Raw genomic sequence first — 57,671 nt, 5'->3', positions numbered from 1 at the left:
AAAGTAGACACGTAAACAACTTCCTTGATGTTTACGTGTCTACTTATTTACCTGTATACTTTGATCTCCATGTCTGATATTTTTGAAATCACCGCTCTCTCCCTGCAAGTCTCGACTATTGCCACCCTCGTCAGCCTGCTGATCGGTCTGCCTTTGGGTACATGGCTGGCGCTCGGCAGTTTCCGTGGACGTTCCTTCATCCTCAGTATTGTCAACACGGGCATGGCACTGCCGCCCGTTGTGGTGGGGCTTGTCGTGGCGATGACCCTCTGGCGCAGCGGGCCGTTGGGAAGTCTGCGACTCATTTACACACCGTGGGCCATCGTCATCGCCCAGACGATCATCTCCGCCCCTGTGGTCATTGGGTTGACGGCGGCTGCGCTGGCGGCGCTTGATCCGCGCTTACAGCAGCAATTGCTGGGGCTGGGCGCTTCCCGCATGCAAATGATCTGGCACCTGTGGCGGGAGGCGCGATTACCGCTTTTGGCCGCTCTTATGGCGGGCTTCGGTTCCGTCATTTCAGAAGTTGGTGCATCAATGATGGTCGGCGGAAATATCCGCGGGCAGACTCGTGTGCTGACAACAGCAATCGTCCTCGAAACCAGCAAAGGTGAATTCGAGCGTGCACTGGCATTGAGTGCGTTACTGCTTGTAATTACCTACCTCATCAACCTTGCCCTGACCTGGGTACAACAAAAAGGGCAAAGACGATGAACGAAACAAAAATGACAAACCTCATCGAGATCAAAGACCTGAAAGTTCAGCGCAACCAACGCGATGCGCTCCATGTTGAGTCTTTGGATATTCCGCGCGGCGAAACGCTGGCGATCGTCGGTCCCAACGGTTCAGGGAAAAGTACGCTGCTATTGACCCTCGCGCATCTGCTAAAGCCCGCCAGCGGCGACGTGAAATACGGCGGCAAATCCCTGCGCGAATGGAACGATCTGGAATACCGACGAAAGATCGCTTTTGTTTTTCAAGATCCGTTATTAATGGATATGTCGGTGGAGGAAAACGTGGCCCTCGGTTTGAAATTCCGCGGCACGGATAAATCCGAATCGCAGGCGCGCGCGGAAAAATGGATGAAATCCATGGGGGTGGATTCTCTGTCGAAACGACGGGCAGGCCAATTGTCAGGTGGCGAAGCGCAGAGAGTGAGTCTGGCGCGGGCTTTTGTCCTCGATCCTGAATTGCTTTTGATGGATGAACCGTTCTCGGCGGTCGATCCGCAGACACGCGCGCAATTATTGCAGGACCTTTCCACACTGCTGTCACACGATCATCGCACCACCATCATCGTCACACACAACTTGAAGGAAGCCGCGCAAATGGGCGACCGCGTGGCAGTGATCATCAATGGTGAATTGAAACAGGTGGGAAAACCGCAGGAAGTAAAAAACTCCCCCGCCGATGAAAGCGTGGAGAGATTTTTGAAAGAGTTATAAATAAGCGGACTGAGGTGATGGGCAACGCACTATCGAGCAAGCATCCCCTTTTAACGGCATACACCGCGTTCTCACGCGGTGCAGCCAATAGACCAACTCAGAGGGAGGAGAGAGTTTGGAAGAGCAATTTGCGATTGCTCAATTACACAGGGTCAAGATCAGGGTTCGTGCCGCAGAGGGCGCAGGTTGCTTTTTCGAGCATGTTGCATTCCAGGGAATTGGAACAGCGGTGAGCAACAATACGCGGCGGCTGGTCAGGCAGATGTTCAGCGGGATACACGACTTGATCTTCGATCGAAACTTCGTGCCCTACATGTTCGCAGTATTTGATTTTTTCAACTTGCCAAATCTTTTCTGCCATATCTGCCTCCGTACTCTGATGAAGCTAGTTTAAAACAAAAACGCCTGTCATGCCAGTGACAGGCGTCACAAACTCCTATGACAAAACACCTATTGTGGATGTGATATGTCCTTATTTTTTTGTAAGGTGATAGATGTTGCCACTGTCACTTGCCAGATAAATTTCACCGGACTCATCCTGCCCAAACGTGGTGATGGTCACACCCGTTTCAAACAGGACCTGAGACTGCCACTGACCATCTGACAGGATCAGCCCCCAAACAGTTCCCAAACAATAATCCGCATACAAATAAATACCATTCCATTCAGACATCGCACCGCGATACACATAACCGCCAGTGACGGAGCAGCCACCTTCGTTATGGCTGTATTCAACCGCGGGGAGCAACATGCCAGGCTGGGCGGCCCCATCATAGCCATAACTACCCTCCATGATAGACCAGCCGAAATTCGCGCCGCCTGCAGAACCAGCGGAGAGATAATCGATCTCCTCCCAATCGCCCTGCCCCACATCGCCGATCCACAAATCACCCGTGACACGGTCAAACGAGATGCGCCAGGGATTGCGCAACCCATACGCCCAGACTTCATTTCCGAATGGGTTATCGGACGGGATGAGATAGGGGTCGCCGTTATCTATATCGATGCGCAGAATCTTTCCGAGCAGGGACGTTGTGTTCTGTCCATTCTTGTGGGGGTCACCGGCAAGGCCGCCATCGCCAAGGGCAAGGTAAAGATTCCCATCCGGACCGAAGGCCACCGCGCCGCCATTGTGATTTGGATAAGGCTGTGCGATCACCAAAAGAATCTTTTCGCTGGAATTGTCTGCGCTATTGCCGCTCGCCTGAAAACGCGAGATGCGGGTATCGCCGCCATCGCCCGTGTAATTGACGTAGAAATATCCGTTCTGTTCGTAATCGGGGTGGAATGCAAAACCAAGCAGTCCCATTTCGTTGCCGCTGTCATTAACACGATCAGTGATATCGAGGAACGGGGCGGTGAGCAGTTGTCCATTTTCATACACGCGGATGACACCGTACTTTTCGATAATGAACAATCGTCCGCTGCCGTCGTTGGCGGACTGAATATCCACGGGGCGTTTTAGTCCGCTGGCGATGGGGGTCCATTGATAATCGTCGGCGTTGGGAAAGGCGCTGGCATTGGATGTAGCCGTCTCGGTTGGGACAATTGTTGGGGACGCAGTAGCAGTGTCAACCACAGGGGGAGATTCTGTTTGGGGAGCCGCAGCAACTGTCAGCGCGGTTTGAGGCGTAACCGTCGATACAACAGACTCTGCCAATCCTCCACAGGCAAGGATTGGCAGAGTCAATAGAATTAAGAGTCGCTTCATTAGGGTTGTTTGTCGTTGACTTCCGTGGTTTCGGCATCCACCACATCATCCTGGGCAGCATCGGGATTGATATTCGCGGAAAGCGCCTTCATATGTTCGGCAACCACTTCGGGGGGGCAAAGTTCGGTAAAGACATAGGAACCGAGCCACAGAATGGCGGCATCATCCAAAACGCCAATGACGGGCAGGGCAATGTTCGGCGCAAGATCGGCAGGAAAAAGCAGATAGGCAAAAGCACCGAGGGGAATGGCTTTGGCAAGTACACTGACACGTTTGTCGCCCATCAGACGAAAGATGAGCTTGAGCTGGTTGATCACGTTACGCACCACGCCGCCCTGTTGGCTGACCATGATTTCGGAGGGTTTCTTTTCTGTCATTTAGATCTCCTTTTCTGAGTAGTTCAATTATACATCCTCATGATTAAGGAATTTTGAGGACACTTGATATACGGATTTCAGTCTGAAAGGAGGTAATATTTTTTGTGCGCAAGTTGTCAATTATTTGTGACACAAAACTAATTATTCTGGAGGCTCCTCATGGAGATGTTGATTGATTTTCCCGGCGGTTCAAGAGTTGATGCGCACTTTCGTGGGCACACCATAGCCACTGACCAACCGCCCGCCGATTCCGCACCGATGCCTTTCGAAGTGTTTCTCGCTTCGATCGGAACCTGTGCAGGGATTTATGTGCTCGGCTTCTGCCGTCAGCGCAACCTACCCACCGAAGGGATTCGAATCGTGCAGCGCAATCATGCGAACGCGACGAATGGCATGGTCGATGAGATCGAGCTTGAGATTCAAGTTCCCCCCACCTTCCCCGCACAGTATTACGACGCGCTAGTGCGCTCAGCAGAATTGTGCAAAGTGAAGAAGACCCTGGAAAACCCGCCTACATTCAATGTAACGACCAAAGTGCTTGAAACGGCTTAATGCCAAATCGCAGCGCAAAGGATACGGGCACGGTAACGCCGTGCCCGTCTTGATTCAAGGGTAAAATTCAAGTCATGCCCTATTTGATCGATGGACATAACCTGATTCCAAAAGTGGGATTAAGACTCGATTCACCCAACGATGAATTGGAACTTGCCCGCCTTCTACAGGATTTTGCCCGCATCAAACGGCAGCCAGTGGAAGTTTATTTTGACGGCGCGCCGCCCGGTCAAGCCGGGACGCGGAGTCTGGGTGGCATTAAGATGCATTTCATCCGCGCCGGGCAAACCGCTGACAGTGCCATCCGCGCACGCTTGAACAAAATGGGGAAGGCAGCAAAAAACTGGGTCGTGGTTTCATCTGACAGGGAGGTGCAAAGCTCAGCGCATGTCGTTCAAGCTGAAGCCATTTCCTCTGAAACCTTTGCAAAATTGCTCAAAAAAACGATAAGCGCCTCCCCCCCAGCAACTACAGAAAAAGGGAAACTTACAGCCGCCGAAGTGGATGAGTGGCTCGAAATCTTCCAAGGCAAAAGTACTAAATAGGACAAAGTCGCTCCACATTCTAATCTTATATTAATGTTATTTAGACAATTCAGGTGTATATTCTAGCCATCGACACCTGCCCTCCCTTTTACTGGTATCTAGGTGTCCCCCGCCGCTTGATTTGCATGTCCCCCCCATGCTGATGAGCGGCGGGACCCTTTTAAAGGACAAAATGGTGGATGAACATTAAATGTTCATCCACCATTTTGTTTATACATATTTCCTAAGCTTTATGCCGTGCCTCGCGGATTTGCAAGATCATTGAGCGCAACTTCCCCAAACCGAACAAATTCAAAATCGCAGAGACAAAAAGATTCATCCGTGCCAGAGCCGTTGGCGGATGGATGAAAAGCGCACACATCCACGCCGAGAGTGCAGCGGTGGGCTGGCCGCCATCAAGCAGGTAACGCGCATCCACGCGATGGGCAGAGGCGCGGGCACGGCGGATCACTGTTGCAAGAACGGGCGCAAGCTTTTTATCTTGCATTACGGAATCCAAAATTCGAAAAGCCTCACGTCCAAATTCGGCGGCTTTGGCGCGGTTCTTTGCCTCGGCATGGTAACGCGCCGCGGCCCAGGTTTGATTCGCGTGCAAAATTTTTCCGTGCTGGGCAAGTTGAATCCAGAGGAAATGGTCGAGTAGAAAGTGGAAAGTGGCATCAAGGCCATTCGTTTTTTGCAACGCAGAGCGGCGCATGAAAACAGCAGGTTGACCGATGATCTGGAAGCAAAGTAAATCTTCCAAAGTCAGTTGCTTGTAGGTCAGCGTGTTAAAGGTTTTTCCGTGTTCATCCACAGCGAGCATGTTTCCGTACACCAGCACAACATCAGGGTTGGCTTCAAATATTTTTACCGCCGCGCTCACTGCACCCTCAAGGTAATAATCATCTGAATTCAGCCATGCAATGATCTCGCCCGTTGCACGAGCAAAGCCTTTATTGATCGCCTCTGCTTGTCCCCCGTCTTTTTCCGAAACCCAATAAGCCAATCGGTCCGCGTATTTTTTGATGATCTCCACGCTTGCATCTTTCGAAGCGCCATCCACAACGATATATTCAATGGGCGCATAATCCTGATTCAGCACGGAAAGAATCGTCTGCTCAAGATATGCGGCCTGGTTGTAGGATGGGGTAATGATGGAAACGAGAGTCATTTTCGCAAATCAAACAACACATATCCATCACCTTCTGCGGCAATAGGATACTGTGCCAAAATCTTTTTCAGGTCGGGCTGTTTTTCCAACTGTCCCGAAGCCGTCACAAGAAAATATTCTTTGCCCTCGGTCAGGTCTGCGAAATCGCCCGCAGCATCCTGCTCGCCGCCGCGCGCTTCGCTCAGGCCCGTGCTCAACGGCCACAAACTCACCTTGCGCCAGCCGAACAACATCAAACGATAACCATAATCCTGCGTCAACGCGATGACATCGGTATTCGCGGGAATCGCATCGCCGACCTGTTTCCAAAAAGCAGGCTCATGACGAAAATCCTCTGCGATCAAAACGGAACGCGCCACCCATGATTGATACCCGATCACAGCGATGACCAACGCGATGAAACCCACGCGTCCCACCGAACTTTGGCCTGCCACGCTTTCAAGCAGCGGATTCAGCGCCGAAGCCAATCCAAGCGCAATGATGGGGATCAGTTGAATATGATAATAACTGTGTGTGTACATCTGAAACGGCAGAGTCAAGCCGTAAAGCACATACCCCACCCACAAACTAATTAGCAGCCACCTCAAGCGCGGAGTTGCGATCAGTGCACCTGCCAGGCTGAGGAAAATCATCGTCAGCCCAAAGATACTGCCAACGAAAGCCAGCCATTTGGAATAAAAATCTGCGCTGGTGATGAGTTTGATCAGTGTCACAGTCCACGCGAAGAAATATTCGGTGGAGCGGCCCTGATTGAGCAAAATATAAAAGAGGAAGGCAGGCACAACCATGATCGCCGCCATGGCCCAAACCTGTTTCGATTTCCAAAAATCTTTTTTGAGCGTGAAAAGGACCATTGCAATCGCAGCAGCACCCACGAAAAAAGCGATGACAATTTTGACGAACGTGGCAAATCCAAAGAAAACGCCCGCAAGAATTGCCCACTTCCAAGCCTGCTCCTCAGACCAGCGATAGAGGAAATAAATCCCAGCAATAAACGCCGCTGTCATGAGCGGATCGGGTTGAAAGGAACGGCTGGCCTGCACCGAAAACGGCAGGACAAAATAAAAAGCGATCGCAACCACCGCCGCCCACGGAGAAACCGCGCGACGCATTAAGTCAAACAATGCCACACCCGCCGCCAACCAGAAGAGACTCTCCCAAATGCGCGCGGCAATGAAATTCTCTCCACCAGTGGCTAGAAACGTCACCGCCACAATGGATTCAATGACGGGCGGTTCGTACTGTCCAACCGAGCGGGCGAAGGAGGATGCCAATTCTTTTTGTTCCGTGGTGGCAGTTGGTAACAATGAATAGTAAATATCACGCGCCACCAATGAATTGCGGAGCTGACGTGACGGCTGGAAATCCAACGGAGGATCGGTGAGGTCGAGGAGTCGGAGGAGTCCGCCCAGGGTGAGGAGAATGATAAAGGCGACGAACCAGTTTGCGGGTCGAGAAGGAGGCGAGGTTTTCATCAAATTAGAAGAGCGAATTGTAGTCCACTTTTGGGAAGATGGTCAGCTTGCCGCCGACGGTCGCATCCAGCACTTCGCGGCCTGCTTTTCGATAGGACTCGCGCGCAAAGTTGTAGCCGATTTCTGAGGTGTCGAGGTCGGGCAATTGCCATTTGAACCCCTTGGCAAAGTAGTTCGGCGAAAAATGATTCGGGTCATCGCCCTGCGAAACGACGGTCTTGTTTGCATCGCCCTTCGAGGTGAAGTTGTGATCCACACCGATGAGAATGACTTTTTCGAAACCCATGTGAAATGCCAGTTGCAAGGCAAAGTTCGTGACAGTTGCGCCCTCCCACAAGCGCCAGCGCACATCAGGAGTAAAACGCGGACCTGTGTAAGTGGTGTATAAAAAAGTTGGAATGTTTGCTAGTTGCAGGTTTTTGGAAAAATGACGATGCGAACGCCACGCGAGAAATTTCGGCATGGGCAGCGCGAGGATATCATCGCTGAATTGCTCGATGACAAGGTCGTTGATGGAGCAGAAGTAGGTGGTGTTGAATCCGAGTTCGGGGAACAGCAAATAGATGCGATTCATCCCGAAGGTGAATTCGTTCTTCAGCTTGGTGAGGTCAGTCTGTTTCAGGCTGGGACCGTTGCCGATGATGAAGGCACGCTGGCCTTTATGAACATCCTTGAGCGCAGCAAGGCGGCGAATGCTTTCGCGCCGCCACGGATGAAAATACGCATCGGGCAATTGCGGAATACGGCGGACGGCGTCGTAGGCGTTTCGCGCCGTTTGCAACATGGATTCAGGAAGGAGGGATTTCAGAGTTTGTTTCATTGGTTTTTATGAATTTGACAGATAGCTCTTACGAATGGGAATCAGGCTCAAGAGAATGAACAGGTCGAGTAAAAATACGCCGAGGAAAAACATATCCAGAATGTTCAGCAAAGTCAAAAGCAGGTTAATGCCAACCACAACCATGGCAAGGTAATAAGCCCAACTTTCGTTCTTTGCAAGCTGCCAGCCGCTGACGAACATCAACACCGCATTGACGAAGACAAAAAGCGACACAATATCGGCTGAGGTCAGGTTCTTGTTGACAATCGCCATGTCGTAATAAATGTAAATCACATAGCCGAGCCAGAGTGCGGCGTTCAAAAAGAACAGGATCCGCACAAGTGTTTTTCGTGACGGAAGAACATAAGCCTTAGTAGTCGGCGATTTGGTTTTACGGGATCGTTTTCTCATTGATTCGACACCTGCTTTTCACCGAAAAACCCAAAGACTCAAAGGAAAAATGGCTCCTACCAAGATTTTTACTCCGTGCTTAATCTCGCCGTTGCGCCGCCATCCACCACCAGCGCCTGACCTGTCATAAAGGACGATTGCTGATTATCCGCGAGGAAATAAATGGCATGGGCGATCTCTTCAGGCGTCCCCACCCGCCCGTTGACCGTTTTGCGGGCGAGGTTATCAAGCCTTTCCTGCATATCGCCGTGACCGACATGTCCGCGCCCGAGGCCAGCGCGCAGCATGGGCGTATCCACCGCACCGGGCAGAATGGCATTGGCGCGGATATTATCCGGCGCGAACTCAATTGCCATCGCGCGGGTCAACGCAAGCATTCCGCCTTTCGAAGCCGCATAGGCGGCAATATTTGCCGAGGTCTGAATCGCATGCACCGACGATACATTCACCACCGCCGCCCCACCGCGCGCCTTCAACAACGGATGCGCAAGTTTGACGCCAAGAAACACCGAACGCAGGTTTGCATTCATCACCGCATCCCATTCTTCAACGGTGGTCTCCACCAGCGGCTTGGCAATCTGCATCGCGGCATTGTTCACCAGCGCATCAAGCGAATCGGTCACCGCGCTGACCTTTTCAAAAATGGCCTGCATATCTTCCGGGCGAGAGATATCCGAACGCACGAAAAGACCGTTGGCAGGAAAACCTTCGCCGAAATCCGATCGGTCAATGCCGACCACATGCCAGCCTTTTTCAAAAAACAGATTGACGGTCGCGCGGCCAATTCCACCTGCCGCGCCAGTGATGAGAACGAATTTTTGTGTGTCCATTTTTTTATTCCAAATTCAATCGAAAGATAAAACAACCTTCCACAGAAGTTTCCACGTGGTAATTCTCAGCCACGAAGGCAAATATCTCTTCCATGCCAGGTTGAAAATACATTTTCTTTTTGACTCCGGGCTTCGAGAATTGATCCTCCCGCGCAGCAGGGTCCAGCGACGGAATCGCATCCACCGCCCGCGAACAGTCCACGATCATTTCTGGCCGACGACTGGTCAGGCCTTCGAGGTAACTGGTCTCAGCCCCGGGCGGCAGCGTCCCCTCAAGAAACAACGGATAGTAAACATACTTCACAGGTGAGGCACGCCCCGCCATAAAATTCAGAGTCGTTTCAGGATACCACGTTAATACGAGGTCGTCCTTCTGCGTGTTTGCCCGAATCGTTTCAGAAAGCGGGTCGGAATATTCAAGGCGTTGATTTGAAAATAGCCTCGAAAATGTCTCACCGTATCTTTTTACAGAGTTCGAAAAGACCACGAGGAATCCCAATATCAAAAGCAGGGAAGCGCCCAATTTGAAATTGTCGTGCAAATTTCGCACAAATTGTAATTCCAGGAGAAGCGGCTCAACACTGGCAAAAAGCGCCGCACCATAAACCGCCACGGCCAACGCCCAACTGATATAGTAATGTGAAAAATTCCTACCTGAAAGATTGCTCAAAAGAATTTCGAACGGAAACCACGCCAGCAAAAACCAATCTACCGGTGCGAGAGGGTTACGCTGAACCACCTTGCGAAGCACCTGATACCCAGTCAGCACATACCCCAAAGCAGCGACCCATCCCACCCACGACATGCCATACCGCCCAAAACCGCCGAAGATATCCAGCCATTCCCTGCTTTTGGCCGAGGCGTAGGAGAAATTGAAAATGATCGAAGCAAAGACCATCTCCCATGCCGCGCCGTGGATCTGGAAAAACAAAACCCACAGCAAAAGCGGAACGGCGAAGCCAGCAAGAACGAATAGAAGTCGTGTAAAAAAACTTTTGAACCACGGAGGCACGGAGATGCCGAGGAAAAGCCATTAAATCTCCGTGACTCAATGTCTCTGTGGTTAGGGTTCGGGGTGCAAGATTTCCAACAAAACCCGCAAGCGCAATTGCAATCAAAACCCCAAACAACCCGCCGATATTATTGGCGCGAAAAGAAAAGCTAATGCCGAACAGCAAACCGATTCCAAAATATTTCCAGCCCTTATTTTCATCCACAGAAAAAAATAAATACAACGCCAGCGCATTGAACAGCAGCGCGTATTCTTCGGTGTAATTTCCGTAGCCGAGCACGATCCGCAGGCCGAGTGCGGCAAGCGTGATCCCAAAAACCGCCGCGCCATGCTGCCATTGTTTCAAAATAGTTTTATATAAAATGAAAAGCCATGCAAAAACAAAAACAAACTCCACGCCCCACACACCCCAACGCGATCCCTGCCCCAGGAACAATCCCAGCGCATTGATGTAAAAGATCGCCGGGCCTTTCGAATCCCAAAAATCCACATAGGGAATTTTCCCGCTCAGAATCTGACTACCTGCATACAGAAAAAACCCGCCGTCTCTGGCTGGCTTATCGAAAAGCGGATTCCCCAGATCAAGGACCAGCGCGGCTAATAGAAAAATAAAAAGATACAGAAGCGCAGAGCGGAATTTGGACATGACGAACTCAGCCCTTGTATTCGAGTCCCAGCCCTGTCACCAGATTCTTGATCGTGTTCCAATGAATCCGCTCCCAAGCCGTGGGGCTTGAATTGGAATTGTGCGGCGCAAGCATGACGTTATCCATCTTCAAGAGCGGACTATCCTTGGGCAGCGGCTCATATTCGAAGACATCCAGCGCCGCGCCTCCAACCTGACCTGAACGGAGTGCGGCAACAAGGGCAGGCTCCTCCACGATGGGTCCGCGGGCGGTGTTGATGAGAACGGCGGTGTTCTTCATCATCGAAAGCGTTTCTGCATTGATGAGGTGATGGGATGTGGAATTGAGGTCGCAGTTGACAGAGACGAAATCAGATTCAGAGAGCAGAGATTGGAGATTAGTCATTTGTATGCCCGATTCAGATACGAAGACATGGTCAATGTCCACGATGTCGGTGCCGAGGACTTTCATACCGAAGGCTTTGGCGCGGCGTGTGACCGCCTTGCCGATGTTACCGATACCGATAATGCCCAGCGTGAGTTCGCTTAATGCCTTGCCTGGAATCTTTTCCCATTTTCCGCTCTTCATTTCCCTGTCCATCCACGGGCCTCTGCGGGCGAAGGCCAGCATGTATCCCAGAACCGTATCGGCCACGGGGGTGGTGAAGGCATTCGGCGTTCGGGAGAGAATGACATTGAAACGGGAGCAGGCTTCGGCGTCGATGGAATCGACTCCCGTCCCCCATTTGGAGATCACTTTCAAACGCGGGGAACAGGCTTCGATGACGCGCGCTGTATAACGGTCATCGCCACAAACGGCGCCATCGAACTGGCCCGCGTATTTGAGCAGGTCAGCCTCTTCCATTCTTTCTTCCACATCGGGGACGATCAGGTCAAGATCATATTTCTCGAACTCGGGTCGGAAGCGTTCGAGAAACGGAAGCATATAAGGGGCGGTGAGAAGGACTGTTTTTTTCATTCATCAATTTCCATTTGCACATGGGTTTTTGATTTCGCTGAACTCGTACAACTTTGGCACAGGCGAAAAATAACTGACATCTTCGAGAATATCATATTTCCCGCCGAAGTAGGCATTGAAGACCACGCGGAAAATATTGACGGGGGTAATGGTGGGGTAAAGCACATCTTCATGGCCAGGCATGAGGATGGCGGTGAAATTGCGCATGCGTTTGTCTTTGGGCTGCAGCCACGGACCATGATCGCTTTGAATGATGATGATCGGCGGTGTATCAGAATTCGCAAGGATGGTATCCACGGCTTCGATCATATTCTTGTTGAGATATTGCAATTGATTCACATATCCCTTTTGGTACATGTCAGCGGGATACATGCGCTGATCGTTCCAAAAATCGGGCGGATAAGTGGGGTTGCCCTCGGGATCGAACACGAACGGCGGATGCGGCGAGATCAAATGCATGTACGCGAAGGTGGGTTGCGGCATGGCTGAAATCTCGTCCATGCTTTCGAAGGTGTAGGTAAAACGATCGCGGAAACTTACGCCCATCAGGTAATCAGGATCCACCCAGCCGAGGTCCTGCGCATATCGCGCAAGAGTGGTTCGCAGGAACAGGCCTTCGAATTCATTCATCCCCGAAGAAGCAGGCGGCGGACTCATGAAATGGTCTACATCGGTGATCTCCAGCCAGGCAAAGCCTGAGGCAAAGTTGACCGTTTCATACCCCAGCGTTTCAAAATTGTAGCGTACCGCGTTGTGCTTAAGCGAATCCCACAAAACGCGACGCGCTGTGCTTTCAGGGACGAAGGCGTCGTCCAGTCCCTGCAAATATGCCATGTTGAGCGAGGAACCCAGCGAAATCTCGGTGCGGACGTAATTGCTCTGGCTGCACGAGGCGATGTAAAATCCGCGCTCCTGCAATTGGCTTTCGAAGGCGCTGTTATCGAAGCCATAAGCAGTGTATAGCAGGTCAGAGCGGCCATAGGAATCGAGCAGAAAGAAATACACATCAGGCGGATTTTCGGGCAGGGTCAGGTCTTCCTGAATGGGAGCCTTCTCCAACGCCACGCGATGCACATTGCCCACGCCGTTCGAAAAATCAATTTGCGCCGCGGCCATGATGACCAAAGCGAGGGCAACCGTATTCAAATTTGCCGCCGCAGAAACGAAGGTCCACTTTGGGCGGGTGGCCCACAAGACGGCAAGGACAAAAAGAATCACCCAAACCACCGCCAGCCATTTGGCATAATCGGCATCGGGCCATTTCTCGTCAACAGCGATGTAGGCATGGCCATAGGTGAAGAACAAGGTCAGCAGCAGGGTGGTCAAAAACGCGGCGCGATGCACTTGTTTGAAGAAAAGCCAGACGATGAAAAACAACAAAGCGCCGAACACCACAGAAACCAACAGCGGACGAATCCCTGTGTTCGATTGCACCTGCCCCGCATTCGACGAAAGCAAAGCCAGCACAGGATACGCGCTGATGACAATGGGATACCATGGCGCGTTGAAAAAACTGCTAAAAAACTTTTTCATTAATAAAGTGACCTCAATCTTGAATTGATGAATAGCACAAACCCAAAAAACTTTACCACGGAGGCACAGAGACACGGAGTTTCGAAAAGGTTTTTTCTCTGTGTCTCACCCGCACTTGCGCGAAGTGCAAGTGCGGCGCCGCCGTGGTTCAAGGCATTTTCAAAATTTTACTTGCAAATATTATGTTCGATCACAGATTTCACTTCGTCATTCAGCGTTTCTTTTTCCATGAAATCCGTCATGATATTGCAGACCTGAAGGCGCAGGAATTTATCCACTGTAACCAACCTGGCCGTACTGCGCACCTGCTCCACATCGCCGAGCACTGCCGAGGCTTGCAGGAAAGGCATCCACTCCAGCGCATCTTCGGGGTAGTGACCCGCATCCAACGCCTCTTTCAACAGAACAGGAATCTGCTCCCAATCGCCGCGCTGACGGGCCAGATCGGCCTTCTGATAAAAGTAGCACCAGCCATGCTCAGGTTCACCGCCAAACACAACCGCAGGCGGGGTTGGAAATTCGCCTTCCGTTTTTACATTTTCCAGCCGTGAGAACGGCGCGATCAACAACAACCGATGCTGGTCAAGCGGCGACAACTCAGGCACATCGCCGTTGATGATGCGAACACAGCCGTTCGACCGCGACTGAATCATCACCAGCACATTCCCAAAATCGCGCTCCAGATAATTTCCACGGCGCAGCGGAGTTTCCACACCGCCATTTGTCGCGATCTCCAGCACCACATCATCGGTCAGCACGGCAGCGGGCAATTTTATCTCAACTGGATTCGCGCTTTGCTTTTCAGGATAATAGATCAAATTCGCAGGGCCCCAAATAAAATAATCCTCACTCAGCGGGCTGCCCGGGTACGAAGCGATCAAGGTCACCCCAGGCTCAAACTGCGGCACGCGCCACGCAACCTGCCACCAAAAATCGCGAGTCGCCTGCGCCTCATCCACCGCGCGGATCGCATTGCCATAATGAGTCAGCACCGCGATTGCCACAAAGAACGAAAGCACCGCAATCCGCGCCGAGATCTTCTCGATGACCGTCACCAAAAGCAGCGCCGCCCCCACCGAAGCAATCAACGTATAACGCGAATAATCTGGAAGCGTGACATGCCGATTGACCAGAATCACAGGCAGGAGTCCGCCCACGATGCTGATCAGACTCAACAACAACGCCTCGCGACTCAAACTCGGGCCTGCTTCGGCTTCCGATCTGCTTTTATCCACCCGATTCATCCCCAACACCGTCAGCGCAACCGCAAATCCCGCCCACCCAAACGCAGACATGACATCACGCAGCCGCATCGGGAACGCCAGCACATACACAGGCAATCCCCACGCCACCAGCGTCACACTGACCATATCCTGCGCGAGATAATTCAACCACCACAACAACGTCAGCGGAGATGAGGTCAGTTGTGAAATCTGCAAGCCAATATCCGTCGCCTTGCGATCCGATTCAAAGAAAAACAACCGCCAGACCAAAAATCCGCCAGCCACCAGCAAAAACGGCAGACTGGCAATGAACAAATTCCCCGTCTTCTGCAAACGGGATGCGCCCTGCGTCCGCCACATCAAAATGAAAATACAACCGAAGCGAAAGGCTTCCATACCGATGAAATATTCCATCTGACTCAAATAGCCCCAGCCCGCCAAAATGGACCCAGCCATAAAAAGGAAACGCGGTGTGCGTTCAACGGTCAAAAGCGATTTAATCGTCAGTGCAACCGAAAGAGTTGCGAGGAATAATCCAAGAATATGCGATTGATAATCAATGGCATTGGTCTGTGAAAGAAAACCTGGATACACCGTAAACAAAAGCGCGGCGGCCAACGTGGCAAATCGCTTCCACGGCCAGAGCATTCTGAAAGTCCAATATAAACATACGCCGCCAAGAAATCGGAATAGAAAAGCGCTTAGGTGGTAATAAAAAGGTTCGAATCCGAATAGCGAGAACAGCGGAATCATCGCCAGCGCCCGCCCGGGGCGGTCACCGCTGAAAATGACGTGGAAGAAACTGGGATCTTTCACCCACATGTCGTACATTAGATACCAGTCATCGTTGAGGTAGCCGAATTTACTCGCCAGCGGCAGATAGGCAATGGCAGAGACGGCAAAAATGATCAGCGCGCCCAGCCAGAAGGAATTGGATTTTTCGTTTTTGGTTTGCATGATAATCTCACAAGAAGGGTGCGTCGCACCAGACGGGTGGATTTTGCCTGTTAACAAGCAGAATCTCAAGGTAGATTCTCTACCTATGTCTGGTGCGACGCACTCCGTGCCGCGCTACAGTCTCTTTCTCATTAAAAAGTCGGTAATCTCGAAATCGAGTTCTTCATCTATATCCCAGGCTTCATCGGCATCGATCTCGAACATCAGCGGGGTATCGCCGATGCGGTGATGTTTGCGTTCCAAATTCTCGCGGGTGAAAATATACAGGCAGGAGTTTTCTTCATACACGGGCGGCAGATCCTGAGTCTGGATCAACTCAAGCGGGTTGTGGTTGATGGCGCGCCCGTCCTGAAAATACAAACGTGTTTGCAGACGGGTCACAGAAAACAGAGAATCATTTTTGGGGTAATTGGTAAACAGGGATTGAATTGCGCGCGAAACCGTTTCAGGTTTCAACAGCGGATTGGTGGAATGCGTCTGCAAATAAAAATCGGCCTGCACCTGTGCCGTATCATGCAGCAAAATGTCGTTCATCGGCACATCGTCGGCGCGAAGATGCTCGGGGCGTTGGATCAGCTTCACAGTTGGAAAGAGGCGGCGCACTCCGTCCATCACAGGCTCGGAGTCAGTATCCACCATCACCGTTTCAATTTCGGGCACGGCGAGCAAGGTCTCAATGATATGCTGAAAAAGAGGTTTGCCCGCGAGCGGGCGATAATTTTTGCCAGGCACACGCTGGCTGTGGTGTCGCATGGGGACAAGGGCGGCTAGTTTCATGCCCCCTATTTTATCCCCATAATGGGCACTATGTCTTACAACATCAGCGACATCTGCCACTGCGAAATTTCTTCGCGCTGCATGCCAACCTGCTCGAAGACACCGCAAATTTCCTCTGGATAAAGCGCGGAGACATGCCATGTTTTTTTCGGGAAGCGCGCGAATAACGCCCGCATGATGACTCCGCTGAGGCCTGCTCCCCGTGAACGGGATTTGACCAGCATCGATGAAATGACGATATGCTCCGCGTCGGGATTGCTGATGAGACAATAGGCATCGTTCAAGCGGAAGGCGCGGGCGGGCGGCGTGTGCTGCATAATGGATGCGCCCGAAAGCTGCCACGGCAGATCTGACAATCCGTGATACGCGACGAGGCGCGCCAATTCGCGGATATCTATTTCCACCAATTCATCATCTTCACTCTCGCCATCTTCGGCAGGCTGTGGATTTTCAAGTTTGTACCCAAGCAGCCTGCGAATAATTTTGAAGCCAACTTTTTGATATAACTTCACACCCGCCGTATTTTGCTCGATGACTTCGAGCACCATTTCTTTATCGCCGCGAAGACGCGCTTCTTCGATGAGATTCTGCATCGCCCAAGTGCCTGCGCCGCTGTTCCTCGCATCTGTCACGATCCCCATCGCCGCGAGTCGACTCGTCCAGCCGCGGCGGGCGATCAATGCCACACCGATCGGTTCGTCATCTTTGATAAGCACGCGGCTTTCGGTGAGATCAATGCCATCGCGGCGCATCATGGTCAACAGCACAGGCGTAGTGATATTGATGGGAACAAAATATCCCTCGAAGCCGCGCGTGAGCAGATCGGCAAGTTGAGGGATAGGGAAATCGGAGGCAGGTTTGAATTCAAATAATGACATGATGAAAATTTACAACTTCTTACTCATATTTACGCTTGTGACTTTATAGTCAATGGTTTCATATAATTTCCGCGCCACGTGATTGGAGCCAAACACATGCAGTTCCAGTGAATTCAATTCCATTTCGCGCGCTTTTTCTTCGAGGAGCAGCATCAGACTCTTGCCATAGCCTTTTCCGCGAAATCTCTCGTCAATAAACACATCGTAAATAAATCCGCTTTTCGAACGATGATCTCTGATCTTCATCCAGATCATCCCAACCGCTTCCTCACCATCATATAAAGTGTAAAGAAAATTATCTGCGCTATTTAATCCCTGCGGCAACAGTTTTTCGAATTCCTTGCGGGATTTTTCAAGGGATTCAGACTCGATCCAGTTTCCCGCGCGGACATGCTCCGCTGCGTATTCAGGGATCGAGCGTTCAAGGAATGCCTCAAATTCAGGCTGGGTCATGGGAATTAGTTTGGTCATGCGGTGATTATACCGAAAAAGCTGACAGCCACCTTTGAGGTGGCTGTCAGCTAAAAGTTTGCTACTCGATCTTTCCAAACCATTCAAGGCAGTAATCTGCCACTTCCTCCCAGCCGCGTGAGCCGATCAGAAAATGGTCACGCCCGGCGAATTCCTTGAAATCCGTCACAGCAGGGCCTTTATATTTCCTGTAATTGGACCTGTTCAATGCGGCAGGGATGATATGGTCTTTCTCGCCCGCCGTGATCAACAGCGGACGGCGCAGGCGGCCAAAGTCAATTGTTCCCGCGGCCCCAAGCGACGAGGTCGGCACGCCACGCGATTCAGGGACGACGTACCGGTCATAAGCGGCGCGCTGTTCATCCAGCGGAAGCGTATTGACAAAGGCATATTGGAAATGCTCAAAACTCATCCGCACAGGCTGGCTGAGCAGAAATGGATTGATGGCGGGGAAGTTTGCCTTCAAGAATGAAAATTCAGTGGTAAACACGCCCGCTGGCGGCGCAGGGTCAATGGCAATGCCTGCCACGGCCAGATCGCGTTGAAGCAGTAACTGCACGACCAACCCACCCATCGAGTGGCCGATGATGGCGGGTTTTTCATCCAAACTTTTGACGAAGGCTTCCATGTGGTCAACAATATGTTGGAGTTTTAGTTTCGCAAGCGTCGAATCAGGATGCGCCTTGCGGAGTTCCTCCACGGATTTGTCACGCCCGGGCCAGGCAGGCGCAAAAACGCGATAACCTTTGGCCTCGTAATAGGGAATCCACTTCTCCCAACATAGGGAGGTCATAAACATGCCGTGAATGAGGACGATGGTCTTGGATTTCATAGGGTTCCCTTTATTGGCTATTTATAAAATTTCTCACTTCCCGGTTGTCACAGATGGAAAATTGAGAACTTCAGGTGAGGTTGATAAAATAATTGTGTTACCCGATTTACTTTCTAAAGCCTGCAAAATTCTAAGTTGCAGCAAAGCAGGGTTATTTTCCAGTAATTTAGCGGTGTTTGCAAGATTTCGCAACGAAGCGCCTTCGCCACGAGCACGTTCCAAAGCCGCCAAACCTTCATTGCGTGCATTTACAATTTGGGCAAAGATATTTTTGAGATCACCGGGAAGCATAATATCTTTAATATCAGCCGACAATAAAGCCAGACCTAATTCCGCCGCTTTCTCTTTGCTCTTTTCTAAAAGAGTGACTCCGATCTGTTTGCGTTTCGCAAGCAATTCGTCAATCGGGGTTGACCCAAACAAATCACGCAATTCCAACTGCAAAATCAAATAAAGGGATTCGGTGTAATTGAAAGCGCTGTTTAATGCTTTAAATGGATCATCAACTCTAAAATTGACAGCAACGCTCACCTTAACACCGATGTTATCTGAACTTAGAACATCCTGACCAGGGATTGTGATGAAGCGCGCGCGAATATCAACTTTTTGCACTTTCTCCAAATATGTATATATCCAGTAACTGCCAGGTTGAAGAACCCGATGGAACTTTCCCTGTTTATATACTACGCCTCGCTCGTTCTCAAAAATAACAACCCATCTTAGAGAAAATCGCCATACGAGTCCTAAAAATATAAGGACAAGGCTTAGAATAAACAAACCAATTAACGCGTCCATGGTTATTCCTTTTATACAAGTTGACCTGCCTCAAAGAACTGCCAGGTTTTCAGCGGAGGTTTTAACCTACATGGCTAATCGTCTGTTGCCAAAAGGCACAACTCTTTGAGACAGGCGCAGTGGGGATTTGAACCCCGGGATTGCTCCCGTACCTAGGCGGCGGTGAAACGTAGAACCAGAATGGAGATGCCAACCTGACTACTTGCTTCCGCTGTTTTATTCTAACATGGGGGAAAGCAAAGATATTAACGCTTGTACTTTATCGGCGCCACATCCCGTTTTTTTTCATCTTTCATCTTTCTTTCCCTCGCATAATAAAACGTCTCGCGCAATTGCGGCGTCACCAGACTCGTCTCGCGGTGACCCATGCGCGTGCCGTGGAATTGCATGGTGCGAAACCAAAAGATGGATGAAATATTTTTCAGCAAGGCCCGTTCACGCGCAGCGTGCCAGAGGTCGCTGAGGATATTGGTGACGGTCAGGCGCAGAAAGTCGTAAAAATTGAAATGCGCCTCGGGGTAAATTCTCCGCAGGGCCATCGCTTCGCGGCGATAACGGTTATAGACTCCGCGCGGCGTTTCGTTGTGGACGTGAATGATCTCGGCCTCGGCCACGTATGTGATGGCATGTCCCTGCTCTTTGGCCCATTTGGCCCAAGCCAGATCTTCAAGACCTGTCAGAGTTTCATCATAATTATTCTTCTCCCACAGGCTTTTGCGGATCGCGGCATTGGCATTGTTGCAAAAGGCAGTCTCCTGTTTTGGCTTGCTCACATCGGGATACCATTGATGAAAGATCTGCTGTTCGGAAAACTTCGCAAATTCGGGTCCGCGCTGTTTGCCATAGGTGAGGGCAATGCTTTCATCTTGAAATGGACGCAGCAGAGTCTCCAGCCAATCGGGATACACAGGATAGACATGGGCACTGGCGATGACGACAAGCTCGCGCTTCGCTTCCTTAACCCCATAATTGAGCGAGCGTCCGAAAGTGAATTCTTCGGGACGGATTTTCACGATCCGCGCGCCGTATGATTCGGCGATGGCGACAGTTGAGTCCGTGGAACCTGAATCCACGAGGATGACATCCACATCTTTGACAGTCTGCTGTTTGATGCCTTCAAGCAAACGTCCGATGTGTTTTTCTTCGTTATAGGCGCGGATGACGATGGAGCAATTCATAGTGAATAGTGAATAGTGAATAGTGAAAAGGGGTTTCTATGACCTTCTCACCACTCACTATTCTTTTCATACCCTAACTTTATCAGCAAGTCGCCGCCAACTTTTTTGAATAACTCCTTATGCTCATCTGTGAAATATTTTTTCCACTCGCCTGTTTTGCCCGAGCGGAAGGTCGGAGACTTTTTCGGGTTGATGGATGTTTCGAGGGAATCAAGGATCAGTTGTCGGCTTGTTGGAAGCGGGGCGCGGCTGAGGAGATGGTCCATGATGCGGGTCAGAGTCGCGGCGCGGTCGTGAATCAAATCTTCGAAGTGAATCGTCAAAACTTCTTTTTGATCGAGCCAGCCGAGATAAGGCGCAAAGCGATCTGCGATATTCGAGAATTCGATATTTGCGTCGGGCCTGCCCAAAATGCTGACATTAAGCCGCGCGTTGAAATCAGGCAGCGATTGATAATATTCGTGATGGACGTGACGGGCTTCCATATCGGTGACGTAGAAAACATGCGAGACCACCACATCGCGCGGATCGCGGAAAATGAAATACGGCGCGAATTTCGGCGAACATACGCGGGTGATGGTTTCGGGCCTGGCAAAGAGGTGCGCGGAGGCAACGTCACGTGGGTGAAGTGAATCGAGCCAGTTGAGTGCCTGCTGTGGGTCGCGTTTTTTTCCGCTTTCGCCTTCGTATTCGGCATAAAAAGAATGCACGCGTTTTGCATACGGCGCGACATTGGCAAAGCCGAGTAAAATCTGGTCAAGCAGATGTGTTCCGCTTTTCGGAAAGGAAATACCGAGCAAAATGGGCAAGTCCGCGGGTTGAGAGGCAAAGCGGGCTCGCTGGATCTGTTTTTCGGTTTGGTAGAGAATTGCACGAAGTGATGATTTCAAAGCCATGCAGGTATTTAACCACAAATTCGTTTTTGGCAGAGACGTAAATGAATGTTCAGGGTTATATAAGCCGAGGATAAAAACTTGAAAAACACGATCTTCACCACCCCCGTCATTAGTCAGCTTCTGCGATTTCTGAGCAATTCAATCATGCGCCTGATCGGCTGGAAAGTGGAAGGTACCCTGCCGAACCTGCCCAAGTACATCATCATCGGCGCGCCGCACACTTCAAACTGGGATTTTCTGCTGTTCCTTGCGACGATCTTCCATCTCAAAGTGGATGCGCGGTACATGGGCAAAGCCGAGTTGTTCCGCGGCCCGTTTGGCTGGTTCTTCTACTGGTGCGGCGGAATCCCCGTGGATCGCAAAAAATCGCAGGGACTCGTTGAGCAAATGGTGGAAGCCTGCAACAACTCAGACAAATTCATTCTGACCATTGCACCCGAGGGCACTCGTCACAAAGTGAAAGAATGGAAGCGCGGTTTTTATCACATTGCCAAAGGCGCAGGGATTCCGATCATAATGGCAAAAGTGGATGGCAAAAAAAAGGCCATGTGCGTGGGCGAGGTCTTCCACCTCACCGAAGATATGGAAGCGGACATGCTGGCAATTCAGGATGCGTTCAAGGGCATGGTGGGCATCAATCCGCGCAAGAAATACATCACACTGCAAAATTGATTCAAGGAAAATCATGGTCATCGACAGGATCGAAAACGCCCCGTTATATTACGCCATCCATCCCAGATTCAAATCCGCGTTTGATTACATCCGCCAGATCGATATCAACGCCATCCCTGTGGGAAGGCATGAGATCGACGGCGAGAATATGTACGCGCTTGTTCAGGAATACAACACCAAGTTGAAAGAAGAAGGAAAATGGGAAGCGCATCGCCGCTACATTGACCTGCAATATATTGTGCAGGGCGCCGAGGGCATGGGCTACGCCAATATCCATCATCTGCAACAGGGTGACTACGATACGAACAAAGATTTCCTTCCGCTGTTTGGCGAAGGCGACCAAGTGGTATTGAAGAGCGGCTATTTTGTTCTGCTGTTTCCAGAAGACGCCCATATGCCCGGCATGGCCATTGGAAACCCAAAACCGGCAAAGAAAGTGGTTATCAAAATAGCGGTCCAATAGAATTCCCCTTGAAGAAGTAAAAATAATAACGTTATTGTTGGCTTATTCTTTATTCAAAATTCAATCAACATTCGAGGTCATGCATGAAAAAAGAACATCGAAGCAACCTTGTATATCCGATTACCCGTTGGGTGGCAGGATTGGTCATTCCCTTTCTCGTTGTAGCCTTCATCATCTTATATTTTCTTCCAAACAACACAGCAACGCTGTTTGCATGGGAGATCAAACCGCCCATGACCGCCATGATGTTGGGCTCCGCCTACGCTGGCGGTATTTATTACTTCACGGGTGTGATCTTGACCCGTCAATGGCACAGAATAAAAGTGGGGCTTATCCCTGTGACCATTTTCGCATCCATACTCAATGTGGCAACCATCCTGCACTGGGACAAATTCAACCACGGCACACTTCCCTTCTTTGCATGGGTCTCCCTATATTTCACAACTCCATTCATCGTCTTCGGGCTGTGGCTGTGGAATCGCGGACAAGATACAAACCAGCCTGATGAAAGTGATGCGATCATACATCCTTTAATCCGCCTCGTGATCGGAGCTGTAGGTGCGACGACGCTTGCGATCGCCATATTCTTATTTTTGAATCCAAAGCTGATGATTCAGCTCTGGCCGTGGACTCTGACTCCGCTCACTTCCCGCGTTATGGCTGCGATGTTCTCCCTGCCGGGCATGGTGGGCCTGGGTATGGCAATGGACTCGCGCTGGAGTTCCGCGCAGATCATTTTGCAGTCTCAAGGATTTTCCATTTTGCTAATTCTAGTTGCGGTGGTTCGGGACCGGGCTTCTTTCAACTGGTCAAATCCTGGAAGCTGGCTATTCTCAATCGGTCTTGCAGGGATGCTGGCAGGGATTGTCGTATTTCATGCTTATTTCAACAATTATCACAAAATGCAGAAGCAGCAACGCATAGAATCACCCTTGACTTAGAGTACGCTCTAAGATGTACACTAGGGGGTATGGATATCCAAAAAGACAAACTCACCATTCAAGATGTCGCCGAAGCGACAGGGTTAAGTGCGCACACCCTGCGCTACTACGAACGTGTTGGGCTCATCCACCCAATCGGGCGTGAGGAGAACACACGCCGCAGCTACACCGCAGACGATATCGGCTGGATCGAATTCCTCATGAAACTGCGCGCCACGGGCATGTCCATCAAGGACATGCAGCGCTATGCGGAACTTCAACGTCAGGGCGATGAAACGCTCCCCGAACGGGTGGAGATGTTGAAGTCACTGCGTGGCAGCGTGGAAGCGCGCATCGACGAATTGAACGAACATTTGAAATTGGTGCGTTACAAAATCGAGATCTATTCACAGATCATCGAAGAAAAATCACTGGAAAAAATATGAAAGGAAAGCAAATGATCACAACAAACTCACTTCAACGAACACTGGGACGATCCGGACTTCAAGTCAGCGCAATGGGATTGGGCTGCTGGGCGATCGGCGGTCCGTGGAAATGGCTGGACGGACAAGGCGGCTGGGGCGACATTGATGACAACGAATCGATCCGCGCCATTCACGCCGCACTCGATCTTGGCGTCAACTTCTTCGATACTGCCGCGAACTATGGCACAGGCCACAGCGAAAGGATTCTGGGCCGCGCTCTCGCAGGCAAACGGGATAAGGCGGTCATCGCCACAAAATTCGGATTCGTCGTTGATGAAGCCAACAAACAAGTCACCATGCGCAAAGACGATCATCTTCAATACGTCCGCCAGGAATGCGAAGATAGTCTGAAGCGTTTGAACATCGATGCGATTGACCTGTATCAATTGCATGTGTGGGATTACCCTATCGAAAAAGTGCCTGCCATGGTGGATTTACTGGAATCACTCGTCAAGGATGGGAAGATCCGCCACTACGGTTGGAGCACGGACTCTGTAGAAGGTGCGCGTCTCTTTGCGCAAGGAAAGCACTGCGCCTCCATTCAACATGACTTGAATGTGGTTCTCGATGCACCTGAAATGCTGAAAGTTTGCGAGGAATTAAATCTCGCCAGCGTGAACCGCAGTCCACTGGCGCGCGGCGCGTTGAGCGGAAAATATGCCAAAGGCACTACCTTTCCTCAAAACGATGTCCGCAATGATGAGTGGTCAAAGGATCATTTCTTTGCACCCACCCTCAATCAACTGGATGCGATTCGCGAAATCCTCACCAGCAATGGCAGAACGTTGGTCCAGGGCGCGCTGGCATGGATCTGGGCGCGCAGTGAAAAGACCATTCCCATCCCTGGCTTCAAGACTGTGGCGCAGGTGGATGAAAATGCAAAGGCCATGCAATTTGGTCCGTTGACGGCTGAACAGATGAAAGAAATCGATTCGCTTCTGGGAAGATAATCAACACGCTCAAGGCGGAGTCCTCCGGCGACAAGAGCAAAGTAACAAGGAGAACACAATGAAGCTTCGTCCATTTGGAAATACCGGCATGAACGTCTCTGAGATTGGGCTTGGGGCGTGGCAGTTGGCAAACCCCGATTGGGGAATCAATGACAAGAATGAAGCATTGAAAATCGTACAGAAGTCGCTTGAGGCAGGATGCAATTTCTTCGACACCGCGCCAGGCTACGGCGGGGGAAGAAGCGAGGAACTTCTCGGTCAGGGATTAAAGTCCGTACGCAAAGATATCATCCTCTGCACCAAGTTCAGTTATTACAATGAAGATCATAAGGGCGAATGGAAGGCAAAGCATGTTCGCTCCTGTTCTTGAAGGAAGTTTCAAACGTCTGCAAACGGATTATGTTGACATTCTGCTACTGCACAACCCGCCGCGTGAATTGATGGATGGGAATGCATCGGCGGAGTTATATGCGGAGTTGCAAAAGCTGAAAGACGAAGGCAAGATTCGTGAATATGGTGTCTCGCTCGATTGGCGTATCGAACTGGAAAACGTGTTGGATACGACCAAGAGCAAGGCCGCCGAGGTGTTCTTCAACGCGCTGTATCAGGAATGCCTGCCCGCTTTTTCGAAGGCGCAGGAACAGGGCATGGGACTGATCGTCAAAGTGCCACTGGACTCGGGCTGGCTTTCGGGGCGCTATCGCGGAAATCATAAATTCGATGATGTGCGCAGCCGCTGGTCTCCTGAAATATTGGCGCGCCGCAGCGACCTCGTTGAAAAATTCGCCGCACTTATACCTGAAGGAACCTCGATGGCGCATGCCGCACTGCAATTCGTTTTGGCTCAGCCGCAGGTTTCAACGGTCATCCCTGGCGCGAAGACAGTGGAGCAGGCGCTGGATAATTTTGCCGCAGCGGATAAACAATTGAGCAAGGAAACAGTTCAAGCCATGCGAGATCTGTGGACAAGGGAAATCGAAAGCGATCCATTGCCGTGGTAAACGATAGAGCCGTCATCAAAAGATGGCGGCTCTATTTTTACGCAAGTATATTTTTGAATTTGAGCGGAATGAATTCCACAAAGATCATTCTTTTAGCAGAAAATCGCCATTCTGCAACACTCCGTCTTTAATCACCTTCAACGACTCCGAACCGATCAACGTATCTAACTTAAATGATTTCAATCTTGCCTGTGTGGTACGGACGGATGGCTCAAGAAATTCTCCAAACGGCAAAGAAGTCTTATATAACTGGTAATACAAAAACCTGCGTGCATTACGCTTGAACTCAAGCGGGACATCAATCGAATCAACTGCCAAAAACTCTTTCACCTTTCTTCTTACTTCATCAACCGTCTGCGGGAAGAACACTGTAGGATATTGCGTAAATCGCGCTTTACCCGCGCACAGCACTGCCGCGCCCATGATGGAAGCTTCGAGGCCGATCGTGGAGTTGTAGATCATTACGAATTTGGATCTTTGAATCAACTCGTAGGAACTCAGCGTCTCACGCGGACTCACGAAAACGATATTCGCCTCTTTCTGGACCTCGCGGCTGGTTGCCCACCCCTCGACAGTTTCGCGGCTGGCTTTTCTCACCCGTGTTTCGTCGGGGTGCGCGCGGATGACAAACAACGTATCGCGATTTTCGCGGGCGATCTCTAAAACCATATCCAACCAGTCGAACATGTCTTCGAAGACGGTGTTCGCATGCGGCTGACTGGTATCAAAAATGACATTGGTAAAGATTGGGACGATCTGCTTGAAACCAGCCGCCTTTTGCAAGAACGACTCGTCGAGCCCTTTCATATCCGCCCAAAATTTGATGCCCGCCATTGTGAAATCACCTTGAAAGCGTTTGGCAAGATAAGCATCGAGTTTGGCGTTTTGAGCAGCGCTCATTTCAAATTCATCAGGAATATGGATCGGGTACGCTGTCGCTTCGCCTTCGGTGAAGTAGGCGGTGGCAGGCTGGAGTCCCACCTCGTGGGTGATGACGCGCAGTCCGCGCTTTTGGGCGATGTAGCGGGCGGTTGCCTCAGGGAAGAATTGCCCGTTGAAGACGATCACCGAACGTGGATTCGTTTCATCCAGAAGTTTTGAAAACTTCTGTGCCACATTCCACGCGGACAGAATGTATTCCCGCAAAAGATAACGCGTCGATTCGTCATCATTCAAGTGATGGATTCGCAAAACCCATCTCAACCCAGGCAGGCACAAGGCGCCGAGAGGGATGTCTTGAAAATTAAAAGTGGAAAGTTCGGGAACGGAAAGAGACGAGATGCGGGAAACAAGTTCGGGGTCACGGTCAAAACCAAACCAGCCAACCCTCGACGTTTGAACGTTTGAACGTTTCAACGTTTCAACGTTTTTGTACAACGCCTTCGACTGCATCACACACGACTTGCACGGCGGTTCTTTCTGCACGTTGTCACGATTGGTCCCAAGCACACAGTGACTCATGCCAGAGTTGCAGGCAAAATAAATCACGGGAATCCCCTGCAAGCGAAACGCCCACGAGGTCAGCAAATGAAATCCGCTGTTCCATGAGAGGTCATCGATGCCTGTGGAGGCTTTGAAGAAAACGACTGGCGCACCGTTCGGCTGTGGTTCTTTGCGAGCCACCTCGCGCGCCACGGATGCGATCTTGAGATTATTGAATCTGCGGACGAGTCCGCGCTTGATACGTTGGGTGAAAAATTCTTTCAGCATGGATTTTCTCGCCCCAATCTTATCAGCAAATCATTTGTTGCGGCACTATGGAATATGCAGCTGTTGGCCGACAAACAGGGCTGAATCCACGGTAAGTTGATTGGCATCCGCAATGGCGATCGGATCCACATCTCCAAACTGGCAGGCGATTCCGCCGAGAGTTTCCCCTGACTGAATGACCACATAGGTGGTGGGATGTACCCGCAAAGCACGCTGCGCAGGGAAGGGATTTCCATTTTGCGGAATTTGCAAAGTCATTCCTGTATAAAAAGTTTGAGCAGGGCCAAGGCCGTTCAAGGCAAGCAGGTCGACGGGGTCAATATCGAAACGACGCGCAATACAATAAGGGAATTCTCCCGCCTGCAATGTATAGGTCGTCGGGCGCAGGTCAGCGGGTGCGGATGTGTGCGTCAGGCTCGGAAGGATGGTCGGGCTGGGAGTTGGAGTGGGGGTTGGGGAAGATGTCAGTGTGGAAGATGCCTGGGGAACAGGATCAGGCGTCTCGGTCGGAGAAGATGCGGTGACTGAGGGCAGGGTCACTGCCACGGGGATGGCCATTCTATCGGAGGCGGCCGATGGTGCAGGGCTGAAAATCCCAGAGAGAATTTTGATGGATGTCTTTCCATCTTTGAGTGGAACAAAAACAAAAATCGCCAGCAAGGCTGCGGCAGTGACTGCCGCGATCATCCTTCTCGAAACATGGCGCGGCTTTTCTGATTCCTTTTCTCCAGCGAGAGGGACTTGATCCAACATGCGCGGGTTGAGAACTCGTTCAAGCGCTGAGCCGAGTAGCGCAAATGCAAGACCTGTGAGCAAAAGCAGAGAGATCGGCGCCAGAACCCAAAACGGCGAACCGTACAATGCATTGCGTGCCAGTCCATCGTATATGATTCGTCCCCACGATGGATAATTGGATTTAATATTGAACAAGCCCAGCGTTGCTTCAAGGAAAATAAAGCCTGGAATCTGTGCGACCAGTTGTGGAATTAGAACAGGAAGAATGCGCGGCACGAGATAACGTGTAATGATCCTGAAATCGGTTGCGCCATAGGAACGTGCCATTTCAATATAGGGCGCCTCTTTAGCCTGCAATAATGCGGAACGAAAGGTCTTGATGGGAGAACCGAAAGCATTCATCATGACGACAAGCCCAAGCACAATCCAGATATTGATTCCAAATAATGCGTAAGCCAGAACTGCGATCATCAACCCCGGCAGCACCATATTGATCTCGGTGAGGCGTTGAATGAACTCATCCAGCCAGCCGCCATACCAGACCCCAATGGCGGGCAAAAGCATCGCAATGAGAATGGTAACAAGTGTCCCAAGCAAACCGATAATAAGGGCGAAAGGCATCCCCCACAACAAAGGGACAATCAGATCGCGCCGCCAATAATCTGTGCCTGCCGCGCCATACACCTGCCCCAACAAAACAAGTTCCGCATCCAGATCGCTTTCATTTTCGAAGAGCAGGCTTTTGAGAACCAGTTGATATTGTCCATGCTGCAAGTGAAGCTGCATCTCGTGCGGTGTTGCAAAGAGCAGGTTAATGGCGGGCGTTGGATATTGCCCCAATCGAACGAACCAGTTTTCCCATTCGGGGTTTTGCCGAATCAGTTTATCAACGCGAATACCTGTCTCGAAATCATAATTCGTAACTGCATTGATGGATTTTGCGACCAACTCAAGATTCCTGCCGTCTGGTGTGATCCACGTCAGCGAGATGAAAGGGAATTTTTCAACATACTTCGGCTCCAGATACAGAAAAATATCACTCGGCGTTTCCCTGTAGACATAGTCAAATGTAAATGTGGTTATTTTTTCGACCCAGCCATTTTCCAATGATCGCAGTGACACCTGAGCCTGCGGACTCTTTTCGTTGATGACAAGCGTTGAAAGCCGCGGCACTGATCTGAACAGGTTCGTCCATGCAGGGACAGCCAAACGCGGCGTGTAACTGCGCCCCGTCACCCGATTTGTGTTGTACTCCATGCCGTATTTTTCATAAGGCAATCCGATCACAGCATAAATGGACCCCACCAACATAACGGTAATGACGATCAATCCAAATATGGCTGATGGATATCTGCGAAGTTCATGGAAGAAGAGTCTGCTCCGCACGCCAAAATTACGGACCGATTCTGCAAACGCCTCCCACATGAATTTCAGCGGTCGCACTGGACCTGAGGCCTGCTTCGGTTTTCTCGAAGTTTTCTCTTTCATCCAGGCATTGAATCGGGCAAACCAGTCGGTCACCTGCGTTCTGGTTTTCACCCGCCCCTGCGTAGTATTTCGTGATGGCAGCAAATGGATCCGTGGATCAACAAGGGCATAGGCCAGATCAAGGAAAAACACGACCGCGCCAAGCAAATACGCAAAAATGACCACGATCTCGATCACCAGCATCAATTGTCCGGGATCCATGCTTTCGCCCCAGAAATTAGGCAATGCCTCACGAATATACAACCACCCGATCCCAGGCCATTGAAAAACCGCCTCCAAAGCCACTGTCAACTGCCAGAAGCCAATGATGATCGTGGCGAAACTGGTCATCACATATGGCAGGGCAGGTTTGAGAATGTATTGCCGTTCCAATATCTTGTGTGGTAATCCTTTTGCCCGCGCAAGGTCAACATAATCCTCTTCAGAATAGAGAATGAAAAAGGTGCGCCAGGCATAAACCACTTGAAACAACATGCTGAAAACAATGGCCGAAACAGGCAACACCATGTGCCTGGAAAGCATCAGCACATATTCAAGCGGGTCTTTCGGGGCGGCAAAGTCAAACTTCCCGCCGACTGGAAACCAGCGCAGCTTCACCGCAAACAAAGCGATCAGCAGCATGGCCACAACCCAGCTTGGAATGGAAGAGATCGGCGAAAGGAATGTCAACAGCCGATCAAACCAGCCGCCATAATTCCGCGCCAAATACAACGACAGCGGCATGCCGATCAGAAATATCAACAAAAATGCGGTTCCGATTAAAAGCAAGGTGTTGGGTAAATATTCCAACACAACATCCCGTTTCCCAACCGGGTCAGCCAGCCCAAATCCTGCTACTTCGGTCGAGGTTACAGTCAGTTCTCCCCAGTTGAACCGAAGCGCGTTCGCTGTCCACAACAGGTAACGCGGAAAAAATGGAAGCTCCAGCCCCGCATCTTCACGCAGTTTTTTCTCAAAGTCATCCATCTGGCGTTGATCTGGATATCCGTCCGGCATTCTCTGGATCGCCCCATTTGCAATACCAATGCGGATCATACGCGCGATCTGGGATTCCAAGCTGATCTCAAATGGGGACCGTGCAGGGTCAAGCCCACGCGGGGATGGTTGATTGGCAAGTATAAGTGTGAGAAATACCCCAGCAAAGATGGTGGCGGCAATCGTCAATACCTTACCCAGCAAATAACGCAAGGCACTGATCCAAATGCGCGCACGGGAGGGAAATTCCACCAAAGAAGGATTTCCTGCCAAACCCAATTGAGATTTCATTCAATGAGTTATACAGTACCTCCCGTACATTTTCACCCCACCCCAGTATGGATTTGAACAAACTTTATTCGGTATTTTATCCATCAAACACAAAAAGACTATTCTTTATTACAAACACCATACAGGCAGGCTGTTGCTTTTCATGTTTTTTGACCTATACTAGTAGTACCATAAAGCACAATGTGCTTTATGCATTTTCCACCCGTTAACCCTACAGCTTCAAGGAGGTACAAATTGGGCAGGAAAAAACCATCTTCAGAAAGTACGCCAGAAAACACGCCAAAAACCACAAAAGAATGGATACAGGTCATTGTGGCTTTGATCGCAGCAATCGCAACGATCGCAGCGGCTCTCATTGCCATCATCCCTGTGCTCATGGGAGACCCACCAGCAACACTCACGACCCCCACAGTTTCTATTCCTTCGACTTCGACTCAGGCACAAAACACATTGACGGGCAAAATGCCGCCCACCAATTCTGACCAGTTTTCGGTAACGCAATTTTATAAACCAACCCAGCACATGGGTGACCGCGGGGATATCAACATCAGCGGGGTCGGAAATTCAAACAACCCGATCCTATTTACCTATTCCGCCTATGGAAATGGTCCGCACGAATGGGACTATAAATATGTGAACAAAGAGATCAACCCCAACCCCGCCAGGTTTGCGGGAATCATGTTCATCGACTCAGCTGGCCCGGGTGGGACAGACCCCAATAATGGGTTTGACTTGAGCGCATATAAAACCATCAAGTGGGAGGCAAGAAGTATACAAGACAGCGTGGATGTGAAGTTCGTCATCGGCGGTGTGACCTGGGTCTGGGATGAGCAGACAAAGGAAAGGGTTTCCGCTCCATATCCCGATTCGATCAAATCCTCCATTTTGATGTGCGAGCCCACACTTACAGAGGAATGGCAAAGTTTCGAATATGACATATCAGGTTTCACGCCCGATATGCTGCAACACGTTGTAGGAGTCTTCGGCTGGACCATTGATTGGGGGGATAACAATATTATTTCCATCACCAATCCAGATGCAAGCATTGTCCCTGAAAATCCCAGGAACCTTATCATCGAAATTCGCAACATCTATTATGACAAGGCCGCCATCGCAAACTCAGCAAGAAAAAATTGTGGGAGCTAAAATGACCACCAAATCCCTTCGTCCATTTCACACCATACTGCTGACGGTTGTTCTATTATCAAGTTGTGCCGCGCCGTCGGCAACACCCCAGCCGAGCAACACGATTCCCGCGCCTGGGGGAACACTTCCGAACGACTGGGTCGAAAAGGTGAAAGATATTGTGTGGGTCACCTATTCGCCGCCCAATGCAGACCCAAATAAAGGACTGGAAACAAGTCTGGACGATATTCGCGCAGACCTTGAGGTGTTGCGTGAAGCAGGGTTTACAGGTCTTGTAACCTATGATTCAAGAGGAGTGATGGGAAAAGATCTTCCCGTCATCGCTGAAGAAGCAGGGTTTGATGGCCTCATCATGGGAATATGGGACCCCGCCAACGAAGAGGAATTGTCCAATGCGAAGGCGGCTTCAGCTTTTTCAATTGTGCTTGGTTTCTGTGTGGGGAATGAAGGATTGAGCAAGCGCTATGAGATGCCAGTTCTGTCGTTTGTCATCGATAATCTGCGCGAGGAAACGGGCAAGCCCGTCACCACCACCGAGGAACTTGATGATTATTACGATGAAAAACTTCTGCAATTGGGAGACTGGGTCTTCCCAAATGCGCATCCATACTTCCATGGCCAGCTTGATGCGGTCAACGCCGTTAAGTGGACAGAGGGCGCCTACAAAGACCTGGATGGAAAAACCGATCTCTTTGTACTTTTCAAAGAGGTTGGGCTCCCCACTGCAGGGGACTCGGAAGGAAAGCTATCGGAAACCGTACAAAATCAATATTATCAAGAGCTGGAAAACACCGAAGTTTCCTTTGTGTATTTCGAAGCCTTCGACCAGCCCTGGAAAACCAACCTGTCCGTTGAACCCAACTGGGGAATCTTTTTCTCAGACCGAACTCCCAAGGAATTGGGTCTGCGCTTAATGGGTGAGGAACCCATTGTTGCAATCCCAACCTCCACGGCCACAGTCCCACCCATTGAGACCGCGGTCTCCATCTCTGACGATGTGTTCTATATCTACAACGATGGAGCATCGCCTTACAATCACTTCAGCCCAAGCGGATACATGGGTGATACGGGTGATATTCAAATCGACGGGGCCAGTGAGGAGAATCCACAATCGGGGGAGACTTCCATTCAGGTGATCTACAACCTGCAAGGAAATGGACCCTACACATGCGACTACAAGCCGCCCTGCAAATGGGCCGGTGTTTACTGGCAGCAGCCAGCCAACAACTGGGGCAAGGAACAGATCTGGGCTGGGACCGGGTACGACCTATCCGCCTATAGCCGCTTAAAGTTCTGGGCGAGGGCAGAGACAGCCTGCACACTGGAATTCAAAGTTGGGGGAATTATCGGCGACTACGGAGACAGCCTTTCCTATCCGCGCGGCATCACCGAGAAACTGACATCTGAATGGAAAGAGTATGAGATTCCCCTCGATGATACAAATCTCTCCTACATCATCGGCGGTTTTGTATGGTCAACAAGCTGGGAAAAATGCCCGGGCGGTGCAACATTCTATCTGGATGAAATTCGATTCGAAAAATAGATCACCAATCGTTGCTGCTCTCATACCCCAGCTTCATCAGCAGATCACCCGCAATATCTTTGAACAATTTTTTATGATCTTCGTCGAAGTATTGTTTCCATCCGCCTGTCTTACCAGAGCGGAAGGTATGACTTTTCTTCGGCTGGATGGCATCCACCAAAATGGCCAGCGCCTTTTCACGCGGAGTCGGGATCTTGTATCCCGTCTTTTCTATTTCATCCAGCATGGACATGAGAGTCGTATCGCGGTTGTTGATGAGGTCTTCGAAGCGCAGGCACATCACGCTCTTCTGTTCCAGCCATTGAAAGACCCCTTCGTAGCGCTGCTTCACGCTGACCATCTTTAATCCATCACGGTCAATGCCTGTGATGGCGACGTTAAGTCTCGCGCCGAAATCGGGCAGGGAGTTGTAGTAGTCGTGCATGCCGTGCTCTTCGTGCATATCGGTCGCGAAGAAAACTTGTGAGACAAGCATATCTCGCGGGTCGCGATAAATAAAATAGTTCACGCGCCCTGCCGAGGTTAAGAAAGAAGCGTTTTCTTTTGTCGCATCCACATAGCCCCAGCCAATGACTCCGTTTGGCACACGCTTCAAATCCGCGAGGATTTCCTCTTTCGTCTTTCGTCTTCCCTCATACGTGATCGTCCGCACCGGGTCAGCGGCTACATAGCGATACGGCATGATCTGCGTAAAACCGTTGAGGATCTGCAATAAAAGATGCGAGCCGCTCTTGGGTTTGGAGTTGCCAAAGATGGGCGGCGCGTCGTTAAAAGAAAATCGTTTCCAGCGCAGAATGGCTTGGGCGGTCTTGCCATAAGGGCGGAGGGTGCGGCGGATTTGTTTCATCGGGATAGCAAGTTGAAAAGTTAGCAGGTTGGAAGGTTTGTCAACTTTCCAACCTGCTAACCTATAAACTCAATTTATTCACTCACCACGCGGCGAAGTTTCTTCATCGAACCCTTTTCGGATTCGTAAACCTTCTTCACACCATCGCCAAGCGCGGCTTCGGTGACACGAATGTATTTCACCAAACGCTCGAAGCCGCCGGGCTCCACCGAGGCGGCCTGGTCACTGCCCCACATGGCGCGATCCAGCGTAATGTGACGTTCAATGGAGGTTGCTCCGAGCGCAATCGCAACCGCCGAAGGCACAAGCCCAACTTCGTGGCCTGAATAACCGATGGGGTTATTCGGGAATTCCTTGCGCAGGGTTCCGATCATATTGAGGTTCAATTCCTCGGGCTCGCACGGATACGTGCTGGTGCAATGCATGATGACAAGGTTATCTTCGCCGACGATATTCACGCCTTTGTGAATTTGCTCCATCGTGGACATGCCCGTGGAAATGATGATGGGCTTGCCTGTTTTGCGCACATACTTCAACAGGTTGTGATCCGTCAGCGAAGCGGAGGGCACTTTGTATGCGGGCGTATCGAATTTCTCCATGAAATCGACGGAAGGCTCATCCCACACAGAGACCATCCAATCGATCTTCTTCTCTTTACAGTAGCGGTCGATCTCGCGATATTGTTCTTCGTTGAATTCAACCTTGTAACGATAATCCAGATAGGTGATGTAGCCCCAGGGCGTTTCACGCATTTGCTTTTGCTGTTCGGGCGGCGTGCACACTTCGGGTGTGCGCTTCTGAAATTTCACCGCATCCGCGCCCGCATGAGCGGCGGCATCAATGATCTTCTTCGCGACATCCATATCGCCATTGTGATTGATTCCCACTTCTGCAATCACGTACGCGGGATGACCATCACCCATCATTCGGTTTCCAAATTTAATTTCACGAGCCATTCGTATTCTCCTTTTGAGATAATTGTTTCAATATAATTTCGCACAACTCACGGATCGCGCCATGACCACCCGTTTTCGTCAATACATGGTCCGCCGCGCGGAGGACTTCGGGATACGCATCCGCCACCGCCACAGACCATCCAGCAATTTCAAAACAGGGAAGGTCATTCAGGTCATTACCCAGATAGACGACATTCTGCGCCTTGACATTTTTCTGCGCGAGGATTTCGCGCATCACTCTACCCTTGTCCTGCATGCCCACATTGTGAATTGCCTCCACCCCCATTTTTTTCGCACGCGCCATCACAACAGGATTTGGTTCCGAGGAGAGGATCATCACCTCGACACCCATCTCGCGCAGTTTCTTGATGTGCATACTGTCACTGCGCGAAGCCGTGACAGATTCCCTGCCATCCTGATCGGTGATGACGAGATTATCCGTCACCACGCCGTCAAAATCGCAGATGATCATTTTCACGGTTTCAGGCAGTGGACGCCGCGCCGCGCCCGGTGAGACCATTTCCAACCCACTGTACACGAGCGCTTCGTACTTCGCCCAGTCGGGGAGGGTATCGATATCCACCGTGTATTTCGGGTCGATCACCAACGGATAGATGACATCGCCCGTCAAAGATTTCTTATTGGCGATGGTTGATTCGCGGATCGCATCAATGTGACCTGTCTGCCAATAAACGGGCGGCAGGATCTGGCGCGGAGCATTGTACGGCTCGGCGATTCCATCTACGGTCAACAGCGGATTCAGTGGTTTGCCTTCGCCGTTGAAGCGCCACATCTTGAACGGGTTTTGCCCCGCAGGCACCACGCCACGCACGCAATCGGCGTCGGGATGCTCCAGCAAAATACGAATGGCATCATCCACCATGGTATGTGGGCGAATGGGCGATGTGGGGCGAAGCTGGATCACAATATCGGGGCGATAGCCTTCCACATCTTCAAGCCACTTGAGTGCATGCTCAAAAACGGGCAAATCGGTGGTCTTGTCCTGTGCGAATTCTGCGGGACGCAGGAAGGGAGTCTCTGCCCCCCACTCGCGGGCAACAGCGGCGATCTCTTCATTATCTGTCGAAACAATGATGCGAGTCACCAGCTCAGATTGTTTTGCCGCGGCAATGCTCCACGCAATGAGGGGATACCCCGCAAAGTTGCGGATATTCTTGCGCGGAATACCTTTCGAGCCGCCACGAGCGGGGATAAGAGCGAGGATGTTTGTCATTGGTAATTGGTGATTACCATGCCGTCCAGCCGCCATCTACGATGACGTTGTTCCCCGTCATGTAGGAGGATGCATCAGAGGCCAGAAACAACAAAGCGCCGTTCATTTCATCCTTTTTCGCCATGCGGCCAAGGATGGTTTTGGCGGAATAATTTTTCACAAAATATTCTTCGTGGTTGTTGAACACACCGCCCGGAGTGAGCGCATTCACGCGGATTTCCGTCTCGGCATAGTAGGCGGCGAGGTATTTGGTAAATCCCATCACGCCTGCCTTGGTGGTGGTGTAATACACAGGTTTGTATGCCACACGTTTGCCGTCTTTGATGTAAATCCGCTGGTCGGGGCCGTTGAGTCCATAGGTGGAGCAGATATTGATGATGCTGCCTTTTTTGCCCTGCGCATTCATTTGTTTGACACAAGCCTGCGTAACGAGGAACATGCCCGTGAGGTTGACATTCAACGCCGCATTCCATTGCTCAAGCGGATAGTCCTCGAATGCGCCGGGGGCGATGCCTTTCGCGGCGGCATCAGGGTCGAACTTTGGATCGAGGGCGGCTGAATTCACCAGTACATCGAGCCTGCCAAAGGTCGAAAGAACCGAGGCGACCATCGCGTTGACCGATTCTGGTTTGGTGATGTCGGTCGCGATTCCCATCGCCTTGTATCCAGACTGGACGAGTCCATTTGCTACTTTGTTGGCTGCATCGCCGTTCAAGTCAACGACAGCAACTGCCGCGCCTGCTTCAGCAAGAGTCTTGCAAAATTCTGCGCCAAGCAGCCCCACCCCGCCCGTGACAACAGCCACGCGATCTTTCAAACTGAATTTATCGAAAATGGTCATATATGTTCCTTTTACGGAAAAGCCGTATAAATTTTATCGCCGCGTTTATCGAGGGCAAGGTTCAAGCCATCGGCCAATTGCAGATAGATGCTTTGCACATCCTCTTCTTCCGCGCCAAATTTGAACAAAGCGAGGACAGCGTTCCCCGAAAGCACATCCTCCTGCAAAGCCTGCACACCTTCTTCGTAACGTTCGCGCGGCAGACCTGTGACGGGGTCAACCAGGTCGGGCAAAACGTAGGCGGGACGATTCGTATAAAGATAAACGGGGCCAGCCTGATTGGTGTAAATACGTGTGCCTGCGGGAAGTGTGCTCAGGAAATCCATCGCTGCCGAATCATACCATTGGAAGGATGCATATCCCTGCCCGCCCTTGTGGAACTGCCTTACGACTCCCGCCAACTCGCGGCTTGATAGCGCCACGAGAAACACAGCCGCCCCGACGACAACCCCGCGCCAAAGCAAGGATCGCTTTTGCCAGAGCCAAAATCCGAGCCACACCAGCAGGATCAGCAGAGAAACGTAGATGGGTGAATTGATGCGCGCTTTGAATTTGGTGCTGGCATCGAACAGCATCATCGAAGAAAGGATCGATGCAAGGTAGGCGAAGATGTAAAGCCCGTTCGTGAAAGACAGGATTTCGGGCATCTCGGAAGAAGGCTGGAAGAATTTCTTTAGCCCCTTCGCAACAACCCAAACGAGAATCACCAGCCCGAGAATGGCAAGAATGGCAAACAGCAGGTCAAGGTTTTTGACCAATGCCCTCCGCCATGTCTCGATCGGGATGAGAAACTCGGAGAAATTGTAAATCCCCGCCTGAATATTCTCCTCGGTCAGCGGGTGATAGACGAGCGTGCGATTGGTGGCATTATCCGCGACCAGTTTGTTGCGGAGACTCCACGCCGCCGCCCACGGCAAAAACGAGGCGATGAAGATCAGCGAACGGGTGATTCGCTTCAACCAGTTTTCACGCAGCAAAATCAACGCCACGAGAAACGTGGCGAACAAAGCCAGCCCCGCGTAACGCGTCAGGTAGGCTGCGCCGACAAAACACCCCACCAGAATCAACCAGCGTTTTTCGCGCTGCTCGAAATAAAAATCAAACAGGAGAAATGCCCCAAGGCTGAAAAAGATATACAGCGGTTCGCTCATCGCCACCGCATGGATGCGCAGCAGGGAGGCATTCAGAACAAAAAGCAGAGCGAGCACAACACCCGCAATTTGTGATTTGGTCATGCGCCAGCCGATCAGGCCGAGCAGAAAGGTATTTGCGCCGAACAACGACGCGTTAAGAAAACGCGCGCCGCGCACGGGGTCGAGTCCGCTAAGACCGACCAATGCAAGAATGGATGAGAAACCTGGGGGAAAGTGTGTGACCGGGCCGTTGCTCGCAAGCCATGCTTCGCGATAACCCTGTCCGCTTAATAGACTGCGTGCGCCTGCGATGTAAGCAATCGAATCATCTGAAAGGCCGAGGCCTTCGGGAGTCGCATAAAGGATGAAAACTGTCCCTAGTATGGCGAGCAGGCCGAGGGCGGCGAAAGATGCGGCACGTTGTCGGGTCATAAAATGATAAAAAGACCTGACAGGTTCCCACAGAGATTCAATCGGATGAATGTCTGTGATTCGCCAAACCACAATCGACAAGTGGAGTTGCGTTAAACCTGTCAGGTCTTTGGTTTACTTCATGGGCAGAATATAGCCCTGCTCTTCGAGGTACTTGACAATGGCATGGGCGTTCTCTTCAGGAGATGCGCCAAAGCCCTTGAGGGTGATTTCGGGATCGATCGGCTGTTCATACGGGTCATCAACGCCGGTAAAGCCCATCGGTTTTCCATCCACCATGGCCTGACGAGCCTTGGCATACAAGCCCTTCACATCGCGCTGTTCGCAGACTTCAACAGGAGTATCCATGAAGATCTCGATGAAGTTCTCACCAACCATCTTGCGGGCTTCCTGACGTGTGGCACGGTAGGGGCTGATGGCTGCGCAAACCACTGCGCCGCCGGCATGGACGATCTCACCAGCCACGAAACCGATGCGGATGATGTTGGTATCTCGGTCTTCCTTGCTAAAGCCGAGACCCTTGGACAAGTGCGTGCGAACGACATCGCCATCGAGGATGGCGGTCTCACGTCCGCGTTCGAGGAGCAATGTGGTGAGCACGGCGGTGGTTGCAGATTTGCCCGAGCCGCTCAAACCGGTGAACCAAATGGCAAAGCCCTGTTTGTGGCGGGGCGGATACATTTCGCGCAAAATTTCAGCGGTTTCAGGGCGGGTGAACCACTCGGGGAGCAATTTGCCCTTGGCAAGAAAATCATCGCGCACCTGAGTACCGGAGATGTTGGCGGTCTTTGCACCCTTCGGTACGTCCTTCTCTTCCACGTAGCGTGCTTCATCGGGAAGATAGACCAGCATTTCGAACGGAACCATCTTGACGCCGATTTCGGCTTCGTACTGCTTCATGATCTCCTGCGCATCGTACGGACCGTAGAACGGTTTGCCCGTGGAGTCATTTCCCGGACCCGCATGATCGCGGCCCACGATGAAATGATTCGCGCCATGGTTGCGGCGGATGATGGCATGAAGGAGGGCTTCCTTCGGGCCAGCCATGCGCATGGCGAGCGGCAGCAGGCTGAGCATGGTGTCTTTCTTATCGTAGTAGTTATCAACCAACGCCTTGTAGGTGCGGACGCGGGTGTAATGGTCCACATCACCGGGCTTGGTCATGCCAACTACGGGGTGAACGATCAAAGAGCCTTTGACTTCCGCGGCGGCGCGCTTGGTCAATTCTTCATGAATACGGTGCAAAGGATTGCGGGTCTGGAAAGCAACAACATTATCGTGCCCCATTTCCTCAAGCATGGCACGAACCTGCGCGGGGGTGTGGCGCAGATTGACGAAGTCATAATACTTGGGAAGGTTCACAACTTTCATCGGGCCGGAGATGCAGACCTTGCCCCAGCGTCCCATTTCAGAGACCATCGGGTGCTTGGAATCGGTGGAACCGTATGCATGCGCGGCTTCGGTCTCTGCATCCCAGTGATAAACCTCATCGAGGGTCATCACGGCGATCAGGTCGAAGTTCGCATTGCGCAGCGCCAAATCCTCGCCGACGGTCGGCAATTCTTTGGGATCCGCTGTCAGGGTGATGGGAAGCGGGAAGAGAGTCCCATCCGCAAGGCGCATTTCCTTGAGCACGCGGTCGTAATCAGCCTTGCCCATGAAAGTGGTGAGAGGTGAAAAACCGCCCGTGGCGATCAATTCGAGATCGCACAGGTTGCGCATTGTGATCTTGATGGAAGGAAGTTTACCGGCGCGGGCGAGAAGCTCCTCGCGTTCCTTGCCTTCAACCACAAGGTTGACCAGTTTTCCGCCATAGGGAGGAATGAGTTTTGCTTTTGCCATTTTTTTACTCCATTTGGTTGATAAATCTTTTCAGGCCCGCCTTACCCTTCGGGTATCGAGAGGCTTTCGAAGTTTTTTAATTTTTACAAGCGGCAATTATACTCCAAAATTCAGTCAATGAATTTTAAACGGCTAAGATATAATCCCAAAACAATGAACTCGAAATTTCTTCGCAATACCCTGTTTGCCCTGCTTATTTTTGGCTACATTTACTACTGTCAGCGCTATATTGCGGCCACCAGTTTCATCATCGAAGGCAAAACGTATTATGTCCTTTTCGACGATGCCATGATCTCAATGCGCTACGCCTACAACCTCGCGCACGGACTAGGCCCGGTCTGGAACGCAGGCGAACACGTGGAAGGATTCACCAACCCGCTCTGGGTGGGGCTCATGGCCCTCGTCCACCTGCTGCCGATCGGATTGAACGAAACCAGCCTTGTGATGCAGATCATCGGCGCTTCGCTCCTGACCTTCAACCTGCTTCTCGTTAAAGGCATTATCGAACATTTTACAGATGACCTCTTCGCCATGCTCGCCGCCGTAGCGCTGACTGCTTTCTACGCGCCGCTCAACTCGTATGGTCTGCTCGGCATGGAAGTGAGCCTGCTTGCGCTGATGTTATCCGCGGTCATTTGGCTGATCCTGAAAAACGACAAACAATTCTCCGTTTCGATCTACATTTTGCTTGCCATTTCCACCCTTGTCCGCTTTGATATGGCCGTGCCATACATCGTCATTTTGGCGGTTTTGTTTTTCGTGCAAAAAGAGAATCGCAAAGAGCATTTGATCTGGGGGTTGGGATTGCTCGTCCTCTCGCTCGGCGGACAGACTTTGGCGCGCTATCTCTATTACGACGCCCTGCTCCCGAACACCTACTATCTCAAAGTGGAAGGCTGGCCGCTCACCCTGCGCCTCCTGCGCGGACTGTACGCCCTGATCCATTTTGCGTATTACTCGAACTGGATGCTCTTTTTACTGCCGTTCACGATCTTCCTCTTCCGCCGCGATTGGAAGGTGACTTTGCTCGCGCTGGTCTTCATCGGGCAGGTGGCCTATTCCGTGTACGTGGGCGGGGATGCCTGGGAGAATCACGGCGGGGCGAATCGATATATTGTCATCGCCATGCCGTTGTTTTTTGTTGTGTTCTCGTGGTCAGCGGTGGAGTTGTTGAAGAAAGCAGCTTCAAATCTTTTCGCTCAAGGCGGCGTCCTCGCCGCCGGGGACGGCGGGAGGAGCGATCGTCACAAAGGAAACCTTTTTGAAATTGGCTGGCGGGTTGTGTTTGTCGTCCTTTTTACTTTTTCCCTCCTCAATTTCAATGCGTTGATCGGCGAATGGAAATCCATCGAACGCTGGAATTTCACACGGCGACCCGATTACGTGGCAGGCAGTGACCGCAATTTGCAGATCGCTCTCGCCATCGAAAATGTGACGGAACCCGGGGCCTCCGTCGCTGTGATCGGCGCGGGGACAATTCCCTACCTGTTGCCCGACCGCTACGCGATTGATATTCTCGGCAAAGCCGACCCGTACATCGCGCATCAAAACGTGCGCACACCGATGAGCATTGCCGATGTCCCATTTATGCGGCCCGGTCACATGAAATGGGATTACGCCTACACCTTCGGTCAACTCAAACCCGATGTCATCGTCTCCATTTGGGAAGGCACCGATGCCGAAGCCGCGCCATATTTGAAAAAGGATTACGTCCAAGCTGTGATCGGGGAAAAGATCAAGGTGTACCTGTTGAAAGATTCGCCGAATGTGATTTGGGAGAATGTGATCGTTTCAGACCCTACCAAACTTCACCAACTTCTCCGTCTTCTGCGATTCATAAGCGGCCAGCGCCATTTGCAAAGCGCGGACACCGTCGGTGAGGGTGCAGATGGGTTGTGCATCTCCGCGCACGATGTCAATGAAGTGTTTGGTCTGCGCGATGAACAATTGATTGCGCTCGAATCCATCGGGGGGAGAAAATGATTCGGTGACAGGAGCAGGCGGCAGGTCCGAATAGGAGCCGAAGGGGGCGGGCATTTTGAACAGGTGCAGGATTCCGTCCGCGTTATCCCAGCGCATTGTTCCATCCGTTCCGACAATTTCCAGTTTATGCACACCGGGGCGTTGAAAATAATTGATGTGTACGCCGCCCACTGCCCCACTCGAAAACTTCAAACCGATCTCTGCAAAATCTTCCACATCCAATTCCAGCGCAGACAAATGCTCGTTGAACGACCACAACGACGCGACATCGCCCAAAAGAAAACGCAGGTAATCGAGCGGATGCGTGAGCGTGACGATGACCCCGCCGCCAAGGTCGGCGCGCGCGGCATAGCTCTGACGATAATCTTCCCACGGATGCCACTGCGGAAGATACTCGCCCCAATGCACATGGACAGTTAATATTTTGCCAAGCGCGCCAGACTGAATCAATTCACGCGCCTTGTTCAAAGTGGGGTGATAGCGAAATTGAAACCCGACGAGGATTTTGCTTCCGCTTTTTGCCGCGGCTTTTTCAAGCAGGTCGAGTCGGTCAAGCGAGTGTGAAACGGGTTTCTCCAGCAAAATGTGACAGCCCGCTTCAGCGGCAGGGATGGCAACATCGAGATGCAGCGAAGTTGGATTCGCCACAACCACGGCATCGGGCTTGTGTTTTTTGAGCGCCTCGGCCAGATCGGTCTCAACGGGATAGCCCGCCAACTCATCATCGGGCAGGGTGGCCTTGCGCGTGCGCAGCAGAACGATATCTTTTTCGCCGAGGGCGATCAGATTGCGAAAGTGACGTCGGCCAATGGAGCCGAGACCTGCGATTAGAAATTTCATGTTTTATCCTTTTGAGAGTGACTGAATAGACCTGTAGCCCCCCCGACGGAGTTTTAATTGGTTTTCTGTGTCTTCGTGTCTCCTGGTTACATCTTTAGACTTTTGCAAAGGTCTTTTTTTTTTATTTGCCTCGAAAAACGCTTCGAGTAATTCTTCCTTCATTTGTTTTGCGAAAGCAGGCTGGTCTGGATACAGATCGTGGAGTTCTTCGATGTTTTCGCTCAGGTCGTACAACTCGAAGGAATCTTCCGCTTCGTAGCCTGTGTAATAAATGAGTTTGCGGTCTCCTTTTCGCAAAACGACCGTGGCCTTGTTGAGGATTCCGTTGGCAGGGCTGAGTTTCGCTTCCACAGAATATAAACTGCGTTCGTAATCTTCTTCACCGCCGAGGCCGGGCAGCGGCTTTCCATCGGTCCAGGCAGGGAGCGGATTGCCTGTCAGGTGGGCGAGTGTGGGGAGGATATCCACGGCATTTGTGGGGGTGTAAATATCGCGGCGAGTCTTCTGCCCCGGTGCGGAGATCAACAACGGGATGTGAATGACCGGGTCGTACAACAACGGCGTGGAATGTCCCTTCTCGCCGCGTTCGAACATCTCGCCATGGTCAGCGGTGAGGATGACATAACTATTCTCGAAAAGGCCCTGGCTTTCAAGCGAATCCAACAACCTGCCCAATTCCTGATCGAGGGAGGCGATGTATTCATCATATAAACGCCGCGCCAGATTGAGGTCTGCATTCGAAGTACCATCGGCAAAACGATGGTCAGGTTTGCGCATGGGCTTCATGTCATCGCGGAAGGCGTTGAAGAATTTGTCGGTGGGACGATAAGGCGTGTGCGGCGGAAGCAGATGCAGGTACGTGAAGAACGGCGCAGGCAGACTCGGAATCAGCGAGATCAAACCATCGAACACATCCTCCAACCGAAAAGTGATCGGATAGTTGAGGTCATGAGGCAATTCCTTGTAACCGTCTGTAGGCAGGTGATTGCTTTGCCACGAATACAACAATCTTTCCAGAGAACCCAGCACCAAAGAAGGCGGCGCCTCCCCCACTCTGAACAGAAAATCATCCAACGCGCGCGCTGACATGTTTTTATCTTTGGGGAAATGATCGCTCAGCAGATAACTCAACTCGGAGAATTCGCCCGATGAAAGCAGCACATCAACATCATCTTGAAATTGCGAAAGCAAGAGGGTGGCCCAAAAATTTTGGGGGAAGGCCAGGCGGTGATAGTCACTGCCTAAAACGCGGAAGAGGTTATTCCCCACCATGCTTTGCCGAATCGCGCCGCGATGATTGATGGCGCGATGCTTCCACGGATAGGTACCCGTCATCAACGAGGCCACGCCGGGGATGGTGTAATTTCCGCTGGAGTTGTGCGCGTGATACACATTTGCATGTTCGGCGAAACGCTCCATCGCGGGCGAGGTGGGGCGCGGATATTTATACAACGAGAGGTTTCGCGCGCTCATGGCATCGAACAACAGCACAATGATATTTGGGCGCGAAGCATCCAACCCGCCGACACGATGTGCGAGGCTGGGCAGCAAAACTGCAGGAGCGGCAGCCCCGATCAATTTCAAAAAACTACGGCGGTTGAATTTGGACATCTATCTTCCTTCTTTATGTGCATCGGGCTTCTTCAAGCTCAAAAAATGTTTCGCACCAGCAAAACCAAAATCGAAATCGCGGTGATCGGCATCCAGATATACAGAAACACGGTCATGCGATTCGCAAGTTCTTCCATCGTTTTTTTCAAGAAACCAATTCGGCCAAACAGAAAGATCAAAAGAACAACAACAGCCGCAAAAGCCAGAAGTTTCGGAAGCAATATCGAAGGATGCAGAATATCCTCGAACAGAGTTTGGTTGAAGAGCATCAACCCGCCGAGGGTGAGAAAGGTCAACACACTACCCTTCACCACGAACTGCTCATAAAACCATTTCGAAGGGAGGATCACGCTCAACACAAGCAGCGCAAGCAGGATCAAAAGGCTTTCAATAAAATTGACCGCCACCGTATAAACATAAATGCCCCCAACCTGTCCCAGCGTTGAAAAATTGAGCCAGCTTGAAAGCCTCCAAAAATACTGAAAGAGCGACCACACATACACCATCATCACGATGACGGCATAAACGGGGATGACCTGCTCCCAGCGGGGAATTTTTTTGACGATGTCCAAGGGGAATATTTCCTTCACGACTTGCAACGCTTCGCACTTAACCGAAAGCTGATTCTGTTTCGAGGGGCATTATCAGTCAACGGTGCGTCGCACCTTACCAATTCAAATCCTGCTCATACTTCCAGCGGATTAACATCTCGCCCGCGACTTCTTTGAACACAGCCTTATCGCGTTCGGTGAATAGCCGAGTCCAATTGCCAGCCTGTCCCTTCGGCAAAAAGGATGCAATGCCTTCGTTGCGTTTGGATTGCCACTCTTCATCAGGATTCGTGGACATTTCAGCGCGCAAGACTTTATCGAGGGCTGGGTCAATGCCTTTCACAGAGAGGAACTTCCACAGTTTGCTCATTTCATCGAACGGCTGGGAAAGCAGGTCTTCGTAGCGCATTCCAAAATAATGGTCGTTGAACAGCCTGCGGCCTTCGTCTTCTGTTTCGGTCAGGTCTTTCACCCAGTCTTTGGCAACGCGGCGGATGAAGGTTTCGGTAAATATCGAACGGCGGCCATCTGAAAAGGGAATAGGATCAAGCCGCAGGTCCGACATGATGCGTTTGTCTTCCGACGTCAGAAACTTTGATTCTTCGACGAAATTCCGAAAACGTTCCGAGATCAACACGTCACGTCCATCGCGGACGATGCAAATCATTTTCGCATCGGGATAAACTGCGTGCATATCGCGCACAGCCTGCCCGTGGATGATGGAAGATGGGCTTTTATCGCCGACGATCATTTTGCCTTCGCGGGCGGCATCGCGCTCCATGATGAAATCTGCCGTGGCGCGCAGCACCAGCGGAGAAAGGTCACGGCCCTGATTCCAGCGGTTGGATTTGCGGGTGAGCCATTCCTCGGCTTCGGGCGAATCGACCAATGATTTAAGCAGCGGTTTGCGCGTAAAAAAATGCGCCTGATAATTGCAGTGGACTTCGGGATGCAAACGGGCAAGGCGCATGAGCAGGGTCGTCCCCGAGCGGGCATGGCCGAAGATGAAAAACTTATCGCGCGGAAAAAAGGCGCGGGCTTCGGCAACTTCCTCGGCGGTGATGGCAGGGATTGGATTGCGGTTTTTCTTTTGAGGTTCGCCGCGCAAGAGAATTTTTGCGGCAAGTTTCAAGCGATTCAGCAAGGGTTGTTTCTCCTAACCGCCTGATTTTACTGGAAATATCGCCTGCTTCAGTTACCACCTTGAGATTCATCCAGATTCTTTGCCGCGAATTACGTTAATTCAAACGGTTTTTGAGGATTACTTCGCGAAAATCCCTGCTTCGTTTCATTGCTGCTTAACTTTTCATTCAAACAGTTGTACAATGCTAAATATTATTCATCGCAAAATTCCTTTATTTTGCGCACTTAATGTCGGAAAGGCGGGGCGAATGTCACGGGGTTTATCTTTGTTCAAAAAACGCTTGTCAATTTTCCTGTGCGGATTCCAGGCACTGGCGGTTATGCTGGGGAGTGTTGGGTGTGTTCCACCATCCATCATGACACAGGCGCCTGTCGTTGCCGCTTTGGAAGCCTGTACACCAGTACCATTAGAGACCGTAAATGTATATCGGACGATTCCGCAACCGTGGGCAAACATCATCTTTGAATATGCCTACTCAACGACTCCCGTCACCTCCATTCCCTTAGACCCGTCCATTCCAGCATTTACACAATTTCAAGGAGCGCAATACGCCGCGTTCCAAAAGTTGATCACCGAAACACAACGCTGGTCTGATACGGAAACGATCACGTTGGATGGAGCCAACAAGGTACGAATCACGCTCACTTTCGTCAGCCCGCAACTACTCCAAGCTGTGTATCTCAACCAAGTATTAAAAGATGGGTACCCCACCAGCGGGTTTCCAGAACAACTTCAAAACATGCTCAACAATGTAGCCGCTCGTGACGAGCTGCTATTTCTGTTGACAGTCTCCCCGGCAAACAGCATCAACCCGATCCGCCACACCATTGAACTCCCAATTGATGAAATCATTCTAAACAATTCTGAAAACCTGCAAGTTCCACACAGCCATGACGACCATAATCTTGCCCAATCCATCGACACGGCATCAGATGCCGTATTTGGTTATCTTGCCTTTCCCTTCACCCAATCAACAAATGGTGAATGCAAATGGGTCCTGAATCCAAAATTCAACACGAACATTGTCGTTACCATGCCTTACATTAAAGTAGATGGCACCAAAAACAACACGTCCTATTCCTGGACAATTCCATATACCTCCCTGATCAACCAGGTGATAACTTTGGAGGCCCTTAATTTTAATCCCCCGCCCGGTTACAACTTAAGTATCATTACACCGTCGTCACTGCCGCCTAGCGGATTAAATCAGCCAAACTACGAACAGGATTTTGCAAAATTCATCTGGAAGCAGATCACGGGAAGTTATTAACCCATGAAAACCGTTTTCACGTTTGTGCCATCAAAAACGCATGAATTCCCAGACCATCCCGAAAGGCCCGGGCGGTTGGATGTGTTGGAGCCACTGCTTGCTTCCGTGGATGCGGAAAGAATCGAGGCGGTGCGTGCCACGCCTGAGCAGATCGCACTGGCACACGACCCGCAATTGGTCAAAGCCATTGCGGAGGTTTGCACACGCGGACCGGGCATCATCGATCACGCGCCTACCTATATCACGCAGACATCTTATGAAGATGCACTGCTCGCAGCAGGCGGCGTGATCACCTGCACGCGTGCGGTGCTCAACGGCGAGGCGCAGAACGCCTTCGCCATTGTCCGCCCGCCGGGGCATCATGCCGAGCCAGACCGCGCGATGGGCTTTTGCATTTTCAACAACATTGCCATCGCGGCGCGTGAAGCGCTGGCAAACGGATTACAGCGCGTGATGGTCATCGATTATGACGCGCATCACGGCAACGGCACACAGGCGGCTTGTGTGGATGACGACCGTTTTGGATTCATTTCGACCCACCAGTGGGGAATTTACCCGGGCACAGGCTGGATCAATGACGCGCCTCATGCAAAGGGACGGCTGGTCAATGTACCCTTGCATGAGTTTGCAGGCGACGGAACCTTCGCGCGCGTGGCTGATGAAATTTTCAAGCCCGTGGTGGAATCCTTCCGCCCGCAGATGCTGTTGATCTCGGCAGGCTTCGATGCGCATTGGAACGACCCGATCACCTCGCTGGGACTCTCCACGCGTGGGTATTATGAAATTTCAAAAAAACTTGTTGCGCTTGCAGATGAGCATTGCGGCGGCAAGATCGTCTTCGTTTTGGAAGGCGGCTATGACCCGCACAATGTGGCCAACGGGGCGATGGCTGTTTTCGACGCATTGACCCACTCTCCGTTAAGAAAAGATGCGGGCGATCCGTCGCCTTATCCTGATTCGAATCACGAGTCCCGCATTCATGATATTTTGAAATGGCACGGCATCGCACAATAAAAAAATTTTGTTGTAGAATCACTCGCGAAGGATAAAGGAGTGAGAGATGCAAAGAAAACAAAGTAAAGGTTTCGTTGAGCTTGAATGGGTTTGCCCAAGTTGCGACGGCGTCAACAAGGGGTCGAGGAAGACTTGTCAGGCTTGCGGAGCGCCCCAGCCTGATGATGTCAAGTTTCAGCGCGCAGCGGATGAAAAAATCATTACCGATGAGAAGGTTGCCAGCGCGGCAAAAGCAGGCGCAGACATCCATTGCGGTTTTTGCGGCACGCGCAACCCCGCCACTGCGACGAATTGTTCGCAATGCGGCGGCGATTTGAAGGAAGGCAAGGCAAGACAGGCGGGACAGGTTTTGCAGGCGGCTCCCGCTGTAAAGATCATCAACTGTAAAAATTGCGGAGCTGAGAATCCGAGCAGTGAACGGGTATGCGGCAAATGCGGCGCACCTTTGCCACGCACAGTCGTTGAGCCAGTTCCCGCGGCGGGAGTAGTGACACCTGCGGCAAAGGCTCAGCCTAAAAAGGTAAACTGGCTTTTGTTCGGCGGCATCGGCGCGTTTTTGGCGGTGTGTTGTATCGCAATCTTTGCCCTGTTTGTGTTCCCATCCAAGTCTGTGGAGGGGACCGTGGCCGATGTTTTCTGGCAGACTTCCGTTCCTTTGCAGGAGATCCGCGCGGTGAATTATTCCAATGAGCGTGGAAGCCCGCCCTCGGGTGCGTATGATGTTTCGTGTCATACGGAGAGCCAGGAAATCTGTGAAGACAAGACCGTGGATAGGGGCAATGGCTTCGCCGAGGTTGTGACCGAGTGCCGCACCGAAAGCCAGGATTATTGCAGTTACACCGTTGATGAGTGGGCGACCATTCAATCGTATGATTTGAGCGGCAGCGACCTGTTTCCAGAGTATGCAGAGCCGAGTGTATTCAATGGTCAGCGGCTCGGGAATGCGTCGGCGACCCTGACTGTCACCTTCAGCACCCCGAAGGGAGAAATTACTTATTCACCAGGCTCAGTCAGCGAGTTTCAACAATTTCAGATCGGCAGTACATGGACTTTGAAGTTGAACGCGTTGGGCGGGGTTTTGAGTGTGGGAAGGTAGGATAAGAAAAATGGAGACGGGCTGGTCAGGTGATGTTCAGCACAAGAAGCTCCCCAAACGGCCCACAGGCTCACAGGAGTATCAAAACTGGATAGATACTTTCGCCAAAACTCCCGACCCAATCGGGAGTTTTTCTCTTTATAATGAACTTATGAATGATTCAGTGGCAATTATCGGCGGCGGGCCTGCAGGGTTGATGGCGGCAGAGGTTTTGAGCGGACATGGCGTGCAGGTGGATGTGTATGATTCCATGTCATCGCTGGGGCGGAAATTTCTGATGGCGGGCAAAAGCGGATTGAATCTCACGCACTCAGAGCCGTTCGAAAAATTCGTTTCACGGTATGGAAATCGAAAAAATGAAGTGGAAAAGTGGTTATCCGATTTCACGCCCGATGACCTGCGCGAGTGGGCGCGCGGACTCGGGGTGGAAACTTTCGTTGGCACATCGGGGCGGGTCTTTCCGAAAGAGATGAAGGCCAGTCCGCTGTTGCGTGCATGGTTGAAACGGCTGGGCGATGCGGGAGTCAATTTTCATTTGCGGCACAGGTGGGTAGGAGGGATTATCGCCGGGGATGGCGGTGGGAGCATCATTAAATTTGAAACGCCCGAGGACGAAAAAACCGTCCATGCCGATGCGGTGATTCTGGCGCTTGGCGGGGGCAGTTGGGCAAGACTCGGCTCGGACGGCGTATGGGTCCATTGGTTGAAGCAGGCCGGGGTTAAGGTCGAAGCGTTGAAACCATCCAATTGCGGATTTGATGTGACATGGAGTCCACATTTTCGGGAGCGATTCGATGGTCAGCCGCTGAAATCGGTAGTGTTGTCGTTTGGGTCGTTCCATCAACAGGGTGAATTCATTGTGACGAAGGAAGGCGTGGAGGGAAGTTTGATCTACGCTGCTTCGGCGCCGCTCCGTGATGAGATCGAAGCCAACGGCAAGGCAGTCCTTGAATTGGACATGACACCTGACAGGTCACACGAGTGGCTGGTTGAAAGATTATCAAAACCGCGCGGCTCGCGTTCGATGTCGAGTCATCTTGAAAAGACGGTGGGGTTGAAAGGCGTGAAGGTGGGGCTGCTGCATGAGTTCATGCCAAAAGAGGAATTTTCAAACACAGAACGGTTGGCGGCTTTCATCAAACACATGCCCATCCCATTGATCGCGACACGTCCGCTGGATGAGGCGATCAGTTCCGCTGGCGGCGTGATGTTCGAATCTCTGGATGAACATTTGATGCTTCGCGAACTCCCAGGGATCTTTTGCGCAGGTGAGATGCTCGATTGGGAAGCGCCGACGGGAGGCTATTTATTGACCGCCTGTTTCGCCAGTGGACGCAAAGCAGGAAACAGCGCACTGGCATGGCTAAAAGATCATCAATGATTCCAGATAACCCTTTGAAAAGGAGAGAATATGAACAAGGATAAACGCGCGGAATTGCTAAAAGATGAATACATCATGCTGCAACATTTCTACGAAGACATGGACAGCAAAGGGTTGAACATCAAGAATTGGGCGATCACGGTCGCACTCGCAACGATCGGCGCTGGATTCCTGTACAAGAACAGTGTTTTGTTCCTCATTGCTTTTGGCGCCTCGATCGTGTTTTGGTTTCTTGAAGGTCACTGGCGGGGTTTATCTCATTTCTTTTCGACGCGGATTCAGGAAATCGAAAAGATCATCCGGGAGGAAAAGCACGGTGAAGCGATACCGCTTCAGACCTACGCAAGCTGGTCAAAGGAGTACAGCGCAAAAGGCGACCAGACCATCAAGTACATGCAAAAAGTGAATGTTGCAATTCCACATGTGTTTATTGCGCTGCTCAGTCTTGTATTATTTATTCTGGGTTTGTACGGCGTACTGTGAATCATTATAAAGAGAAAGAGACGCCACGAAAATTTTTGAGTTGACATGCCCTATTCGCTATGATATAAAAACGAAAACAATATTTTAGCTGTACTCATCCAGAGAGGCTGAGGGACCGACCCTTTGAAGCCTCGGCAACCGTTCAAGCGGTGCCAACTTCGGCAGACCGTAAACGAGTCTGGTAGATGAGAGATGATATGTGTCTCGCATGTCGCCTCTCACAATGAGAGGCGTTTTATTATGTCGTTGAAAGGAAGGCGTTCTGCCTGACGAAGCAATGACACGGAGAACCTAAATGGAAATCGGCGAAACAATTTACGTCACCACCCGCGAGGAATTCCGCGAATGGCTGGAAAAGAATCACAAGACCTGCAAAGAGATCTGGTTGATCCAGTACAAGAAATTCACCCAAAAGCCATCCATCCCATATGTGGATGCGGTGGAGGAAGCGATTTGCTTTGGCTGGATCGACGGCTTCGAAAAAGGCATGGATGATCAACGCTATGCAAAACGCTTCTCGCCGCGCAGGCAGAAATCCATTTGGACAGATGCGAATATCGAGCGGGCGCGAAAAATGATGGAAGAAGGAAAAATGACCGCAGCCGGGCGAGTACTGTTACCAAAAGGAATCTAAATATGCACGAAGATATTTTGAATATCCAGCAATTGATCGCTCGCTTTGCCAACAGCTTCGACGTGAAAGATTGGGATGGATTGCAGGCCTGTTTCACCGAATCACTTTACACCGATTACTCCGACCTGCGCGGCACGCCGCCCGAAACCATCTCAGCCAGTGAGTATGTAAGACTCCGCCGCGAGGTCGCTTGACCACTTGAAACTTCATCACGTGGTCGGGAATTATGAGGTTATCTTCCCCGATTTCGATGCCGCCGCCTGCCGCGCCTCAATGGTGGTTTGGAGAAGGTCCGAAACAGAGGAATTCACCACCCACTGCATGTATGATTTCCAGCTTGCAAGGCAATGGGGGGCATGGAAGATCAGCGGCATTACGCAAAAAGTCTTGTGGAGCGAGGGCGTCTCATCCATTCATAAAGGGCCCAAAGCCTAGCCATGTATCGAAAAGGCTGGCGATATTATCGCAACGTGACCCTGCTGTGGATATTGTTTTCGTCGTTCTTATGATCGGCGGCTACGCGTTGGAACACCCGCTGTATTGGACCCTAGTACTGTTTATATGGGTGCTCCGTTCGGCTTTCGGGAATGCCTTTCAATTTGCGCATCCATCCCGAAGATTCAACTGGGACAGCAAATCCAACCTGGTGTTCAAGGATCACTTTCAAATCGCGTGACGGACTGACCCCTCTTCGGGCGATTCCATGCTGGCAGAAATCGCGCCGTTATTATCCTGATCCACGGGTTGGGAGGCGCAGGCACCGACATGCTGGTCCATGCTTCATTTCTTGTCAACGCAGGCTACGGCGTGATCCATGATCGACCTGCGCGCTCATGGCAGCAGCGACGGCGACACATCCACCTACGGCCTGCGCGAAGCAGAGCGATGTTGCAGGCGCGGTGGATTACCTGCTCAGCCGCGTGGATGTCAACGGGGGCAAAGATCGGCGCGCTGGGGATTTCGCTCGGCGCACAAGCTGCCCTGCGCGGCGCGTTGAAAACAGACAAGATCCGTGCACTTGTCCTCGATGGTCTAAGCCCTGCCCGATTATCCGACCATGGCGGCTCCCCCAGATCCATACAGCGCTGGCTCAACCTGCCTTTCAACTGGCTGTACTATCGGATGTATGAATATATGATCCGCGGCAGGGATGCGGGTGTTTTGGAGGTGATCGGAAGAATCGCGCCTCGGCCCATCCTGCTGATTGCCAGCGGCTCGAAAGACATTTACTTCAGCCGATTATTTTACGAAGCAGCCAAAGACCCCCGCGAACGATGGGAAATCCAGACGGGCTTCACGGTGTGGCGCTTGCTGGCAACCCGCAGGAATATATTGATCGCGTGGTCGGCTTTTCAACCGAACCCTGCCGTGACCTGCCCCCCGAATGCGGCGCAGCGGACTGCGAATCCCGTTTTCATGAGTTCCTTGCCCTGGAATTCACAGATGCTGGCTACAGCATCGTCCATCACTTGACAGTCACTGCGTACGTGCTTCAGCACTCCAGCAGGTTGACTCGCGAAGGCTGGCTGCACGAGCGCGGATTACTACATGAATTCCTCGTGGAAAATAAGCCGCCTGCCTTCATTAGGAAACAGAACAAAGATTTGGTTGATAGTGGCAAGCGCACCTTCAAGATCAATTCAAGGGATGGTTTACCTGTTATAAATAAATCCACGTGGACGAAGACGATTCTCAATGTCCGCGCCGAGAATGCGGAAGTTTATTGCGCGGATGTGTTCACGTGGGCGAAGGCTGTGTTAGAAGATGCAGAAAGATTGGACGTCTGAAATTAAGTTTTGGAGAAACTAAACTTGCAAACAAGAAATATTTCAGTTGCCATTTCAAAAAGACCATTTGATGTTTCAAGTATCAAAATTGAAGCACCTTATGTCTGTTTAGTGTATTCAAATCAAGAGAATACAGGCGACAGTGAAATGGAAGCGATAGCCAATTGGATAATTTCATCTGGATGTCGTTACGCAGTTTGTGCTGGAATTGACTGTTCTGAATGGCATGATGCAATAGATACTGCATACATAATGAGCGACCCCAATTATTCTCCCCCAGACTCTCGGTTCATTATGACCTCGTGGCAAACAGAAGAATCTATAGAAGACATCGTTTGGTATTGGTTAGAGTTGACCAATTATGATGATAATATATTTGAAAATTATCTTCTCTTAATTATAGGTGAGACAGAAGATATTGAAACAAAAATCATGAACGCAGTAAATGAAATTCGTTTGTAATTGAAAACAAGCATTATTTAGGAGATTTAATGACCAATCGCAAATACACCAACCGCCGTTACCTTGACGCACTCGAAAAGAAAGTCCTCGTCTTTGATGGTGCAATGGGGACGAGCCTGCAATTACAAAACCTGACTGCCGAACATTTTGGCGGCGAACAATACAATGGATGTAACGACTATCTCGTCATCTCGTATCCCGAAGCCGTGGAAAAAGTCCATCGCTCCTTCCTCGAAGTCGGCGTGGATGTGCTTGAAACGGATACCTTCCGCTCCAACCGTTTGACGATGGCGGAATACAAATTGCAAGTCCGCATTTTCGAGATCAATGTTGCTGCCGCAAGTCTCGCGCGCAAAGTCGCGGATGAATTCGCCGCGAAGACAGGTCAGCCGCGTTTCGTCGCTGGCTCCATCGGGCCTTCGGGCAAACTTCCATCTACGAATGATCCTGAACTTTCAAATGTCAAATACGATGAACTCATCGATACTTTCCGCGAACAAGCCGTCGGATTAATTCAAGGCGGCGTGGATGTTCTGCTCATCGAAACCTCGCAGGATATTCTCGAAGTCAAGGCCGCCATCACTGGCATTCACAATGCTTTCGCTGAGACTCAGCAATATTTGCCGATCCAGGCTCAGGTCACGCTTGATACGACAGGCCGTATGCTGCTCGGCACCGATATCAACGCATCGCTCACCATCCTCGAAGGCATGGGCATCGACGTCATCGGTCTCAACTGCTCCACGGGGCCCGAGCACATGCGCGAGCCTGTTCGCTTCCTCGGCGAAAATTCCATGCTGCCGGTTTCATGTATTCCCAACGCTGGACTTCCATTGAATGTTGATGGCCAAGCCGTGTATCCACTTGAGCCTGAACCATTTGCGAATGACTTGTATGAATTCGTAACCAAGCACAACATTTCAGTCGTAGGTGGATGCTGCGGCACGACGCCTGAACATCTTAAGCTGCTGATTCAAAAACTGGATCGCATCTCCACATCCCAAGCGACCGCTTCACTCTACGCCTCAGCTTGCCTCTGCCATGTCAGCAATTTCCATGCGACAGGAACCCGCCCCCACCTTGCTTGGTGAACGCTGCAACGCGCAAGGCTCGCGCAAGTTCAAGCGCCTCCTGCTTGAAGAAGATTACGATGGCATTCTCGACATCGCCCGCGAACAGGTCGCTGGCGGCGCGCATGCCCTGGATATTTCCGTGGCTGTCACCGAACGCGCTGATGAAGGCGAGCAGATGCGCAAGGTCATCAAGAAATTGCAAATGGGGGTGGATGTCCCACTCGTGATCGACACCACCGAAGTGGACGTGCTTGAGATCGCATTGCAAACCGCGCCAGGACGTTGTCTTATCAACTCCACGCATCTTGAATCTGGCCGCGAAAAAGCTGATAAGATTTTCGGCCTTGCCAAAAAATACAACGCCGCAGTTATCTGCCTCACCATTGACGAGAACGGCATGGCAAAGACTGCACAGCGCAAACTCGAAGTAGCGCAACGTATTTACGATATCGCCGTCAACGACCACGGACTCAAACCCGAAGATTTGGTCTTCGACGATCTCACCTTTACTCTTGCCACTGGTGACGTTGAATTTATCGATTCTGCGAAGGAAACCATCGAAGGCATTCGCCTCATCAAACAGAATCTACCTGGTGTGATGACATCGCTCGGCGTGAGTAATTTGTCTTTCGGTCTTGCCCCCAGCCGTCCTCCGCTGAATTCCGTCATGCTTTATTACTGCGTTCAGGCTGGCCTGGATATGGCTATCGTCAACGCCGCGCATGTTATGCCTTACGCCGAGATCGGGACCGAAGAACGCAACCTTTGCGAAGATTTAATTTTCAATCGCCGCGAAGATGCTTTGCAGCGTTTCATCGAGCATTTTGAAACCGTCACGGTTTCAACCGAGTCTGTTGTTGCTGACCCCACCGCGGGCATGACCCCCGAACAACGTCTGCACTGGAAAATTTCGCATCCGTCACAAAGATGGCGTTGAAGCAGATATTGACGAGATCATCAACCGCGAACCAACTGGCGGGCGTTCTGCTCGCCGGGAAATCTGTCATCATACCCTAACACCGTGCTCTCCCGCCATGAAAGAAGTGGGGATAAATTCGGCGCAGGTGAATTGATCCTGCCCTTCGTGCTGCAACCAGCTGAAACGATGAAAAGACCGTTTCCCATCTTGAGAATTATCTCGAAAAAGTGGAAAGCGTCACCAAGGGAACCGTCGTCATTGCTGATCTATGGTGATGTGCATGA

58 protein-coding genes and 1 riboswitch are annotated in these 57,671 nt (G+C 51.2%); of the genes, 26 read left to right on the top strand and 32 right to left on the bottom strand.

All coding sequences use genetic code 11. The features are described from left to right. The first annotated feature begins 69 nt into the window (after window positions 1-69). Both IPI86_RS21030 and IPI86_RS21025 read left to right on the top strand, forming a co-directional pair. On the top strand, window positions 70-714 hold the full coding sequence (locus IPI86_RS21030) for an ABC transporter permease (RefSeq protein ID WP_345299985.1): 645 nt from the start codon (window positions 70-72) through the stop codon (window positions 712-714). 11 nt (window positions 715-725) lie between these two features. Further along, window positions 726-1,445: an ATP-binding cassette domain-containing protein gene (locus tag IPI86_RS21025; protein WP_345299984.1), complete on the top strand. Its 720-nt coding sequence runs from the start codon at window positions 726-728 to the stop codon at window positions 1,443-1,445. A gap of 142 nt (window positions 1,446-1,587) precedes the next feature. Here IPI86_RS21025 and IPI86_RS21020 read toward each other — a convergent pair whose 3' ends face one another. From IPI86_RS21020 to IPI86_RS21010, 3 genes are all read right to left on the bottom strand, one after another. After that, window positions 1,588-1,806 (bottom strand): hypothetical protein, encoded by a 219-nt coding sequence (locus tag IPI86_RS21020; protein ID WP_345299983.1) that lies wholly within the window; start codon window positions 1,804-1,806, stop codon window positions 1,588-1,590. A 111-nt stretch (window positions 1,807-1,917) separates the two neighbouring features. Continuing rightward, window positions 1,918-3,156, bottom strand: coding sequence for a PQQ-dependent sugar dehydrogenase (locus IPI86_RS21015; protein ID WP_345299982.1), 1,239 nt, complete (start codon window positions 3,154-3,156; stop codon window positions 1,918-1,920). Then, entirely contained in the window at window positions 3,156-3,533 is a 378-nt protein-coding gene (locus IPI86_RS21010) for a DUF1232 domain-containing protein (protein WP_345299981.1), read from the bottom strand. The genes IPI86_RS21015 and IPI86_RS21010 overlap by 1 nt, the downstream gene beginning before the upstream one ends. A gap of 159 nt (window positions 3,534-3,692) precedes the next feature. Between IPI86_RS21010 and IPI86_RS21005 the strand changes: the two genes are divergently transcribed. Further along, on the top strand, window positions 3,693-4,085 hold the full coding sequence (locus tag IPI86_RS21005) for an OsmC family protein (RefSeq protein WP_345299980.1): 393 nt from the start codon (window positions 3,693-3,695) through the stop codon (window positions 4,083-4,085). Window positions 4,086-4,159: 74 nt separating this feature from the next. Beyond that, window positions 4,160-4,630: an NYN domain-containing protein gene (locus IPI86_RS21000; RefSeq protein ID WP_345299979.1), complete on the top strand. Its 471-nt coding sequence runs from the start codon at window positions 4,160-4,162 to the stop codon at window positions 4,628-4,630. A 223-nt stretch (window positions 4,631-4,853) separates the two neighbouring features. Here IPI86_RS21000 and IPI86_RS20995 read toward each other — a convergent pair whose 3' ends face one another. The 17 genes from IPI86_RS20995 to IPI86_RS20915 form a co-directional block, all read right to left on the bottom strand. After that, complete coding sequence (locus tag IPI86_RS20995) at window positions 4,854-5,783, bottom strand: glycosyltransferase family 2 protein (RefSeq protein WP_345299978.1); 930 nt, start codon at window positions 5,781-5,783, stop codon at window positions 4,854-4,856. Then, window positions 5,780-7,258 carry a glycosyltransferase family 39 protein gene (locus tag IPI86_RS20990; protein ID WP_345299977.1) on the bottom strand — a complete coding sequence of 493 codons (1,479 nt, stop codon included), beginning with the start codon at window positions 7,256-7,258 and terminating at the stop codon, window positions 5,780-5,782. Before IPI86_RS20990 ends, IPI86_RS20995 begins: the two co-directional genes overlap by 4 nt. Window positions 7,259-7,262: 4 nt before the next feature. After that, window positions 7,263-8,078 carry a 6-hydroxymethylpterin diphosphokinase MptE-like protein gene (locus tag IPI86_RS20985; protein ID WP_345299976.1) on the bottom strand — a complete coding sequence of 272 codons (816 nt, stop codon included), beginning with the start codon at window positions 8,076-8,078 and terminating at the stop codon, window positions 7,263-7,265. A gap of 6 nt (window positions 8,079-8,084) precedes the next feature. Continuing rightward, window positions 8,085-8,489 carry a hypothetical protein gene (locus IPI86_RS20980; protein ID WP_345299975.1) on the bottom strand — a complete coding sequence of 135 codons (405 nt, stop codon included), beginning with the start codon at window positions 8,487-8,489 and terminating at the stop codon, window positions 8,085-8,087. Between the two features lie 68 nt (window positions 8,490-8,557). Further along, window positions 8,558-9,319 (bottom strand): SDR family oxidoreductase, encoded by a 762-nt coding sequence (locus IPI86_RS20975; RefSeq protein WP_345299974.1) that lies wholly within the window; start codon window positions 9,317-9,319, stop codon window positions 8,558-8,560. 4 nt (window positions 9,320-9,323) lie between these two features. After that, the gene (locus IPI86_RS20970; protein WP_345299973.1) at window positions 9,324-10,124 is read right to left on the bottom strand and encodes a hypothetical protein; all 801 of its coding nucleotides are present in this window, start codon (window positions 10,122-10,124) and stop codon (window positions 9,324-9,326) included. After that, window positions 10,045-10,977, bottom strand: a complete 933-nt coding sequence (locus IPI86_RS20965; protein ID WP_345299972.1) for a glycosyltransferase family 39 protein — start codon at window positions 10,975-10,977, stop codon at window positions 10,045-10,047. The genes IPI86_RS20970 and IPI86_RS20965 overlap by 80 nt, the downstream gene beginning before the upstream one ends. Window positions 10,978-10,984: 7 nt before the next feature. After that, complete coding sequence (locus IPI86_RS20960; RefSeq protein ID WP_345299971.1) at window positions 10,985-11,935, bottom strand: phosphoglycerate dehydrogenase; 951 nt, start codon at window positions 11,933-11,935, stop codon at window positions 10,985-10,987. Between the two features lie 3 nt (window positions 11,936-11,938). Continuing rightward, complete coding sequence (locus tag IPI86_RS20955; RefSeq protein ID WP_345299970.1) at window positions 11,939-13,468, bottom strand: hypothetical protein; 1,530 nt, start codon at window positions 13,466-13,468, stop codon at window positions 11,939-11,941. A gap of 167 nt (window positions 13,469-13,635) precedes the next feature. Next, window positions 13,636-15,648, bottom strand: a complete 2,013-nt coding sequence (locus IPI86_RS20950) for a hypothetical protein (protein ID WP_345299969.1) — start codon at window positions 15,646-15,648, stop codon at window positions 13,636-13,638. 114 nt (window positions 15,649-15,762) lie between these two features. After that, window positions 15,763-16,425, bottom strand: coding sequence for an acylneuraminate cytidylyltransferase family protein (locus IPI86_RS20945; protein WP_345299968.1), 663 nt, complete (start codon window positions 16,423-16,425; stop codon window positions 15,763-15,765). A gap of 35 nt (window positions 16,426-16,460) precedes the next feature. Then, window positions 16,461-17,303 carry a GNAT family N-acetyltransferase gene (locus IPI86_RS20940; RefSeq protein ID WP_345299967.1) on the bottom strand — a complete coding sequence of 281 codons (843 nt, stop codon included), beginning with the start codon at window positions 17,301-17,303 and terminating at the stop codon, window positions 16,461-16,463. Between the two features lie 9 nt (window positions 17,304-17,312). Further along, the gene (locus IPI86_RS20935; protein WP_345299966.1) at window positions 17,313-17,774 is read right to left on the bottom strand and encodes a GNAT family N-acetyltransferase; all 462 of its coding nucleotides are present in this window, start codon (window positions 17,772-17,774) and stop codon (window positions 17,313-17,315) included. Between the two features lie 61 nt (window positions 17,775-17,835). After that, a complete protein-coding gene (locus IPI86_RS20930; protein ID WP_345299965.1) occupies window positions 17,836-18,606 on the bottom strand; it encodes an alpha/beta fold hydrolase in 771 nt (256 codons plus the stop codon). A gap of 33 nt (window positions 18,607-18,639) precedes the next feature. Then, window positions 18,640-19,401, bottom strand: coding sequence for a slipin family protein (locus IPI86_RS20925; protein WP_345299964.1), 762 nt, complete (start codon window positions 19,399-19,401; stop codon window positions 18,640-18,642). Between the two features lie 245 nt (window positions 19,402-19,646). Then, on the bottom strand, window positions 19,647-20,579 hold the full coding sequence (locus IPI86_RS20920; RefSeq protein ID WP_345299963.1) for a glycosyltransferase family 2 protein: 933 nt from the start codon (window positions 20,577-20,579) through the stop codon (window positions 19,647-19,649). Window positions 20,580-20,626: 47 nt separating this feature from the next. Next, a complete protein-coding gene (locus IPI86_RS20915; protein ID WP_345299962.1) occupies window positions 20,627-21,475 on the bottom strand; it encodes a sulfotransferase domain-containing protein in 849 nt (282 codons plus the stop codon). Between the two features lie 78 nt (window positions 21,476-21,553). On the opposite strand from IPI86_RS20915, the gene IPI86_RS20910 reads away from it, so the two are divergent. The 7 genes from IPI86_RS20910 (at window position 21,554) to IPI86_RS20880 (ending at window position 25,966) form a co-directional block, all read left to right on the top strand. Next, on the top strand, window positions 21,554-22,147 hold the full coding sequence (locus IPI86_RS20910) for a lysophospholipid acyltransferase family protein (RefSeq protein ID WP_345299961.1): 594 nt from the start codon (window positions 21,554-21,556) through the stop codon (window positions 22,145-22,147). A 13-nt stretch (window positions 22,148-22,160) separates the two neighbouring features. Then, on the top strand, window positions 22,161-22,610 hold the full coding sequence (locus IPI86_RS20905) for a YhcH/YjgK/YiaL family protein (RefSeq protein WP_345299960.1): 450 nt from the start codon (window positions 22,161-22,163) through the stop codon (window positions 22,608-22,610). Between the two features lie 83 nt (window positions 22,611-22,693). Beyond that, window positions 22,694-23,551, top strand: coding sequence for a hypothetical protein (locus IPI86_RS20900; protein ID WP_345299959.1), 858 nt, complete (start codon window positions 22,694-22,696; stop codon window positions 23,549-23,551). A gap of 29 nt (window positions 23,552-23,580) precedes the next feature. Then, window positions 23,581-23,976 (top strand): MerR family transcriptional regulator, encoded by a 396-nt coding sequence (locus IPI86_RS20895; RefSeq protein WP_345299958.1) that lies wholly within the window; start codon window positions 23,581-23,583, stop codon window positions 23,974-23,976. Between the two features lie 11 nt (window positions 23,977-23,987). Beyond that, window positions 23,988-24,965, top strand: coding sequence for an aldo/keto reductase (locus IPI86_RS20890; RefSeq protein WP_345299957.1), 978 nt, complete (start codon window positions 23,988-23,990; stop codon window positions 24,963-24,965). Between the two features lie 58 nt (window positions 24,966-25,023). After that, complete coding sequence (locus IPI86_RS20885; RefSeq protein WP_345299956.1) at window positions 25,024-25,335, top strand: aldo/keto reductase; 312 nt, start codon at window positions 25,024-25,026, stop codon at window positions 25,333-25,335. Further along, window positions 25,316-25,966: an aldo/keto reductase gene (locus tag IPI86_RS20880; RefSeq protein ID WP_345299955.1), complete on the top strand. Its 651-nt coding sequence runs from the start codon at window positions 25,316-25,318 to the stop codon at window positions 25,964-25,966. Before IPI86_RS20885 ends, IPI86_RS20880 begins: the two co-directional genes overlap by 20 nt. Window positions 25,967-26,050: 84 nt before the next feature. Here the strand turns inward: IPI86_RS20880 and IPI86_RS20875 are convergent, their stop codons facing one another. Next, window positions 26,051-27,676: a hypothetical protein gene (locus IPI86_RS20875; RefSeq protein WP_345299954.1), complete on the bottom strand. Its 1,626-nt coding sequence runs from the start codon at window positions 27,674-27,676 to the stop codon at window positions 26,051-26,053. A gap of 45 nt (window positions 27,677-27,721) precedes the next feature. Next, entirely contained in the window at window positions 27,722-31,126 is a 3,405-nt protein-coding gene (locus tag IPI86_RS20870) for an ABC transporter permease subunit (protein WP_345299953.1), read from the bottom strand. 273 nt (window positions 31,127-31,399) lie between these two features. Here IPI86_RS20870 and IPI86_RS20865 point away from each other — a divergent pair, with 273 nt between their 5' ends. Continuing rightward, entirely contained in the window at window positions 31,400-32,311 is a 912-nt protein-coding gene (locus IPI86_RS20865; protein ID WP_345299952.1) for a hypothetical protein, read from the top strand. A 1-nt stretch (window position 32,312) separates the two neighbouring features. Then, on the top strand, window positions 32,313-33,854 hold the full coding sequence (locus IPI86_RS20860; protein ID WP_345299951.1) for a hypothetical protein: 1,542 nt from the start codon (window positions 32,313-32,315) through the stop codon (window positions 33,852-33,854). Window position 33,855: 1 nt separating this feature from the next. Here IPI86_RS20860 and IPI86_RS20855 read toward each other — a convergent pair whose 3' ends face one another. The 10 genes from IPI86_RS20855 to IPI86_RS20810 form a co-directional block, all read right to left on the bottom strand. Further along, window positions 33,856-34,701 (bottom strand): sulfotransferase domain-containing protein, encoded by an 846-nt coding sequence (locus tag IPI86_RS20855; RefSeq protein ID WP_345299950.1) that lies wholly within the window; start codon window positions 34,699-34,701, stop codon window positions 33,856-33,858. Window positions 34,702-34,775: 74 nt separating this feature from the next. Continuing rightward, entirely contained in the window at window positions 34,776-35,657 is an 882-nt protein-coding gene (locus IPI86_RS20850; protein ID WP_345299949.1) for an N-acetylneuraminate synthase family protein, read from the bottom strand. Continuing rightward, entirely contained in the window at window positions 35,647-36,891 is a 1,245-nt protein-coding gene (locus IPI86_RS20845; protein WP_345299948.1) for an acylneuraminate cytidylyltransferase, read from the bottom strand. Before IPI86_RS20845 ends, IPI86_RS20850 begins: the two co-directional genes overlap by 11 nt. A 13-nt stretch (window positions 36,892-36,904) precedes the next feature. Continuing rightward, window positions 36,905-37,732, bottom strand: a complete 828-nt coding sequence (locus IPI86_RS20840) for an SDR family oxidoreductase (RefSeq protein ID WP_345299947.1) — start codon at window positions 37,730-37,732, stop codon at window positions 36,905-36,907. Between the two features lie 11 nt (window positions 37,733-37,743). Beyond that, the gene (locus IPI86_RS20835) at window positions 37,744-39,297 is read right to left on the bottom strand and encodes a phospholipid carrier-dependent glycosyltransferase (RefSeq protein WP_345299946.1); all 1,554 of its coding nucleotides are present in this window, start codon (window positions 39,295-39,297) and stop codon (window positions 37,744-37,746) included. 114 nt (window positions 39,298-39,411) lie between these two features. Continuing rightward, window positions 39,412-41,139 (bottom strand): bifunctional sulfate adenylyltransferase/adenylylsulfate kinase, encoded by a 1,728-nt coding sequence (locus IPI86_RS20830; protein ID WP_345299945.1) that lies wholly within the window; start codon window positions 41,137-41,139, stop codon window positions 39,412-39,414. 1,791 nt (window positions 41,140-42,930) lie between these two features. Next, entirely contained in the window at window positions 42,931-43,962 is a 1,032-nt protein-coding gene (locus IPI86_RS20825) for a Gfo/Idh/MocA family oxidoreductase (protein ID WP_345299944.1), read from the bottom strand. 3 nt (window positions 43,963-43,965) lie between these two features. Further along, window positions 43,966-45,573 (bottom strand): sulfatase-like hydrolase/transferase, encoded by a 1,608-nt coding sequence (locus tag IPI86_RS20820; protein WP_345299943.1) that lies wholly within the window; start codon window positions 45,571-45,573, stop codon window positions 43,966-43,968. Between the two features lie 38 nt (window positions 45,574-45,611). After that, window positions 45,612-46,145, bottom strand: coding sequence for a hypothetical protein (locus IPI86_RS20815; protein ID WP_345299942.1), 534 nt, complete (start codon window positions 46,143-46,145; stop codon window positions 45,612-45,614). A 94-nt stretch (window positions 46,146-46,239) separates the two neighbouring features. After that, window positions 46,240-47,268: a sulfotransferase gene (locus IPI86_RS20810; protein ID WP_345299941.1), complete on the bottom strand. Its 1,029-nt coding sequence runs from the start codon at window positions 47,266-47,268 to the stop codon at window positions 46,240-46,242. 247 nt (window positions 47,269-47,515) lie between these two features. Between IPI86_RS20810 and IPI86_RS20805 the strand changes: the two genes are divergently transcribed. From IPI86_RS20805 to IPI86_RS20745, 13 genes are all read left to right on the top strand, one after another. Beyond that, complete coding sequence (locus IPI86_RS20805; protein WP_345299940.1) at window positions 47,516-48,538, top strand: hypothetical protein; 1,023 nt, start codon at window positions 47,516-47,518, stop codon at window positions 48,536-48,538. Window positions 48,539-48,541: 3 nt separating this feature from the next. Then, a complete protein-coding gene (locus tag IPI86_RS20800) occupies window positions 48,542-49,552 on the top strand; it encodes a histone deacetylase (RefSeq protein ID WP_345299939.1) in 1,011 nt (336 codons plus the stop codon). A gap of 46 nt (window positions 49,553-49,598) precedes the next feature. After that, complete coding sequence (locus tag IPI86_RS20795; RefSeq protein ID WP_345299938.1) at window positions 49,599-50,648, top strand: zinc ribbon domain-containing protein; 1,050 nt, start codon at window positions 49,599-49,601, stop codon at window positions 50,646-50,648. Window positions 50,649-50,799: 151 nt separating this feature from the next. Next, entirely contained in the window at window positions 50,800-52,029 is a 1,230-nt protein-coding gene (locus IPI86_RS20790) for a TIGR03862 family flavoprotein (RefSeq protein ID WP_345300028.1), read from the top strand. Window positions 52,030-52,059: 30 nt separating this feature from the next. Further along, on the top strand, window positions 52,060-52,512 hold the full coding sequence (locus IPI86_RS20785) for a hypothetical protein (RefSeq protein ID WP_345299937.1): 453 nt from the start codon (window positions 52,060-52,062) through the stop codon (window positions 52,510-52,512). Window positions 52,513-52,603: 91 nt separating this feature from the next. Further along, window positions 52,604-52,704: riboswitch (SAM riboswitch) on the top strand. 103 nt (window positions 52,705-52,807) lie between these two features. After that, complete coding sequence (locus IPI86_RS20780; RefSeq protein WP_345298635.1) at window positions 52,808-53,146, top strand: hypothetical protein; 339 nt, start codon at window positions 52,808-52,810, stop codon at window positions 53,144-53,146. 2 nt (window positions 53,147-53,148) lie between these two features. Beyond that, the gene (locus IPI86_RS20775; protein WP_345299936.1) at window positions 53,149-53,340 is read left to right on the top strand and encodes a nuclear transport factor 2 family protein; all 192 of its coding nucleotides are present in this window, start codon (window positions 53,149-53,151) and stop codon (window positions 53,338-53,340) included. Between the two features lie 4 nt (window positions 53,341-53,344). Next, window positions 53,345-53,581 carry a hypothetical protein gene (locus IPI86_RS20770; RefSeq protein ID WP_345299935.1) on the top strand — a complete coding sequence of 79 codons (237 nt, stop codon included), beginning with the start codon at window positions 53,345-53,347 and terminating at the stop codon, window positions 53,579-53,581. A 330-nt stretch (window positions 53,582-53,911) separates the two neighbouring features. Beyond that, window positions 53,912-54,619 carry a hypothetical protein gene (locus tag IPI86_RS20765; protein WP_345299934.1) on the top strand — a complete coding sequence of 236 codons (708 nt, stop codon included), beginning with the start codon at window positions 53,912-53,914 and terminating at the stop codon, window positions 54,617-54,619. After that, on the top strand, window positions 54,520-54,933 hold the full coding sequence (locus IPI86_RS20760) for a DUF5946 family protein (protein WP_345300027.1): 414 nt from the start codon (window positions 54,520-54,522) through the stop codon (window positions 54,931-54,933). Before IPI86_RS20765 ends, IPI86_RS20760 begins: the two co-directional genes overlap by 100 nt. A gap of 24 nt (window positions 54,934-54,957) precedes the next feature. Continuing rightward, window positions 54,958-55,395 (top strand): hypothetical protein, encoded by a 438-nt coding sequence (locus IPI86_RS20755; protein WP_345299933.1) that lies wholly within the window; start codon window positions 54,958-54,960, stop codon window positions 55,393-55,395. 29 nt (window positions 55,396-55,424) lie between these two features. Next, window positions 55,425-56,486 (top strand): homocysteine S-methyltransferase family protein, encoded by a 1,062-nt coding sequence (locus IPI86_RS20750; protein ID WP_345299932.1) that lies wholly within the window; start codon window positions 55,425-55,427, stop codon window positions 56,484-56,486. Beyond that, window positions 56,452-57,405: a dihydropteroate synthase gene (locus IPI86_RS20745; protein WP_345299931.1), complete on the top strand. Its 954-nt coding sequence runs from the start codon at window positions 56,452-56,454 to the stop codon at window positions 57,403-57,405. The genes IPI86_RS20750 and IPI86_RS20745 overlap by 35 nt, the downstream gene beginning before the upstream one ends. Window positions 57,406-57,671: the final 266 nt, after the last annotated feature.

The sequence above is a fragment of the Candidatus Villigracilis affinis genome, from assembly GCF_016705895.1.
Lineage (GTDB): Bacteria > Chloroflexota > Anaerolineae > Anaerolineales > Villigracilaceae > Villigracilis > Villigracilis affinis.
The sequence above is the reverse complement of the archived record's forward strand: the minus strand, read 5'-3'. Positions and strand labels throughout refer to the sequence as shown.

What these genes read in the sequence shown, in the direction of transcription:
- IPI86_RS20830 (WP_345299945.1), bottom strand. Translation starts at nt 41,139, where the DNA reads ATGGCAAAAGCAAAACTCATTCCTCCCTATGGCGGAAAACTGGTCAAC.
- IPI86_RS20835 (WP_345299946.1), bottom strand. Translation starts at nt 39,297, where the DNA reads ATGACCCGACAACGTGCCGCATCTTTCGCCGCCCTCGGCCTGCTCGCC.
- IPI86_RS20875 (WP_345299954.1), bottom strand. Translation starts at nt 27,676, where the DNA reads ATGCTGAAAGAATTTTTCACCCAACGTATCAAGCGCGGACTCGTCCGC.
- IPI86_RS20765 (WP_345299934.1), top strand. Translation starts at nt 53,912, where the DNA reads ATGCTGGTCCATGCTTCATTTCTTGTCAACGCAGGCTACGGCGTGATC.
- IPI86_RS20895 (WP_345299958.1), top strand. Translation starts at nt 23,581, where the DNA reads ATGGATATCCAAAAAGACAAACTCACCATTCAAGATGTCGCCGAAGCG.
- IPI86_RS20785 (WP_345299937.1), top strand. Translation starts at nt 52,060, where the DNA reads ATGAACAAGGATAAACGCGCGGAATTGCTAAAAGATGAATACATCATG.
- IPI86_RS21005 (WP_345299980.1), top strand. Translation starts at nt 3,693, where the DNA reads ATGGAGATGTTGATTGATTTTCCCGGCGGTTCAAGAGTTGATGCGCAC.
- IPI86_RS21010 (WP_345299981.1), bottom strand. Translation starts at nt 3,533, where the DNA reads ATGACAGAAAAGAAACCCTCCGAAATCATGGTCAGCCAACAGGGCGGC.
- IPI86_RS20980 (WP_345299975.1), bottom strand. Translation starts at nt 8,489, where the DNA reads ATGAGAAAACGATCCCGTAAAACCAAATCGCCGACTACTAAGGCTTAT.
- IPI86_RS20970 (WP_345299973.1), bottom strand. Translation starts at nt 10,124, where the DNA reads ATGTCGTGGGTGGGATGGGTCGCTGCTTTGGGGTATGTGCTGACTGGG.
- IPI86_RS20935 (WP_345299966.1), bottom strand. Translation starts at nt 17,774, where the DNA reads ATGACCAAACTAATTCCCATGACCCAGCCTGAATTTGAGGCATTCCTT.
- IPI86_RS20805 (WP_345299940.1), top strand. Translation starts at nt 47,516, where the DNA reads ATGTCACGGGGTTTATCTTTGTTCAAAAAACGCTTGTCAATTTTCCTG.
- IPI86_RS21015 (WP_345299982.1), bottom strand. Translation starts at nt 3,156, where the DNA reads ATGAAGCGACTCTTAATTCTATTGACTCTGCCAATCCTTGCCTGTGGA.
- IPI86_RS20795 (WP_345299938.1), top strand. Translation starts at nt 49,599, where the DNA reads ATGCAAAGAAAACAAAGTAAAGGTTTCGTTGAGCTTGAATGGGTTTGC.
- IPI86_RS20775 (WP_345299936.1), top strand. Translation starts at nt 53,149, where the DNA reads ATGCACGAAGATATTTTGAATATCCAGCAATTGATCGCTCGCTTTGCC.
- IPI86_RS20885 (WP_345299956.1), top strand. Translation starts at nt 25,024, where the DNA reads ATGAAGCTTCGTCCATTTGGAAATACCGGCATGAACGTCTCTGAGATT.
- IPI86_RS20995 (WP_345299978.1), bottom strand. Translation starts at nt 5,783, where the DNA reads ATGACTCTCGTTTCCATCATTACCCCATCCTACAACCAGGCCGCATAT.
- IPI86_RS20965 (WP_345299972.1), bottom strand. Translation starts at nt 10,977, where the DNA reads ATGTCCAAATTCCGCTCTGCGCTTCTGTATCTTTTTATTTTTCTATTA.
- IPI86_RS21025 (WP_345299984.1), top strand. Translation starts at nt 726, where the DNA reads ATGACAAACCTCATCGAGATCAAAGACCTGAAAGTTCAGCGCAACCAA.
- IPI86_RS20750 (WP_345299932.1), top strand. Translation starts at nt 55,425, where the DNA reads ATGACCAATCGCAAATACACCAACCGCCGTTACCTTGACGCACTCGAA.
- IPI86_RS20880 (WP_345299955.1), top strand. Translation starts at nt 25,316, where the DNA reads ATGTTCGCTCCTGTTCTTGAAGGAAGTTTCAAACGTCTGCAAACGGAT.
- IPI86_RS20780 (WP_345298635.1), top strand. Translation starts at nt 52,808, where the DNA reads ATGGAAATCGGCGAAACAATTTACGTCACCACCCGCGAGGAATTCCGC.
- IPI86_RS20930 (WP_345299965.1), bottom strand. Translation starts at nt 18,606, where the DNA reads ATGAAATCCAAGACCATCGTCCTCATTCACGGCATGTTTATGACCTCC.
- IPI86_RS20985 (WP_345299976.1), bottom strand. Translation starts at nt 8,078, where the DNA reads ATGAAACAAACTCTGAAATCCCTCCTTCCTGAATCCATGTTGCAAACG.
- IPI86_RS20825 (WP_345299944.1), bottom strand. Translation starts at nt 43,962, where the DNA reads ATGAAATTTCTAATCGCAGGTCTCGGCTCCATTGGCCGACGTCACTTT.
- IPI86_RS20915 (WP_345299962.1), bottom strand. Translation starts at nt 21,475, where the DNA reads ATGGCTTTGAAATCATCACTTCGTGCAATTCTCTACCAAACCGAAAAA.
- IPI86_RS20920 (WP_345299963.1), bottom strand. Translation starts at nt 20,579, where the DNA reads ATGAATTGCTCCATCGTCATCCGCGCCTATAACGAAGAAAAACACATC.
- IPI86_RS20820 (WP_345299943.1), bottom strand. Translation starts at nt 45,573, where the DNA reads ATGTCCAAATTCAACCGCCGTAGTTTTTTGAAATTGATCGGGGCTGCC.
- IPI86_RS20860 (WP_345299951.1), top strand. Translation starts at nt 32,313, where the DNA reads ATGACCACCAAATCCCTTCGTCCATTTCACACCATACTGCTGACGGTT.
- IPI86_RS20800 (WP_345299939.1), top strand. Translation starts at nt 48,542, where the DNA reads ATGAAAACCGTTTTCACGTTTGTGCCATCAAAAACGCATGAATTCCCA.
- IPI86_RS20945 (WP_345299968.1), bottom strand. Translation starts at nt 16,425, where the DNA reads ATGAAACTAGCCGCCCTTGTCCCCATGCGACACCACAGCCAGCGTGTG.
- IPI86_RS21030 (WP_345299985.1), top strand. Translation starts at nt 70, where the DNA reads ATGTCTGATATTTTTGAAATCACCGCTCTCTCCCTGCAAGTCTCGACT.
- IPI86_RS20890 (WP_345299957.1), top strand. Translation starts at nt 23,988, where the DNA reads ATGATCACAACAAACTCACTTCAACGAACACTGGGACGATCCGGACTT.
- IPI86_RS20905 (WP_345299960.1), top strand. Translation starts at nt 22,161, where the DNA reads ATGGTCATCGACAGGATCGAAAACGCCCCGTTATATTACGCCATCCAT.
- IPI86_RS20960 (WP_345299971.1), bottom strand. Translation starts at nt 11,935, where the DNA reads ATGAAAAAAACAGTCCTTCTCACCGCCCCTTATATGCTTCCGTTTCTC.
- IPI86_RS20745 (WP_345299931.1), top strand. Translation starts at nt 56,452, where the DNA reads ATGCGACAGGAACCCGCCCCCACCTTGCTTGGTGAACGCTGCAACGCG.
- IPI86_RS20940 (WP_345299967.1), bottom strand. Translation starts at nt 17,303, where the DNA reads ATGTCATTATTTGAATTCAAACCTGCCTCCGATTTCCCTATCCCTCAA.
- IPI86_RS20925 (WP_345299964.1), bottom strand. Translation starts at nt 19,401, where the DNA reads ATGGACGCGTTAATTGGTTTGTTTATTCTAAGCCTTGTCCTTATATTT.
- IPI86_RS20790 (WP_345300028.1), top strand. Translation starts at nt 50,800, where the DNA reads ATGAATGATTCAGTGGCAATTATCGGCGGCGGGCCTGCAGGGTTGATG.
- IPI86_RS21000 (WP_345299979.1), top strand. Translation starts at nt 4,160, where the DNA reads ATGCCCTATTTGATCGATGGACATAACCTGATTCCAAAAGTGGGATTA.
- IPI86_RS21020 (WP_345299983.1), bottom strand. Translation starts at nt 1,806, where the DNA reads ATGGCAGAAAAGATTTGGCAAGTTGAAAAAATCAAATACTGCGAACAT.
- IPI86_RS20975 (WP_345299974.1), bottom strand. Translation starts at nt 9,319, where the DNA reads ATGGACACACAAAAATTCGTTCTCATCACTGGCGCGGCAGGTGGAATT.
- IPI86_RS20845 (WP_345299948.1), bottom strand. Translation starts at nt 36,891, where the DNA reads ATGACAAACATCCTCGCTCTTATCCCCGCTCGTGGCGGCTCGAAAGGT.
- IPI86_RS20840 (WP_345299947.1), bottom strand. Translation starts at nt 37,732, where the DNA reads ATGACCATTTTCGATAAATTCAGTTTGAAAGATCGCGTGGCTGTTGTC.
- IPI86_RS20955 (WP_345299970.1), bottom strand. Translation starts at nt 13,468, where the DNA reads ATGAAAAAGTTTTTTAGCAGTTTTTTCAACGCGCCATGGTATCCCATT.
- IPI86_RS20990 (WP_345299977.1), bottom strand. Translation starts at nt 7,258, where the DNA reads ATGAAAACCTCGCCTCCTTCTCGACCCGCAAACTGGTTCGTCGCCTTT.
- IPI86_RS20900 (WP_345299959.1), top strand. Translation starts at nt 22,694, where the DNA reads ATGAAAAAAGAACATCGAAGCAACCTTGTATATCCGATTACCCGTTGG.
- IPI86_RS20850 (WP_345299949.1), bottom strand. Translation starts at nt 35,657, where the DNA reads ATGGCTCGTGAAATTAAATTTGGAAACCGAATGATGGGTGATGGTCAT.
- IPI86_RS20950 (WP_345299969.1), bottom strand. Translation starts at nt 15,648, where the DNA reads ATGCAAACCAAAAACGAAAAATCCAATTCCTTCTGGCTGGGCGCGCTG.
- IPI86_RS20855 (WP_345299950.1), bottom strand. Translation starts at nt 34,701, where the DNA reads ATGAAACAAATCCGCCGCACCCTCCGCCCTTATGGCAAGACCGCCCAA.